This window comes from Catellatospora bangladeshensis (assembly GCF_016862575.1).
Classification (GTDB): Bacteria; Actinomycetota; Actinomycetes; order Mycobacteriales; family Micromonosporaceae; genus Catellatospora; species Catellatospora bangladeshensis.
This window is the reverse complement of record NZ_BONF01000011.1, coordinates 57672-115342: the sequence shown is the minus strand read 5'-3', so window position 1 is coordinate 115342 and position 57671 is coordinate 57672. Positions and strand designations below refer to the sequence as shown.

Sequence of the window (57671 nt, the reverse complement as noted above, 5' to 3'; positions counted from 1 at the left end):
TCGTTGGCGTCAACGCCGCGCAGGAGGAAGTGGAGTTGAGCACGATCTCAGTCGAAGCCATCTTCAGGTCAATTCTGGGGTCGGGCTCTGGATGGTCGTGCGCCCAGGGAGATAACGGCCGGTTCGCCGCCCAACTCGCTGAGCGCCTCGGCGGTGCCGGCGCATGGCTCGGGAACCAGCCCGCCATCGGTGCCGTATTGCTGAAGGCCGCGTCCAATCCAGATGGCTTGCCGATACCTGCACTTATCCAGGCAGCGAAGCGAAAACAGGGACTATGGCCAGCACCTCTGAGCCGGACTCGCGAGAAGTATCCCACCGACGTGGTCTACGAACTCCTGCGCCGCAAGCTGCTGCTACCAGTGCACAAGGTCAAGTGCCCAACCTGCACCGTGGAGTACGCCGTCAGGCCCGAGGACCTGGCAGTGGACCTCACCTGTGAGGTCTGCTCTGAACAGTTCCCACTGGGATTCGCACTTGGTTTAGCCGGGCCCAAGACGCCGTGGGGATTCAGACTCGCGGGGACAGTGCCCCCCGATCGCATCCGCGAAGTCATGCCGGTCATGGCAGCGTTCTCAACGCTTTCGGCCTCACACATCAGGTTCTCATCCTCGACTGTGCCGCACATTCTTGGGCTTGAAGTCAACGGCCCTGCCGTGTGTTGCGAGGTCGATATCGCGATGATAATCGACGATCGCGGGCTTCCCGTCCTAGTCATCGGCGAGGCAAAAAGTGGCCACCATGACACTGCTGGTTTGATCGACGACAACGACTTGAACAATCTGCGATCCGTCCAGGACTATGTTCGGGGGCAAGGCTGTGAGTGCGTCATCCTAGCGGCATCGGGCCGTGACCAGCTTCTGGATTCTGAGATCGACGCCCTGCGCAGGTTCTGTGCTGACCTTCCCGATCCCGTCTTCCGCCGCGACTTCATGTTGCCCGTCGCGCCAATCGTCCTGACTGCCGGACAGCTTCACGCACCACCGCTCACTGACGGGCATCCAGAAAAGTGGCTACGCGGCAAACCGATGTCCGGTCTTCTTGATATCGCAGCCGAGTCGTGTCGGTACAACCTTGGTGACTTCAAGGCCGCATATCAACCGCCAGCGAATGGCGCAACAGGTCGGTGGCAGCTGACTTGGCCTGAAAGATCAATTGTGAACCCACAGCCACTCACCAGCTAACCACCCTTCGGATCGAAGCGATCTGGTTAATCCACGATGAAAGCCGGGAGATCTTCACGACGTCGCCAGTTTTCGGGGCTTGGATGATCAAGCCTTGGCCGAGGTACATGCCGACGTGCCGCGGGTTGGACATGGTGCCTTCGCTGCCGGGGATGAGGATGAGGTCGCCGGGCAGCAGCATGGCCGGGTCGGTGATCTCCTTTCCGGCGTTGACCTGGTCGGTGGTGACGCGTGGGATGGCGACTCCGGCGGCCCGGTAGGCGGCCTGCATGAGTGATGAGCAGTCGCACTGCTTGTCGGGGTCGCCGGAGTGCGGGTCAGTGCAGGATCCGCCGAAGTGGTACGGGGTGCCCAGCTGGCCGACCGCCCAGAAGATCGCGGTCATGATCTGTGGCGGGGTGTTGACCGGCAAGGTGAAGCCGTCCGGCAGGGCGGCGAGGGCGTCGGTGGCGCAGTCGGCCAGGGTGCTGGTCAGCTGCTGGACGAGCTGGATGGCGTCGTCGGTCCACTTCGCGTATGCGTCCGGGAACGCCGAGATCTGCACCGCCTGGGCAGCCTTGGTCAGCGGCATGGTCTGCCAGCCGGGGATGGTCAACAGCTTGTCGAAGAACTTCCCGGCCTGGTACTCGGGCTTGGCCAGTTGCTCGACGGTGCCCCAGCCCTGGCTTGGCCGCTGCTGGAACACTCCGATCGAGTCGTGGTCGTTGCGGTCGCCGAGGAACGGCAGGTTGCGCAGGTTGGACTCCTGCATGGCGGTCGCGAGAGCGACGGTCCAGCCCCACTGCGGGACGCCTTTGGCAACCCCGACGTCGATGATGGTGGCGGCGATCTCCAGCTGTTCGGTGTCCCAACTGCCGACGCCGGAGGGCTGCCCGGACGCCAGCACGGCCGAGACCCCGCTGGTGCTGCCGCATGCGCCGGGGCCGCCCATGACGGCCGACAGCAGGAGCATCGGCAGCCCGAAGCAGCCGATGATGACGACGGTGACGATGCCGATGATGGCTTTGGTCATGACGATCTGCCTTTCGGTGAAAACAAAAAAGCCGGGCTTCGCGCGGGTGCGCGGCCGGCGGGAACGAGAAATAGCTCGGGCTACATGCGATGGATCAGTGGCAGCAGCGCCTCATGTGCCTCGAAGAGAAGGTCGGAGAGATAGTCAGCGGCCTTACCGAGGGGATGCGTGGAACCGACCGGGACGGCGCATTGCCAGTCCCAGTGCCCGGGTTCCAGGCCGGGAACGAACCACAACGTCAGTCCGTAGTCGAGGAACAGAATCCCGCCGACCTCGGGTACGACCAGCGTTGCGGGCTGGCTGGCGCAGGTGATCAAGCAATGGCAGTCGGGCTCGTCGTAAGCCGTTCGGCGGCTGCCCTGGTGGATCGGGCATCGGCAGTCGCAGGGCCGCTCGTAGGGGTTGCGGTAGGTGCGGTACACAGCCGTCTCCTCAAGTAGGTGGTGAAACGCAAAAAGGGCCGTGGGCCGCCCACGTGGGCGGCCCACCTTGAACTCGTCGGGGGTGTCAGCGGTGCAGCCGTCGCAGGATGCGGGCGGCTTCGCGCAGCAGGCGCTCGATGTGCAGGCTGTCGTCGTAGGTGTCGGCGCGGGTGTCGATCTCGCCGCCGTGCTCCCAGTCCCACTGGCCGTTGGCCATGGCGTTGACATGCCACAGGTCGCCGTTGGCGTCGAGGAACAGCGCGGCCCCCCACTGCTCCGCGAGGAGGGTCATGGGCTGGGTGTCGCAGGTGACGGCACAGGCGCAGCCGGGCTGGAAGTAGTCGGTGCGTCGTTCTCCGTGGTGCAGCGGGCAACGGCAGTTGCACAGCTTGAGCCACGGGGCGGTGTAGGACATGTGTTTCTCCCAGGGGGTGAGGTGGGTACGCCTCGGTGGCCGCCGGCTGGGGCGGCTCGCCGAGGCGTACGCGGGGTGAAGGGGTCAGCGCGGGCCGACGCGCCAGGTGCGGCCGGGGCCGAGCCGCCGGTCTTCCTGCACCTGGCGGCTCTCTTCGACGGTGAGCAGGTACGCGGGCAGTTGCGGGGCGCCTTCGCGCCAGGCTCGGTACAGGCGGTGGGTGCCGTCGATGAGCAGCGGTGAGGGCGGTAGGCCGTCGATGAGCAGGTGGGCGACGATGACCGGCTTGGTCAGGTCGGTGCTCATGGCGTAGTCGCGGTTGAAGCCGTCTGGCGCCGGGCCGAGCAGGCTGATCGTGTGCGGCTGGGGGTTGTCGATGCGGGTCAGGCCGTACGCTTCGGCCCATGTCGGCACGTCGAGGGGGCGGCTGGGTCGGGGTGCGGCGTCGATCATCGCCATCGCGGTGTGCACCGCGAAGACCCAGACGTGGTAGTGGAACCACTGCTGTCGGTGCGGCGTGGTCATCGGCGGTGCCCCTCGTCGGTGAGGCGGCTGTAGATGGCGACGCATCGCAGGATCAGCTGGTAGGCGGGCAGGGTGAGAAGCCGTTCCCGCTTGTCCTGCTTGAGCTGGTCCCAGATCGTGACGGTGACGCTGGCCGACCATAGGTCCACCAGAACACCGTTGATCTTGGCGTACTGGTGCTCGGCGACGATCGTGCGCAGCGAGTCGATGAGAGTCGCGTCGCCGATCGGGTGGGTGTAGTCGTCGGGCCGCGCCGCCTCCTCCAAGAGCGCCAGGCAGTCCTCGCAGGCGTGGCCCGGCCGCGGCGGGTCCTCGGTCTCCCACCGGGTCACGTCGGTGGCGGATACGCCGCAGACGGCTTGGCGCTCGTCGCGGGGATGGCGGATGTGCGGGACCGTGGGCCACTGCGGTGGCGTAGGGGTCTCGGTCATGGCTTGTGGTCCGTTCGTGACGGGCCGGGACGGCAGGTGACCGCCGCCCCGGCGCAGGGGCGGGAGTCGGTCAGACCTTCAGCAGGTCGAAGGCGACGAGCTTCAGCTCGCCGGTCTTGCCAGTGATCACGCGGTTGGCGCGGGTCGTGGGGTCCTTGGCCGCCTGGTAGTGATCGAGGTACTCGGTGATGGCCTGGTATCCGGCCCACCGGCTGCCCGTGATGGCCTTCTGCGTGTCGGCCTCGGTGATCAGGTACTTGAGCGTGCCCAGCCGCTCCTTGGCGTTGGCCTTGGCCTTGTCGGTGGCGTTGTCTGCGACCGGCCACACCTGCGCGACGATCTTCTCGAACTCGCGGGTGGTCATCGCGGTCTGCAGCATCCGCTCGGCGGCGGCCTCGAACGCGCCCATGTACTTCCACATCAGGCCCAGCGCCTCGCGGGCCTGGGTGATCTGCTGGCCGACGTTGCTGGTGTGGCGGAACGTGTAGTGCCCCACGGCATGGGCGAACGCCGCCCTTTGCGTGTTCGCGCACACGACACGGATGGGGCTGGCGTCCACGCGCAGCGCCGAGGTGCCGTCGTGGGAGGTCGTGCCGATCAGATAGAGGTCCATCCGGTCGACTCCGGCGATCTCCATCGCGGTCGGCAGCTTCATCGTGACGAACACCGACTTGCCCCGGCGCAGGCTGCCCGCGGTCTCGAAGTGGGCGCCCCCGGCCTGGTCGACGAGCTGGTCGAGCATGTCGGCGCACTGCTCGTTCTGGATGACCTCGTAGTCGGTGCCGACGATGCCCAGATACTCGGTCTGGCCGGTGACCGGGTTGCGGCGCACGGTCATGCGCCGGTCGTCGGCCAGGATTGGGACCTCGATCCCGTTCACGACGTCGATGCCCTGGACGGGGATGGTGCGGACGCCCCAGTTGCCGAGCAGGGCGGCGCCCATGATCTCGTCGGCGCTCATCGTGGCCTGGGTGACGGTGCCCAGCTGGTGCCAGGCCGACACGCGGGCGGAGGCGAAGGCGGTCTGCCCGTTGGCGAACGTCTCCAGTTCGTGTGCCACGGGATTCTCCTTTCGGGAATGGAAGAGGCCGAGCCATACGGCTCGGCCCAGGGGATGGGTGGCTTGCTGCGCGGCCGGGGTCGGGCACTGCCCGACCCCGGCGCTGTCATCAGGACTGCTCGTTGCCCGAGGTGTCCTCGGCCGTGGCGTCGGCCTGAGCGGGGGCGGTCGTGGTCTCGGCCTCGTCCGCCTCGCTGTCGCCGGCAGGGGCCGGGTAGACGAAGGTGAGCGGAGCCTCGCGGACCAGGAGGATGCGGCCAGCGGAACCGAGCTTGGTGCAGTTGTTGCGCACCGCCCCGGAGCTGACGGCCCGTCCGTTGAGCTGGGCGCTGATCTCGGTAGCGATCTCCTGTGGCGTCATCTCCCGGCCCGGCTGGCCCGACAGCACCGCCATGGTCAGGCGCTCCAACTCGCCTTTGGCGAACGGCTGGTTGCCGTCGCCGTTGACCGTCAGGTCGGTGCGGCGAACCGCCCCGGCCGTCGCGGTGCTCGCCGTGCGGGGCGGCAGCCGCTTGGGCAGCTTCACGACGTGCGCGGTGCCGTCCTCGGCGACGACGTGGATCGTGCCGTCGGGGCGGATCAGGGATTGCACTCCGGCGACTGCCTCGGGCGACTCGGTGACGCCCTTGACCACCTGGAAGCAGACCGGGCAGCGGGGCGGCTCCGGGTTCGGGTCGACCTCGCTGGCCTTGGTGGGTCCGGCGATCCACCGGCCCGGGGTACCGGGCAGGCGGCGGGCGGCGTCGGCCTGCTCCATGGCGGCCAGCAGCCGGGAGGCGGTCGGGTGCCCGATGCCGCTCTCGTTGACGATCTCGTCGAGGGTCGCGCCGTCGTCGCCGTACTCGGCGATGACGGCCTTGATCGTCATGATCTTGCGGTCGCCGGGACGGCTCGGCTGGACGACCGTGACGGCCGCCCGAGCGGGCTGACCCTCGGACTCCGTGTCCTCGTCGTCGTCCGAGTCGTCGTCCTCGTCCTCCTCGTCCTCGTCGGACTCCGTGTCGGAGTCGTCGTCCTCGTCCTCGTCGTCGGTGCCCGACTCGGTCTGGTCGTTGACGTCGGCATCGGAGGTGCCGACCGGCTGCTCGTCGTTGTCCTCGGCCTCCGCGGTGCCGTCCTGGTCGCCCAGGTCGGCGGGGTCGGTGTCGCCGGGGGTGCCGGGCTGCGGCTCGTCGGCCTGGAGCTGGCCCGTCTCGTCGTTGACGAGGTCGTGCTCGGTGGTGCCGGCGGTGTCGGTGTCGTCGAGGTTGTCCTGTGCGGTGACGCTGTCGGCGACGGCCTCGGCCATGGTCCAGCGGGTGGGCACGCCCTCGGCCGGGTCGGCGTCGGTGTCGACCGGGACGATCAGCCCCAGGTCGGCGAGGGTCTTGAGCGCCTTGTCGACGGTGGAGCGGGCCTTGCCCGACTGCTCCATCAGCTCGATGGCGTTGCCCTGGCCGAGGAAGTGCACGGCCTCGAAGACCTCCCGCTGGGCGGGGGTCAAGGTGGACAGGTCGAACTGCATTGCGGTGCCCCTTTCTGGGACTTGTGGGTTGGCCAGCCGGGCACCTGGTGTGCCGGGCTGGGTGGTGCGCCGCGCCGCGCGGGCAGCACGTATCGCGGCAGGCGCGTGGAGCTGAGCGCTGCCGTGATCTGGGGTGCTGCAAGAGCGGCCCGGTGGCCTGGAAGGGCGGCCGGTGGCCGCCTGGGGTGGTCAGTCGCCGGAGGCGGCGGGCTCCAGGACGTAGAAGCCATGGACCGGGTCGTGGTAGATCCCGGCGTCGGCGTGGGACAGGCGCAACTGGCCGGGACCGACCATCAGGTCCAGCTCGGCGTCAGCCCGCCCGATCCGCACGCGGGTGCGCCGCCCGGCCAGGTGCCGCTTGCGGCACGAATCGGTGTGTGGCAGGACGACGAGGATCGTGTCGCCCGGGTTGACGAAACGTCGCCGAAGGGCCGCGCCGGGGTTGGCGTCGGCGTACGCGGTGCGCTCGGCGTCGCCGATCAGGGTCTCGGCCCAGTTGCGGGCGTACCGGTACTCGCGGCCCAGCTGCGCGATGGCGTCCAGCGGTCCGGTCAGTGCCGCGATCGACGTGGACAGGTCGTCCTCGTTGATCAGCGCAGTGCGCAGACGGTCGACGGTGAGCAGCAGCTCCAGCCGGGCGTTGCGCATAGTGTCGGCGGCCTTGGGCAGGTCGGCGGCGGCGGGAACCGGGTCAGTGGCGTGCTGGTCGAGGGTGCGGCCGGTGAGCCGGGTGATCCAGCGGCCCACCGAGTCGATGTTGAGCATGGCGGCCTCCTTAGTGGGCGAGCTGGTCCAGCTCGGTGGGGGTGAGCTGGTCGGGGTTGCGGCTGCGCCAGGCGGCCGAGTGCCGCAGTGCCCACCAGCGCAGCAGCGACCGGCAGGCGGTAGCGAGGTCGTCGCGGACCGGCAGCGGGTAGGCCGTGCCGGAGGTGATCTGGGCCGGGTCGGTGCACGCGATCGGCAACCAGCCCTCCCAATGCGACTCGACGAGCACGCCGACCATCCGGTTGGGGTACGGCACCTCGAACGCCTGCGCGGCCTCGGCGTCGGCGATCACCCGCCACTGGTGGTGGGTGAACCGCTGCATGGTGGCCACACCGTGGCCCGGGTCGCCGGAGCACAGCAGCAGGTGGCGCTGGTCGCCGTCGTTGAGTGGGCGGTGCCGCCGCCAGGCCCGGTACAGGTCGAGCAGGCTGCCGGTAATGACGGTGTGCCGCTCGATGGCGGCGTGCCGGTCGATCGTGGCGAGCAGGTCCTGCATCGCCTCGTCGGTGCCGGCGGGCCGGAGGCCGAAGGACGGCCGCGGGGCCGGGTGGTCGAGGTCAGCGCTGCTGGTGTTGTAGGCGATGGCGGTCTTGTGCAGGATGCGGGCGAGGTCGCCGAAGGCGTCCTCGGCGGCGGTGTCGTAGCGCCACAGCTGCTCGGGGAGCACGTCGTTGGTGGAGGCGGCGATCAGCCGCAGGGCGGGGTCGGTGAGGAACATGGTCGTCTCCTTGTGGACTGTGAGTGGGCATGGCGAAGGCCGGTCGCAGCTGGGCTGCGACCGGTCCTCGTGTTGGTGGGTTGTTAGGCGATCGTGACCGCGCACAGGCGGGCGCTGGACTTCAGCGACCGCAGGTACTTGATGGCCTGGTTGAGGAACACCAGACGGTCGGCCATGTTGTCACTGGCGGCCTTGAGGACCTTCCCTTCGGCGGTGATCAGCAGATCGCCGACGATGGCGATGCGCCAGTGCAGACCGGCGTAAGCGTGCTCTCCGGCCTGGTAGGCGGCCAGCTCGTACGGGTCGAACTCGTGGACGCCGGCGCTGGCGAGCATTGCGATGACGCGAGGCTGCGCGTGGAACCGGCGCCGGGCCTCGTTGAGCGTGATTTTCGTCGGGTCGGCCTGGTGCTGGGCGAGGAAGTCCTCCCACAGGCGGGCGGGCCGGGCGGTGGCCGGGGTGCTGTTCATGTACTGGTTCCAGGCGTGCCAGCGAAGGCGCGCCTCGGTCGCGGCGGCAGCGGCGGCCCCGTTGAGGTCGAGGCGACCCTTGCGGCCTCCGGCGGCCTTGGTGATCGCACCGAACTTGCGCGCGGTGTCGAGCAGGTAGTAGGTGAAGAAGCAAGTGATCCAGCCGATGAACCGGCGGTGGCGGACGTGGTAGCGGCGCGACGGAGTGGTTCCGGTGACGTTGAGGAGGCGTTCGGCCTTCTCACTGGCGGAGAACCAGTCGGCGTCTTCGCCGGGGGCGAAGCAGACGGTGACGACCTGGTCGGTGAGCGGCTTGATGGGCATGGGGGTGCTCCCTTCGCGAAGGAGTGGTTGGGGTTGGGTGCTGGTGGTGCCACCGGATCGCGGCGTCTGGCCGGGGACTGCTGCCGTGAAAGGCGGGCGGGGATCGGAGCCGACCAGAAGGTGGGCTGTGTGATCCGCGCGGGCGCGGGCAGGTCCAGGAAGGACAGACGGGCGGCGGTGCGAGCAAAAGAAAAGAGAAGAAGCTGCACCGTAGCGGCCCGACCTGTCAGCACAACCCCTGTCAGGAAACTCGACCATGCCTCTGAACTGCGCTGACAGGTTTGCCTGTCGGCTGGTCAGGTTCTGTCAGGTCAGTTGTGACTCCCAGCGGTAGTTGGCATCGCGACGATTCGTCAGCCTCCGGGTTTCCAATGCGGCACCAGCGGTGGTTGGCAGCGACTCCCAGGGATTCTTGGCACTGAAGGCGTCCGCGTGTCGGCCGGGTGTCATGTAATTGATCTGTTCCGATATAGGGGTGCGAGTCCGAGCACTTGGAACGTCCAGCCCGGGCGGACAGTCGGTCCCGCCGACAGCGAGTAGCGATGTCGGTCTGTGCTCGGGCCGTTGTGGCTGGGACGAGATGTGCCTACCGTTCGACGCGGCGTCCGCGCGGGCGGCGCTGGACCTTGGTGCCGGTTGGCCGGGACGGTGGTCGGCAACGTGGCGGCTGTCAGGTGCGTCGGTGGCGTGTGCCGTGCGGGATCTGGCGTTGGTGCCGCGTGCTGGTTGCCAGCCGGTACGGCGCTTCTCGTGGCGGGCGGGGCAGCGGCATCGGCCCGGATTGCAGTTCCTGGTCAGTACGGGCCGGCATCACGGGTTCGAGAGTGTGGCCGAACAGCGGCTGCTGTTGGTGCTGGACTTCGCCGCTGAGCTGACCGATGTGCTGTCGCAGCCGTTCCGGCTGCGGTTCGCCTCCGGCGGAGGCTGGCGGGAACACGTTCCGGACTTCCTGGCGCTGACCCGCGCTGGCGGATGGTTGATCGACGTTCGCCCGGGCGAGCGGATCGAGGACGAGGACCGGGTGTGCTTCGCTGCCGCGAACGAGGCGGCGCTCGCGTGCGGCTGGCGCTACACGGTCGTGACAGGCTGGCGATCGCACGTGATAGCCACCGTGGACACCCTGTCGGCGCAGCGGCGCCCGCTGGTTGACCAGTTCGGGCTCCAAGCGCAGCTGCTGGCGGGTGCGGCGGAGCGTCCACGCCCGTTCGGAGAGCTGGTGCAGCAGACCAAGGCGCCGGCGGTGGCGCGGGCGCACCTGCTGCACCTGCTGTGGCGACGACAGTTAGGCATCGACCTAGGCCGGCCGTTGGCCGACGCCGCGCTGGTGTGGAGGGCTTGCTGGTGAGCGAGGTGATGCTGGACCTGTCGCCGGGCGCGGTGCTGGTCGTGGACGCCGTTGAATGGACAGTGGATTTGTTCGAGCCGTACCGCGGCCGGGTGTTGCTGGCCGGCGCTGACGGAGCAAGGCTGGCGACGACGGTACGGTTCCTGGTTAACCATCCTGGATGCCGGCCATCGAGCAGGTCGTCGCGGCTGCCGGCGGCGGATCGGGGCCGGCAGCCCAAGCTGCTTGCGGACCTTCCACCGCGCCGGCGCGAGCAGGTGGCGCTGCGGGTGGCGCATCTGCTGGAGGTGGAGACCGGCTACCGGGGCGGTGATCCGCTGCGGCCCGGGCCGGGTGAGCCGCGTCCGGAGTACGACCCGGCGACCACGACGGTGACGCAACGCCGGCTGGCGAAGGTCGCGGAGTTGTCGCGGCTGCGCGATTGCGAGCCGGAGCACGCACGGATGCTCGCGCTTGAGCATGTCAGCCTGCGGACGTTGATCCGGATGGAGGGGCGACGGCGCCGGTTCGGCGCGGTCGGCTGCGCGGACGACCGGTGGCTGCGTCAGGCCGGTTCCCGGCCGAGTATTACGGAGCCGATCCGGGAAGCTATCGTCGCCGTGCGGGCGGAGACGTTGCACCGGTCTCGGGTGAGCATGCGCGCCCGGGAACGGCTGGTGCACCAGTACGTGCGCGAGCGGTTCGGTCCGGATGTGGTGGTGCCCTGCTACGAGACGCTGCGGCAGGTGTGGATCGACTGGTTCGGCCCGGGTGGGGCCAGGCAGCGGTACGCCCGCTCGGCGGCGGCTGCCGCGGCGGTGGCCACCGGCACTCATGTGGTGGTGCACCGGCCCGGGCAGGTGGTGGCGTTGGACACCACGCTGCTGCCGGTCAAGGTCCGCGAAGGTGTGTTCGGCGAGCCGGTGTCGGCATATCTGAGCCTGGCGCTCGATGTCTATACGCATTCGCTAGTGGCGTTTCGGCTCACTCTGGTGTCGGACACCTCGATGGACGTGGCGATGCTGCTGCGGGACGTGATGATGCCGCTGCCGCTGCGCCCAGACTGGGGTGAGGACATGGAGTGGCCCTACCCGGGCGTTCCGGCGGCGGTGGTGGCCGAGTTCGCCGGGCATCGGGTGGCCGGATTGCCGTTCTTCGCCCCCGAGACGGTGACCACCGACCACGGCGCCGTCTACAAAAACCACCATTTGATCGACGTGCAGCGCGTCATCGGCGCGAACATACTGCCCAGTCGCGTGCTCCGCCCGACCGACAAGCAAGCCATCGAGCGCGCCTTTGGCGGCATCCGCAGCCTGCTACTGGAGCACCTGCTCGGCTACCAGGGCGTGGATGTCGCCGACCGCGGCGCCGATCCGGAGGCCGACGCGGCGCTGACCGTGGACGAGATGGAGCACCTGATCGCCACCTGGTCCGTGCAGATCTGGCAAAACCGTGTATTGGGCGAACACGCCCCGGCATGGGACCCGGCAGGTCGGCATAGCCCGAACACCCTGTTCGCAGCGGCGATGGCCCAAGGCGGGTTCGCGCTGCAGATCCCCACCCCGGAGCTGTACTACCAGCTGTTGCCCGCCCACCACGTCGCAATCCACGCACGGCGCGGCGTGAAGATCCGCGGGCTGTGGTACGACGGACCCGCACTGAAGCCGTACCGGGACGCACCGTCGACGCGGGGCGGCCAGCACAAGGGCAAGTGGGTGGTGCGCCGGGATCCCCGTGACGCCCGGTTCGTGTTCTTCCAGGACCCCGACAACCACCAGTGGCACACGCTGCGCTGGACCGGGCTGCCAGCCGACGGCGAGGTCCCGTCGTTCAACGACGCCCGGGTCCGTGAGCTACTGGCCGAGGCTCGCCAGGCCCGGCCTGTCGCCACGCTCCGATGTAGAGCTGCTGCCGGTGCTACTGGACTTGCTCGGCAGGCACAACCCGGTCGAACGGTGGCCCACACAGGTGAGCAAGCAGCAGCGGGTCGGGCACGCCCGCGAGACCGCGCAAGCAACCGCCGCCAACGCCGACCGTCCAAGCAGGACCGGGGACATAGCGGAGCCGGCCGCGACAAATGGCCTCGCGCCGGTGGTGCCGTTGCCGTCCGGGCGGCTCCGGGACTGCATCGATGCGGTGGACACGCACCGGCGTCGTCGCCGTGAGCAGGTCGTGCCGCGACCACCGGCGCCGCCGCCCCGGTTGGGTGCCGGGTTGCGCGAGCGCAGCCTTCTGCTGCTGCCCGCTGACGACGAGACGGAACCACCGTCCGCTCGCGGTGGGCCGTGAACGACGATGCGGTGGTGGCGCCGTTCGCCTTGCCAGGTCCGGCCAGCGACCGGGAAACCGCGACGGGTTGGGCGCGATGGCGCAGCACCCGGCACGCGTTCGTGCCGGCGCCCCGGCTGGCCGCCGGCGAGTACGGCAAACTCGGGCCCCGCCGACGCGGCCTGTATGACCTGCATCGGGCGGCCACGCATGCGAACCTGACTTTCCAGGAGACCCCGATGGGCGCCGCCGTGTCGCGGGTGATGTGGTCGCGGTTGCAGAGCAACGCGCTCAAGCATCACCCGACCACCCGCGCCGGGCTGATGATCACCGGTGGTGGATACCAGGGCAAGACCGAGACCGCCTGCGAGGTCGCCGCCGCGTTCGAGGACCAGTGGCTGGACCTGCACCAGCAGGTCAACCCGCACACGGTGCCGGGCACCCGAGACCTGTGGGCCACCGTCGCGTACGTGCAGACCCCGGTCACCGCCACCCCGAAGAGCGTGTGCGAGGCGATCCTGGACTTCTACGGCGCCCCACACGTCAAGCGGACCCTGGCCCAGCTCGTGGCCGCGGTGCGGACCTCGCTATACGAGCACTGCACGAAGGTGCTCATCCTGGATGACGTCAGTCGGCTCCGGATGCACCGGGAAGCCGACCGCGACGCCCTCGATCTGCTGCGCAGCCTGATGAGCATGCACGTCACCCTGGTCCTGATCGGCGTCGGTATCCCACAGTCGGGGCTGCTCGGCGACGGCGCGTCCGGCCGGTGGGCCCTGCCGCCACAGTCCGGCGACGAGCAGGCCACCCAGACCCAGCGCCGCTTCGACCTAGTCGAGCTGGGCCCGTTCCGCTACGACAGCCCGACCCAGATCGCCGCATGGGCGACCCATTTGGCGGGCGTCGAGACGCAGCTACGGCTGCTGCGCGCCGCACCGGGCATGCTCACCGACGGAACCATGCCCGAGTACCTGTTCCGCCGCACCGGCGGTGTGGTCGGCCTGCTGGAACGGCTCATCGAGGACGGCTGCGCCCACGCCATCGACACCAGCGCCGAACGGCTGGACATCGACCTGCTCGACGGTGTGGACATCAACCTAGGCGCCGTGCCCGGCCGCGACCGGACCGCCGCAGAGATCCCCAACGTCCCGCCCCGCACACCCGCCGACACCGGCCGCACGCGGCCCCGGACCCGCCGCAACACCGTCTTCGATGACAAGGGAACCCCGAACGCGTCGCCCGGTTCGGCGTGAACGGCATGCCGTTGCCGCGCAGCCTGGACCCGCTGCCGGCCGAGTCACTGCCCGGCTTCATGCTGCGCCTCGCGCACCGCCTGGACATGACCCCGACCCAGTTGGCGCAAGCCACCGGCCTGGACGGCGGCCGGCGACAGAGCACCATGGCTTCCAGCGTCATCTTCGCCCTCGACCCACCGCTCACCGCCACGTTCGCCCACGCCACCCGGCTGACCCTGGCCGAGGTCACTGATCTGACCCTGGCCAGTCTCGCCCCGAGGTATCCGCCGCTGGACCAACAATGGACGGGGCGCCGCCGGACAGCTCATGGCGTGTTCATCCGCGAGAACTGGATCTTCGCCAGGTTCAGCCGCTACTGCGCGGAATGTCTGGCCGGCGACGGCAGCCCTATTCAGAACCGCCACGGCGGGGCGTGGAGCAAGCTGTGGCGCGTGCCGGTCGTGTTCGCGTGCCCTGCCCACCGATGGCTGCTCCGGCACACCTGCCCGGGCTGCGGCAATCCGGCGCACCAGCGCCGCCCCGGCAGCCCGCAACTGCTGCCGTTGGCCGCCCACCCGGTGACGCACCCGGCGGCGTGCCGGAACCCGACGACGTCGACAGCGCCGTACCAGCCATGCGGATACCGGCTGGACAACGCCACCGACGCCCAGACCGCGCGAGCATCCATCAGCGAGGAGTCGCTGCACCTTCAGCGACGGCTACTCGCGCTGCTGCGCTCCGACCGGCCGCCTGCGGTGGTCAGCGTCGGGCAGCCAACGTCACCGGCGCGCTACTTCGCGGACCTACGCATCTTGACCACACTGCTGACCGCCTCCTGGCCAGCCGGCCGTTCGGTGCTCGCACCCGGCCAGGTGGACACGGTCGATGCGTACATCCGTCAGCTACGACACGAGATCACCGCCGCCCGAGACGCCGGCCGCAACGTCCTCGAGATCCGCGTCTACGACCGGCCACCTGCCGACGCGGCCGTCGCCGCGGCTCTCCTCGGCGCCGCTGACCAGATGCTAACCTGCGAACCCGCGATCCTCGGCGACCTTCTGCGCGACATGTTCGACGCGAGCCGACCCACCCGCAAGTGGGTCCGCAGAGCACTGGGCGACGACGAGCGCTGCTCGCCCGGCTTCCTCACCGTCGCCGGCACGGCGTCCGGTACCCAGCACATCATCCGGAAACTGGGCCTGCCAGAGACCAAGATCCCACCACGGCGGGTCGGGTTCGGGCTGCACCACATCCCGCAGTACCTGCCAACCGGTTGGTACAGCACTTACTTCAACAGCGTTGATGCCGACGAGCGGTGGGTTCGCCGCGCCGTTCCCGTGATCTTGGCTCGTATGGTTACCGGCGGCGGCCTCAGGCATGCCGGTACGCTGCTCGGCCTGCCCTGGAGCGCCGCCCGCCACGCCGTGGCCACCGTCACCAGACAACTGACGAGGCCGAAGTGCCGGGTCGCGTTCGATGACGCCGTCGAGGCACTGACCGACCGCCTGCACCATGCTGAAAGCCGCGTCGACTACGGCAGGCGCCGCGACGCGCTCGCCACCTGGTCGCTCAGCGGCGACGAGTGGCGTGACCTCACCAGCGGCCTTGTCGGCAAGCCTGTCAACGGCAAGGGGACCCTCCACGTCGACTGGTCGGACTCCAAGCGGCTCCTAGCCTCCGTCTGGATCTGGACCAAGATCACGCAATCCGAGCATCACTTCTCGCCGTTGCTGCGCCCCGATCCCCGCCAGGCGAAACCGGGCGGCGCCTTGTCCGTTTACGTGCACGTCCGCTGGCCGTTTCTAGCATCCGGCCACGGCCACTACGCCGAACTGCGGTCTCGGCTCGACACCTTCGCCGAGGACCTCAGCCATCGAATTGACGGCACGGCCCATAGGCAGGCTTCCAAGCGCGGCTGAACCGCCCCGGTTTTCGAGACTCTGAAACCTGCGAAGGTACCGAGTTGGAGAACCGGGGCGGTTCACGGGAACGTGAACGCCTTGGATACAGGTCGGCGTCCTTGGCGGGGCTGCCGATCAACTCCAGCCGGCTCAGCGACCGTCGTCGGGCCAGCCATCACCCTTTTGCTAGGGCCGCAGCGCAGCAACGCGCCGTGGCTACCGACGAGGCCCTTTTCTCGGTCGTCCAGCGCAAGGGCGTGACGCCAAGCGACTTCGACGAGTTCGCCGCGCGGCTACACCTCAGCCCACACCGTGACGTCCGTCGGCACCTTGCCGTCGCTGTCCAGCGGCTCACTGCTGATCAGGATGCGGGCGCCCGGCGGGAGTGCGGCCGGGGTGTCGGCGAAGTTGGTCAGCACGAACACGCTGCCGTTCTGGAAGGTGAGCACGCCGTCCAGCCCGTCGGCCCAGGTGAGCGTGCCGGCGCCGAGCTGGTGCTGGGCGCGCAGGCGCAGCGCCGACCGGTACATCTCGTACGTCGAGCCCTGCACCCCGCGCTGGCGGTCGAGCGCCAGCGCGGCGAAGACCGGCGGCTGGGGGAGCCAGGTCGCGCCGGACGGGCCGAACCCGTATCCCGGGGCGTCGGCCTCCCACGGGATCGGCACGCGGCAGCCGTCGCGCCCCTTCTGCTCGCCCTGGGTGCGCCGGAACATCGGGTCCTGCCGGGCCTCGTCGGGCATCGTGGTGTGCTCGGGCAGGCCGAGCTCCTCTCCCTGGTACAGGTATGCCGAGCCGGGAAGCGCGAGCATGAGCAGCGTCGCCGCGCGCGCCCGGCGCAGGCCGAGCACCGGGTCCGGCTGCGGGTCGTCGGCGCCGATGCCGCGCGGGCGAGGGCTGCCGATCGGCAGGCCGAGGCGGGACGCGTGCCGGAGCACGTCGTGGTTGGACAGCACCCAGGTCGTCGGCGCGCCGACCGCCGCGTTGGCGGCGAGCGAGCGGGTGATCACCTCGTGCTGCGCGGCGGCGGTCCAGGCCGCCTCCAGGTATTCGAAGTTGAACGCCTGGTGCATCTCGTCGGGCCGCACGTACGCCGCGAGCCGCTCGGACGGCGCCACCCACGCTTCGGCGACGAGGATGCGCTCGCCCGGGTACTCCTCCAGCACCCGGCGCCAGTCGCGGTACACGTCGTGCACGGCGTCCTGGTCCCACATCGGCGGCCGGATGCTCTCGGTGGCGGGGCCGGTGAGCGGCTCGACGGGGTAGTGCCAGTCGGCGAGGTCGGCCTGCTTGATCAGGCCGTGCGCGACGTCGACCCGGAAGCCGTCGACGCCGCGGTCGAGCCAGAAGCGCAGGATGTCGCGGAACTCGGCGCGCACCTCGGGGTGATCCCAGTTGAGGTCGGGCTGGCCGGCGTCGAACAGGTGCAGGTACCACTCGCCGTCCGGTACCTGGGTCCAGGCCGGGCCGCCGAAGGTGCTCTGCCAGTTGTTGGGCTTTTCCGGCCGGAAGATGTAGCGGGACCGCTCGGGGCTGCCTGGGCCAGCGGCGAGCGCGGCCTTGAACCAAGGGTGCTCGCTGGACGTGTGGTTGGGCACGAGGTCGACGATCACCCGCAGCCCGCGCTCGCGGGCGGCGGCGAGGAGCTTGTCGGCGTCGTCGAGGCTGCCGAAGATGGGATCCACGTCCCGGTAGTCGGACACGTCGTAGCCCGCGTCGGCCTGCGGCGAGGGGTAGAAGGGCGACAGCCACACGGCGTCGACGCCGAGCTCGACGAGGTGGTCCAGCCGCGCGGTGATGCCGGGCAGGTCGCCGATGCCGTCGCCGCCCGAGTCGGCGAAGGAACGCGGATAGGTCTGATAGATGATCGCGGTGCGCCACCATTGTTGACCCGGTTCAGCCCGAGGTGGCGCCGTCGAATCGCGATCGATGAAGCTGGTTGGCAGGATCACGGGTTCCTCTCCGGGTGGTCGCCGCCGGTCAGCGGGCTCAAAGGATGTTGGCCACGAGGCGGCCCTGTTCGGGGGCTGCGGGCTGGGCCACGGTGGTGAGGCCCAGCACACCGGCCAGGTCGTGGTCGTCGTTACCAATCACGCTGACCTCCGCGACTTGGATGACGAGCGCGCAGTGCCAAGCGCCGTACAGATGGTGCGCCCCGCCGTGTTGGCGTTTCTGACCGGACGGAGACGACTGTTGGGGCGGCTGTTCGGTTGGAGTGTCTGTGAACGGGGTGGCCGCCCGCGGGGAGCGCGGGCGGCCACCGGGTCTGGCGGTGGTGTGGGCTGCCTACCGCCAGGTGATGGTGAGTGTGGCGGTTCCGCTGGGGGTGTGGGTGCGGTTGGCGCCGGTTTCCCAGGTGATGGAGCCGTCGGGGTTCTTTTTGATCAGTTTGTATTCGATGGGTTGGTTGAGGGGCAGGTGGATGGTGCCGGTCCAGACGGGGTAGTTGGTAGGAGCCAGTGCGATGGCGTTGGCGGGGTTCCAGGAGCCCAGCGTGGGGGTGGAGCCGACGATGAAGACGTTCTGTCCCCATGAGGTGGTGGCTGTGGCGTTGATGGTGGTCGCGGCCGTGCCTGTGCTGGGTGAAGTAGTTGGGTTGATCTGGTTCCAGGTGACGGTGTGAGTCGTTCCGGCGGTGCCGTTGCGGTTCGGGGTGTTTTCCCAGGTGACCTGGCCGTTGGAGATGCGCACCAGTTTCCATTCGAACGCGGTGCCGGCGGGGATGGAGGCCGTGCCGGCGAATGTGCCGGCGGTAGTGCCTGGGGTCAGGCGAAGTCCGTTGGCCGGCGTCCAGGACCCGAGTTGGGGGATGGAGCCGACGACGTAGAGGTCCTGGCCGGTGGGTGCGGTGGCTTGGAAGGTGGTGTTGCCGACCGGTGGCGAGGTGGGCGGTGTGGTGGTGGGCGTGGTCGTCGGTTGGGTCGTGGGAGGGGTTGTGGTGGGCGTGGTCGGGGTCGTGCCGGTGCGGGCGTTGACGTGCAGGGCGACGCCGCGGTTGGCCGGGATGCTCGTGGTGAACGCGCCGCCGGCGACGCCGATGGTGCCGCCGGTGCAGGCGCCGGTCGACGTGTTGTACGTGCCGCGCGCGACGTTGCAGTAGGTCCCGTCGGGCAGGCTGGTGGTGAACGTGCGGTTCCACGCCTCGCCGGTGGCGTTGAAGGCGGCGTAGCCGCGGTTGCCGCGGGCGAACGCGAGCCGGCCGTTGCCGTCGGTGACGGTGTTGGTGATGCCGGTGCCTTCGGTGGCGTTGCGGAAGCTGGGCATGCCGGCGACCTGCTCGTTGCGGTGTTCGCAGATCCACTGGCCGTTGCCGCAGTTGGTGGCGTTGGTGGTGCCGTTTGATGAGCTGGGCGGGCCCTGGGCCTGGGCGGTGAAGGCGTAGCTGGACATCAGCTGCACGGTGCCGTACGGGTGGGCCATCATGAACGCGTCGGCGAGGTAGTACCGGTCGCCGTTCTTGTAGGTGAGCGTGGGGCTGGACCGCTGGGTGTCGTGGTTGTCGATGAACACGACGGCCTGGCTGGCGGACAGGCCGCCGTAGTTGGGCAGGTTGGCGAACTGGGCGATGTTGCCGCCCTGGAAGCCGCTGGAGACCGCCCGCTGGTAATCGAAGTTGGTCACCTTGCCCAGCGGCGCGTACGCCGTGTAGGGGACTGTCCCGTCGCCGTACACCTCGTGGAAGAGGTCGGGCCGCCCGCCGAAGCCGGGCACGTCGTGCAGGCGGGAGATGATGTCGGCCAGGTGCGCCTCCTGCACGTGCTTGGCCGCGTCGACCCGGAAGCCGGCCACGCCGAGGTCGATCACGGCGTTCATGTACTTGGCTATCTTGCGGCGCACCTCGGGGTCGGCGGTGTTGAGGTCGGCGAGCGCGAGCAGCTCGCAGTCCTGCACCTCGGCCTTGTTGCCCCAGTTGCTGATCGTCGTGTAGCAGGGGCCGAAGTCCGGGTAGGTGTAGGCGTCGCCGGAGCCGTCGTTGAACAGGTTCGGGTACTCGTACTTGCTGTAGACCGTGCCCGCGCTGCCCGGCCCGCTGCCTGCCGAGCCGGTGCCGCTCATGTGGTTGAGCACCACGTCGACGTAGATCTTGACGCCGGCGTTCCGGCAGCGGGTGACCATATCGACGAACTCGGCGCGCGTGCCCCGCCGGGTCTGGTCCAGGCGGTACGAGACCGGCTGGTAGTCCTGCCACCACGGGTAGGTGGCGCCCTCGGCGCTTGGCAGCACGACGTGCTCCTGCGGCGGGGAGACCTGCACGCCGCCCCAGCCGTTGGGCCCGAGCGTGGTCTCACACTCCTGAGCGACGGAGCTCCATCGCCACTGGAACAGGTGCACGATCGACGATCCGTTCGCCGCGATCGCTGCCTGGCTGCTGGCCGCCGTGGCGGTGGTAACCACCGCAGTCGACACCACCAGCAGCGATGCGGCAGCGGTCGCGGCCCACGCGGCTCTGACTCTTCTAGAGGCTGTCATACGCACTCCCGGGATAAAGAGGACATTATCGGCGCCCACCCCCGTGAAAGACCTTGCGATAGTCGCAACTGTTTCCGGTCGCTCGGCCACAAGCTAGCAACATCGACACCCGTTTGTGAACCCCTGGTGTCAAGCGATCCAGGCTGGTAACTTCTTGGCAACCTTGCAAGACGTTGCAAAGGTTGTCGCACATTGACCTGACTGCGTCCTGGTCAGGCGCAGCGGAGGCACTGACACGGCATGTGCCTGCGTTCTGCTTGTTCCTATCTGCAAGAACTTCCATGCAAGATCACGTCGGCTGGGCCGACGGACGTCTCAGGAGACCGCATGAGAAAGCAAACCAGGGCCCGACGACGGTGGCTCGGCCTCGCGCTGGTGGTGAGCGTGGTGCTGGGCCTGCTGCCAGTCGGCATCGCGGCCGCGGCCAACAGCGTGACGATCTTCTACCGGCCGCCAGCGGCGTGGACCTCGACCGTCAACATCCACTACGCGCCGAACGGGGCTGGGTGGACCGCCGTGCCGGGCGTCGCGATGGACGCGGCGTGCACCGGCTGGCGGAAGAAGACCATCGACCTGGGTGACGCGACCGGGCTGCAGGTGGTGTTCAACAACGGCGCGGGTGTGTGGGACAACAACAACGGCGCCAACTACCGCCTGGGCACCGGCGTGGTGACGGTATCCGGCGGAAGCACCGGCACCGGTGACCCGTGTTCGAGCGGAACCCCCTCTCCCCAGCCGAGCGGGGCCAGCGCCGAGATCTACTACCACACCGCCACGCGCGGATGGGCCGCGGCGAACATCCACTACCAGCCGGCAGGCGGCGCCTGGACGGCCGTTCCCGGGGTGGCGATGGACGCCGCGTGTGCTGGCTGGACGCGCAAGGTCGTCAACCTCGGTACCGCGGCCACCCTCAAGGCGGCGTTCAACAACAACGCTGGCCAGTGGGACAACAACAACGGCGCGGACTACACGATCGGCACGGGCATCAGCACGGTCAAGGGCGGCGTGGTGACGGCCAACGCCACCGATCCGTGCGGGCCGCCGCCCCCGGTGGACACCGAGCCGCCCTCGACGCCGGCGAATCTGACCGCGACGGCCAGCGGGTTGCGGATTACCCTGTCCTGGTCGGCGTCCACGGACCAGCGCGGTGTCACCGGCTACGAAATCACCCGCACCGGGGGGGCGACCGGCACGGTCACCCTCACGACCCCCGAGACCGGATACATCGAGAACCGGCTCGCGGCCAGCACGCGGTACACCTACACGGTCAAGGCGTTCGACGCGGCCGGCAACAAGTCGCCGGCCAGCCAGCCCGCCTCGGCCACCACCGGTGAGGCGCCACCTGAGCCGGCGGGCGGGACGCCGTTGGGTGGCGATCCGCGCGAAGACACCATCTACTTCGTCATGACCGCCCGCTTCTACGACGGTGACACCTCCAACAACCGGGGCGGCAGCCAGCACGAGCGTTCCGGCAACGCAGCCAACAACGACCCCATGTTCCGCGGTGACTTCCAGGGCTTGATCGACAAGCTCGACTACATCAAGGGGCTGGGGTTCTCCGCCATCTGGATCACGCCGGTGGTGCTGAACCGCTCCGACTACGACTTCCACGGCTACCACGGTTGGGACTTCTACCGAGTCGACACACGGCTGGAAACGCCTGGGGCCAGCTACCAGGACCTGATCAACAAGGCGCACGCCAAGGGCATCAAGATCTTCCAGGACGTGGTGTACAACCACAGCTCCCGGTGGGGCGCCAAGGACCTGTTCACCCCGACCGTTTACGGGGTGCGGGACGAGCAGTGGAAGTGGATGTACAGCGAGAAGCGATCCGGTGCCGAGTACGACCCGATGGTCGAGCACCAGGGCAACGACCCCAACATGACCGCCGCGCAGAACGCGATGGCCAAGGGGCGTGCCTACAACGGCGACATCTGGTCCACCGCCGCACCGTCGGGTAACAAATGCCTGCGGTGGGGCACGCCCAGCGGCTACTTCAGCCCCGAGGGCTACACCATCTACAACTGCCAGTGGCCGGCGCCCACCAACGGTCTGTTCCCCGCCGACCTGTACCACCAGTGCTGGATCGGCAACTGGGAAGGAGAGGACTCGCGCAGTTGCTGGCTGCATGAGGACCTGGCCGACTTCAACACCGAGAACGCGACCGTTCAGCAGTACCTCATCGACGCCTACAACCGGTACATCGACATGGGCGTGGACGGCTTCCGGATCGACACCGCCGTGCACATCCCGCGGGTCACCTGGAACCGGCGTTTCCTGCCCGCCATCCAGCAGCACGCGGTCGCCAAGCACGGCGAGAAAGGCAAGGACTTCTACGTCTTCGGCGAGGTCGCCGCGTTCATCAACGACAAGTGGAACCGTGGGTCGGTCAACCACTCCGCCCAGTTCTTCACCTGGAAGGAACGGCGCGAGTACAGCCCCGACGACGTCCGCGCGGCCATCGAGCAGTACGACTACGAGCAGCTGCTCGGCCCGGCCGGCCAGCCGACCAGCGACAACGCGTTCCTGAACGGCAACACCTACCACACTCCCGACCACTCGAAGTTCTCCGGCATGAACGTCATCGACATGCGCATGCACATGAACTTCGGCGACGCCAACAACGCCTTCTGGAACGGCAAAGACTCCGACGACAGCTACAACGACGCCACCTACAACGTCGTCTACGTCGACAGCCACGACTACGGGCCGAACAAGTCCCAGAACCGGTACGCCGGCGGCACCGAGGCATGGGCAGAGAACATGAGCCTGATGTGGACCTTCCGCGGCATCCCTACGCTCTACTACGGCTCGGAGATCGAGTTCCAGAAGGGCGCCCGCATCGACTGCGGCCCCACCTGCCCGCTGGCCACCACCGGCCGCGCCTACTACGGCGACCACGTGACCGGCACGGTCACCGCGTCCGACTTCGGTGTGGTCTCCAACGCCAGCGGCCCGGTCGCTGCCACGCTCGACAAACCCCTGGTTAAGCATGTGCAGCGGCTCAACCAGATCCGCCGGGCCATCCCCGCTCTGCAAAAGGGCCAATACTCCACGCAGGGCATCAGCGGCAACCAGATGGCCTACAAGCGGCGCTACACCGCTGGCGGCGTGGACAGCTTCGCGCTGATCACCGTTTCCGGCAGCGCCACCTTCACCAGCATCCCCAACGGTCGGTACGTCGACGCAGTTACCGGCGATGTCCAAACCGTCACCAACGGCACCCTCACCGCCGGCGTCACCGGCAAGGGCAACCTGCGCGTCTACGTGCTCGACCTGCCCGGCAACCCCGCACCCGGCAAGGTCGGCGCGACCGGCCCCTACCTGAAGTAGATCCCAATTCGCCACGTACCGGTGCGATGCTCACCGCGTCGCACCGGTACGTGCCGTGTCCTGGTCAACATGCTGGCCTCAGACGCCTATGTCCGCGATCGCCGACCATGTGGGAACACCGGACCAGGCCATAAGGCCGAGCCTGGAAGGCGAAGGCGCACGGGATCGGCGGCTACGCCACCAACAGCTGCTTAACCGCACCGGTGGAGGAGCGGACCACGAGCTCGGGGCGGAAGACGTACTCGGAGCGGTGGGTGCCGTGCCCGTTGATCTCGTCGATCAGGGCGCGCACCGCCGCGACGGCCATGGCGGTCACCGGCTGCCGCACGGTGGTCAGCGGCGGATCGGTGAACGCGATCAGCGGTGAGTCGTCGTACCCGACCACCGACACGTCGTCCGGGATGGACAGTCCACGCTGGCGGGCGGCCCGGATCGCGCCGAGGGCCATCAGGTCCGAGCCGCACACGATGCCGGTCACGCCGCGGGTGTGGTCGCCGCCGCCTTGGCTCTGTCGCTCGCCACCACCGGCTGCGGTGGTGGCGGTGACGAGCCGGCCGCGTCCGACTCGCCCGCCGCGAAGGCGGCCGGTGGCCGGTTGGTGATCTGGGCAGACACCAAGCGCACCGCCGCCCTCAAGCCGTTCGCCGACCGGTTCGGCCAGGAGAACGGCGTCACCGTCGAGGTGCAGGAGATCGCCGACGAGCAGCAGACCACGTTCGTGACCGCCTCCCAGCAGGGCAGCGGGCCGGACGTGATGGTCGGCGCGCACGACTGGATCGGCAACCTGGTGCAGAACGGCGCCATCGACCCGGTGCAGCTGTCCGCGGAGCAGAAGGCCGGCTTCGCGGAGATCGCCCTCAAGGCGGTCACGTTCAACGGCCAGGTGTACGGCGTGCCGTACGCGATGGAGAACGTCGCGCTGATCCGCAACACCGATCTCGCGCCGCAGGCTCCGGCCACTGTGGAGGACCTCGTCGCGACCGGCAAGCGGCTCAAGGCCGAGAAGAAGGCCAGCGAGATCCTCTGCCTGCAGGTCGGGCAGAGCGGCGACGCCTACCACCTGTACCCGCTCTACGCCTCGGCCGGCGGCTACCTGTTCGGCACCGGCGCGAACGGCGACTACGACCCCAAGGACCTGGGCGTGGGCACACCCGCCTCGGTAGCGGCTTTCGAGAAGATCCGCGCACTCGGGGAGAAGGGGGAGGGCGCCCTCAAGCGGTCGATCGGCGGCGAGAACTCGATCGCCACGTTCACCGCCAAGAAGTGCGCCTTCCTGGTCTCCGGTCCCTGGGCGATCACGGACGTGAAGAAGGCCGGCCTCGCGTACGACATCTCGCCGGTGCCCGGGTTCGCCGGCGGCAAGCCGGCCACCCCGTTCGTCGGCGTACAGGCCTTCTACGTGGCGGCCAAGGGCAAGAACAAGGCGCTCGCGCAGGAGTTCGTGGCGAACTACCTGACCGTGCCCGACCTGGCCGTCGCGCTCTACAAGGCCGAACCCCGGCCGCCCGCGCTGACCGCCGCGTTCGACCAGGTCAAGGCCGAGGACGCGGACCTGGACAAGTTCCAGGCCGCCGGCAGGGATGGCGCGGTGCTGCCGGCGATCCCGGAGATGGCCGCGATCTGGGATCCCTTCGGCAAGGCGGAGGCGGCGATCATCGGCGGCGCCGACGTCGCCACGACGGTGAACGCCGCCGCCAAGACGATCTCCGGGCAGATCAAGTAGATGGCGACACAGCTCACGAGTGCGGGGCCCGGTCGCCGGGCCCCGCACGGCGGCCGGCACCGCACCGAGCCGTACATCGTCCGCGACTCCGCACCGGTAACGCTCACCGGCCTGACCGCGAAGGTGGTGCTGCTGGGCCTCGCCGCGGGCATCGCGGTCTGGGCCGCGTTTCCGCTGGTGGAGGCGCGTGCCTGGGCCGGGCTGGCGATCCTCGCCGGCACCACCGCCGCGATCTTCTACCTCTACCTGACCCGCCGGCACGTCCCGGCCAAGTACCTCGTCCCGGGCACGCTGCTGCTCATCGCGTTCCAGATCTTCCCGATCCTCTACACCGCGAGCACCGCGTTCACCAACTTCGGCGACGGCCACCGAGGGAACAAGGCCGAGGCCATCGTGGCGATCCAGACCGCCTCGGTCACCCAGGTGCCCGGCTCCACCGAGTACGCCCTCGCGGTCGCCACCACCGGCGACCCGGCGACCGGGCCGCTGGTCTTCCTCGTCACCGACCCCGCCACCCGCGCGGTGTACGCCGGTAACGCCGCCGGGCTGCGCGCACTGCCGGAAGGTGAGGTGACCGTCAACTCCGCCGGGAAGGTGACCGCCGCGCGCGGGTACACCGTCCTTGACGCCGGGCAGGCCAGCGCACGCAGCGCCGAGATCACCGCGTTCGCGGTGCCGACGCCGGGTGGCGCGATCCGCTCGTCCGGGCTGTCCCGCGCCTACGAGGGCAAGGCCACCCGGGAGTACGCCGAGGCCTGCGACTGCGTGCGGGACACCGCGACCGGCCGCACCTGGACGGCCGACGAGGGCGCCGGCGCGTTCGTCGCCGCCGACGGCGAGCGGCTCGCGCAGGGCTGGAAGGTCGGCGTCGGACTGGCGAACTTCTCCCGCGTGCTGACCGACTCGACGATCTCCGGCCCCTTCCTGCGCACCCTGCTGTGGAACGTCGCGTTCGCGGTCGGCTCGGTCGCGGCCACCTTCGCGCTCGGCCTGCTCTGCGCGCTGGCGCTGCACACCCCGCGGATGCGCGGCCGCGCTCTGTACCGGGTACTGCTGATCTTGCCGTACGCGATGCCGTCGTTCGCGATGCTGCTGGTCTGGCGGGATCTGTTCAACACCGACTTCGGGCTGGTCAACCGGCTGTTCGGGCTCGATGTCGACTGGCTCGGCGGCGTGTGGTCGGCGCGGCTCGCGGTCGTGCTGGTGCAGATGTGGCTCGGTTTCCCGTACATGTTCCTGGTCGCCACCGGCGCGCTGCAGGCGATACCGAGGGAGCTGACCGAGGCGTCCACGGTGGACGGCGCCGGGCCGTGGCAGTCGTTTCGGCGGGTGACGTTGCCGCTGCTGATGGTGGCGCTGACCCCGCTGCTCATCTCGTCGTTCGCGTTCAACTTCAACAACTTCAACGCGGTCTACCTCACCACCGAGGGCGGCCCGTTTCCCGCCGACAACCCCACCGCCGGGGCGACCGACCTGCTGATCACGTACACGTTCCGGCTCGCCTTCGGTGCCGCCGGCGCGCAGTACGGGTTCGCGGCCGCCATCTCCGTGTTCATCTTCGCGATCGTCGCGCTGCTGTCGGCGGTCAGCTTCCGGCGCACCCGCCGCCAGGAGGAGCTCTACGCATGAGAACCGTTCCGCTGCGCCACGCGGTCGCGGCCGGCGCCGTCGCGTTCGCGCTCTTCCCGATCCTGTTCGTGCTGTCGGCGGCGCTCAACCCGCGCGGCACGCTGTCGTCGACCGAGCTGCTGCCGACCGGGCTCTCCCTGGAGAACTTCGACCGGCTGCTGTCCGAGACGAGGTTCGCGAGCTGGTTCGCCAACACGATGCTGATCGCCGGTCTCGCCTCGGCGGCCGCGGTCTTCCTCGGCGCGCTGGCCGCGTACGCGTTCAGCCGGATGCGCTTCCGCGGCCGCCGCACCGGGCTGCTGGCACTGCTGCTGATCCAGATGTTCCCGCAGTTCCTCGCGATCGTGACCATCTTCCTGATGTTCAGCACGGTCACCGAGCTGTGGCCGGCGGTCGGCTTCAACACCCCGTGGGGCCTCGTGCTGCTGTACCTCGGCGGCGCGCTCGGCGTGAACACCTGGCTGATGAAGGGCTTCCTCGACACGCTGCCCCGCGAGCTGGACGAGTCGGCCACCATCGACGGCGCCACGCACGCCCAGGTCTTCTTCCAGATCATCCTGCCGCTGGTGGCACCGATCCTCGCGGTCACCGGGCTGCTGGTGTTCATCGCGACCGTCAACGAGTTCCTCATCGCGAACGTGTTCCTCACCGACACCGGCTCCAAGACCCTCTCCGTCGGCATGTACGGGCTCATCTCCGGCGAGCGGAACAACAACTTCGGCGTCTTCTGCGCCGGCACGCTGCTGACCGCCGTACCGACGGTGCTCGTGTTCCAGTTCCTCCAGCGCTACATCGTCTCGGGCCTGACCGCCGGAGCAGTGAAGGGATAGCCACGTGCCACACCACGACGGGACCATGGTGTCCACGCTGACCCCGGCCCTCGGCGAGACCGTGACCGTCTTCGTACGGGTGCCCGCGGGCGCGCCCGCGCGGCGGGTCCACGTGCGGTACACACCGGACGGCGAGCCGCACTTCGCGCCCGCGGTCGTCGACCGCACCACGCCGGACGCGACCTGGTGGCGGGCCGAGGTGCTCGTGCGCAACCCGGTCACCAACTACCGCTTCCTCGTCGACGACCGCTGGCTGAACGGGCTCGGCGTCACCGGCCACGACGTCCCGGACGACCTGGACTTCCGGCTCGTCGCGTACGACCCGCCGCCGGCGTGGTCCCGTGACGCCGTGGTGTACCAGATCTTCCCGGACCGGTTCGCCCGCTCCGGGCGGGACCTGCCACCGGCGCCGGACTGGGCGGTGCCCTGCGACTGGGACACGCCGGTCGACACCGGGCAGGCGCTCGTGCAGCGGCAGTGGTACGGCGGCGACCTGGACGGGATCGCGGGGCGGCTGGACCACCTGGAACGGCTCGGCGTCAACACCGTCTACCTGACGCCGATTTTCCCGGCCCGCTCCAACCACCGCTACGACGCGGCCGCGTTCGACCGCGTCGACCCGCTGCTCGGCGGCGACGCGGCGCTGGCCCGGCTCGCCGGCGCGGTACACACCCGCGGGTGGCGGATCGTCGGCGACGTCACCACCAACCACACCGGCGACGCGCACCCGTGGTTCACCGCCGCCGTGTCCGATGTGGACGCGGCCGAGCGGGCGATGTACTACTTCCACGCATCCGGCGACTACGAGTCGTGGATGGGGGTGAAGACGCTGCCGAAGCTCAACTGGGCCTCGCCCGTGCTGCGGGAGCGGCTCGCCGAGGTGGTGCGGGCGTGGCGGCGGCCGCCGTACGGGCTGGACGGCTGGCGGGTCGACGTGGCCAACATGACCGGGCGGTGCGGCGCCGACGCGTACACCCACAAGGTCGCCGCGTTTCTGCGGGCGGCGGCCGGCGACGGGCTCTTCGTCGCCGAGCACGCGCACGACCACACCGGCGACCTGGACCGCGACGGCTGGCAGGGCACGATGAACTACGCTGGCTTTCTGCGCCCACTTTGGACCTGGCTGCGCGGCGACGACCTCGATCTGCCGCACTTCCTCGGCGTGCCGGGCGGTGTGCCTCGCCGGGACGGGGTGGCCGCGCTGGCCACGATGCGGGCCTTCGCCGCGCGGGTGTCGTGGCGCGCGCTGACCCACTCGTGGACGCTGCTCGGCTCGCACGACACCGCCCGCATCCGCACCGTGGTCGGCGACCCGTATCGGCAGGAGGTCGCGGCCGGGCTGCTGATGACGATGCCGGGCACGCCGATGGTCTTCGCCGGCGACGAGATCGGGCTGCGCGGCGTCGACGGCGAGGACTCCCGTACGCCGATGCCGTGGCACCGGGCGGACGGCTGGGACCACGCCACGTTCGCGCGGTACCGGGCGCTCGTCGCGCTGCGCCGCGACACGCCCGCGCTGCGGCACGGCGGCCTGCGGTGGGTGCACGCGGACGCCGACGCGCTCGCCTTCGTCCGCGAGACCGAGCGCGAGAGCGTGCTGGTGCTCGCCCGGCGCGCCACCGGCACGCCGGTCCAGCTCACCGGCGTGCCGGGCGGGTCGAACGTGTACGGCGGCGCCGCCGACCTGCGCCCGGACACCACCGGCACGGTCACACTGCCGGCGGACGGCCCGAGCTTCCAAGTCTGGCATCACAGCCATGAGCGGTGAGGCTCAACCGATGCAGAAGCCAGATGCCACCGGCATGCGAATCCGGGTCCTAGGTCCGCTTTCGCTCACCAACCACGACACATCGATAACCCCGACAGCACCCAAGCCACGCTCGGTACTGGCCCTGCTCCTGATACACGCTGGCCACGCCGTATCCGCGGCCGCGCTCTTCTACGAGCTGTGGGGCGACGAGCCGCCCCACAGCGCCGCTACCACCCTGCAAACGTATGTCCTGCATCTACGCAGACTGCTCAGCACCGGACTCGGCACCGATCCGGCTACCATCGCTACCACCGTCCTGATGACCACACCCGGCGGCTACCTGCTCAACCCAGCAACCGACGATTTCGACCTCCACCGTTACCAGCGTCTGACCACAGCAGGCAGACAGGCCCTGGCGTACGGCGACAACACACGCGCCGCTGACCTACTGCAAGACGCGCAAAGCCAATGGAGTGGTCCAGCATTCACGGGCGTCCACGCCGGAGCGTTGCTAAGGCCACAGATCAAACGCCTGGAAGAGTCCCGACTCACCACCATCGAGCAAAGCATCGAGGCACGCCTGCGGCTCGGACGCCACCAAGAGGTCCTGCCCGAACTCGCCGGCATGCTCGCCGAGCATCCCCACCACGAGAACCTCCACGCGCAGCTCATGATCGCCCTGCACCGCAGCGGCCGCAGACACGACGCCCTGCAAGCATTCCAACGGCTGCGTGCCGCCTTGACCACCGAGTTGGGCCTCGAGCCTTGCCTGCGACTGCGCATGCTCCATCAGGCCATCCTCGCCGACGATCCGGCGCTGCAGGTACCACCCCGCGACGACGGCCTGGCCCAGACCATCGACAACCTCGCCGTCCGATAGCGAATCCAGCCGCAGATCCGGCAAACGGTGACCGTCACCGACGGGCGTAAACCTCAGCCGCGACGTCAAGCCTCAGCAGACACCCCGGGCAGCGCGGCGGCGGTCGGCTCGAACGCCGCCGCGACCGCGACCGCTTCCATCCCCCGTACGCAGGCCTCCATCCGCGCTGGCGACACATACTCGGTGTCGCCGAAGACACTGATATCCACCACACCGTCGGCCGGATTGATGAACACGAACAGCCGCTCGCTGGGCTCATCCCCCTTGGACTCCCAACGGAAAGTGGTCTGCGGCAACGCGGCCAACACCTCCCGCTCGACCGGGACCCGCACACCGACCGACGGATCCCGATCGAGCAGACGCCGATCGCTGTAGAAGCAACCAAGGTCAAGTTCCTCGCCGCGCTCGCGGCCAACCCGCTCCACCAACTCTTCCATCTGCTCAGGGTCGTAGTAGGCATGCTTGTACGCGGCCATCGCACGCCGCCGCACGCGCGACAACGCGTCATCGAGGCTCAGACCGGCAAGGTCGACCGCACACAGGCCAGTCTGGGCAACCTGGCTCACCGACTCACCCAACCCGGGCCGAAAGCGGTTGTTCACCACCACCCGTGTCACCACCGCATCCTTACCCGTCGCCCGCGCCCACGCCGTCACGAACACCCCTAGCAACAGCGGTGACGTATCCGACCTCATCCGCGCCGCTAACACGATCAACGCTTCGTACATCGCTCGCGAGGTCAACCGCGCCGACCAGTGACGCGGTCGCTGAGCCGCACCACCATCGGCGAGCAGCCCGACCGGCATGCTGCGAAGGACCCGCTCCCAATACCGCAACGCTGCGGCACACTGCCGCCGCCCAGCCGGCGACCGCTGCCACCGGGCCTGCTGCATCGGCTGCATCGCGGTCAACGACACCCCCGCCGAACCGGGGTCCGAACCACGCTCGGACAGCTCCCGCCACATCACCAAAGCGCCGAAGCCATCCGTCACCAAATGGCACATCACCATCACCCGGTGAACTACCAGGCCGCGATGACGCACGACCGCAGCCCGTACCGGCCACTCATTGACGAAGTCATATGCGCTGTCCCAAAACCGCCGCCGCACCAACTCGGCGACCTGCGCCGGATCCCCGTCATCGCGAACATCAACGACCTCCAACGCGACCTCACCCCGCCGGGACACCACCTGCCGGGTACGACCATCCGATTCGAACCGCAACCGCGTCCTCATCGGCTGATACCGGCCCAACGCGAACCGCAACTCGGCAACCACCTCGGCCACGGTCGTACCAGGTGCCACCGGCAACGCGTAACCCACGGGCATCCACGTGCCCCGCCGCCGCATGCCACCCCACAGCTCCATCTGGCCCCAGGAGAGCTCCTCCACACCCTCGCCTTCGCCCTCGAACGGCACCATAATGCGCGAACTTGCCTGAACGTCACCAGAGAAATGCGGCAGCACGACACGATCGTCCACCAACCGCCTCGACACGCGGCCACAAGACGGCACAACTGCCGCTTGAGCCTGCCTAGACGCCAGCGGCGGGTCGTCGTTACCGTTGTCCCCGTCCGGCGCGCAGCGGGTACCCGGCTCGGCAGCCAAGAACCCGTGATCGAAGCGCCGTCGTAGCCGCGGCTGACCTTGAGGACGGTCTGGTTACCGCGCACCCTTTGGAAGTCGACCACCAGCGCACCGGCCGGGCCTGTCAACACTCCGAAACCTTCTCCGGCAGCGGCGAAATGGCCTGGCTGCGGCCTTCGACTTGGCGGACCTGTTCGCGCAGCGTGTTGTGCAACTGGTTGAGGGTGCCGTCGCGGGTCCAGACAGTGAAGTAGTGCTTGACCAGTGCCGCGGGAAATTCGGCCGGTAGCGAACCCCACTGGCATCCGGTACGAACCAGGTACCGGATCGCATCAACGATGCACCGGCGCGGGTAGGACACCGGCCGACCGCCGCGACCCGGTACGGTCCCACCGAAGTGCACCAACGGCCGAAGGAGCTGCCACTCGAGTGTCCGTTGCGGCCGACGGGTACATGCGTAGCCCGCAGGTGGGCAGATACTCGCCGGGGCTGGGCACCGCGGGTGTGCCCTGCCCGATCAGGACCTGAATACTCAACGACGGATCTTCGAGTCCGGAGCAGCGGCTTGGTCGCTACCGTTCCTACTCGAAGACCCTCTTTCGGCTCCAGCCCGACACGCCGACCCACTAGTCGACGTATCGATGATCACACCCGCCTCCGTCACCCGAAATCGGCAACCTCCTACCAGGCTCTGAGGCCGCCGCCGCGACCCCGGCCCGTGCTGCCTCGAGTGCCACCCATGGCTAGGAAGTGCCAACTAGGGCTGGTAGTCACATCAGTCATTGGCCCAGATGGAGCACACCCTCGACGTAGTTGGGGTTGGAGGGGGTGTTGTGGCCGTGGAAGCTGGGCAGCTGCTCCAGCGTCACCCGCCCGCTGCCGTCTGCGGGCAGCCACACCGCCTCGGCGGGGTTGGTGTCCTGGGTCGCGGTGACCGTGGTGACGCCGCCCGGCTCGGCCCGTAGCAGCCGGTGCAGGTGCTCCTCGCGGGTGGAGCTGGCCAGCCAGAACAGCACCGGATAGCGAGGCCCGCTGTCGGTGTTGAACCGGCGGTAGCCGTCGAGCTTGCCGACGACGCGGGTCAGCGGTTCGGTACCGGTATCGGCCTCCAGCCAGAACCCGGCCATCTGCCCGCCTCGGCTCCACAGCCCGTGCCCGTCGGGGTTGATGGCCGCCTTGCTGCTCTTGAACTGCGTGGCCTGCTGCTCCGACCACCACCGGACGAGGTCCGCTCCGTCGTGTCGGCGGGCGTGCTCGCCGAGGCGGACGAAGAACTCGTTGACGATGAGCAGGTGGTGCAGACGCGGATTGGCTGACAAACGCGAGATGCGCTGACTGGCCGCTCGTGCGCTGGGTTCGGGCTCGCCGCGTGATGCGGCCTGGAACCGTTGCCCCGCATGGCCGAGCACCCAGTGATACGGGTCGGTGCCTCCGCCGGTACGGGCGAACCGGAACCGGTCCACCAGCTCAAGCGCCAGCAGTTCGGCGAGCCGGTGCCGGGCGGTACGCGGGGCGTGGAAGAACAGGCGGGTGATGTGGTCGGTGGTCAGCACCTGGTGGTGGTCGAGCAGGGTCATGAGCTGACGGTCACGGCTGGTGATGTGTGGGTAGATGGCCAGCAGGCCGTGAGAGGACCGCGTATGCGGCATAGATGTCACCCCTGTGTGGAGAAGAGGAATCCCTATAGGGAGTCTGGATTAGTTGATCTTTCTTGCGGCCCTGACAGATCCGGCGTTTGCCCTGGCCAGGCACCTGACAGACCGCCTGCGGCGGGGTCCGTTGGGGGCTCCGATCGAAGACATCCCCAACGGAGCCCCCCACGCAGCCGCCCTGGGCAGCCCCAACGGCCCGAGACAGATCCGGTCAGTCGGTGCCGCTCATGCGCCTTCGCATCGCCTCGCGGGCCACCCGCTGCATCGGCGGCTCCTGCCCATCGACGGCGTGCGCGGCGGCGATCTCCTGCCGCAGCGCCGTTGCCTCACCGACGATCGGCGCGGGCGGGTTGGTGACGAACGTGAACGCGGCCATCTCCCGGTTGCCGACCAGCAGCCTTGCTGCGGCGGTGAACACGTCCAGGTGCCCGAGGTCGTGATCGTCGAGTTCCGGCTTGGTGTGCCGGGCCATCTCCCGGGCGTCGCCCGGGTCGATGTTGAACACGATCTTGGAGCGGGCGTTGGCCGACATCGCCGCCGCCGTCTCCTTGGGCAGCTGAGCCAGATCCTGATGCGCCAGCACCATCCCCAGCCGGTAGCCCCGGGCTTCGGCGAGCATGTCGTCTACCGAGCCGGGCAGCGTAAGGAAGTTGTGGGCCTCGTCAACGTAAAGACAGGCGTCTTTGCGCTGGTCTTCGGGGATCGCGGCCCGTGCGATGGCGGCCTGCCACACCCGGGCGACGATCAGCGAGCCCAGGATGCGGCTGGTCTCCTCGCCGAGCTGGCCTTTGGGCAGCCGGCACAACAAGACACCGCCGTTGAGGATGTCGCCCATCTTGAACGAGCTGGTCGCGTTGCCGATCACGGACTTGACGAAGTCGCGCAACAGGAACTGCCGCAACCGCGCGAGGACGGGTGCGATGACCTGGCCCCGGAAGTTCTCGTTGATCGAGTCGTACCAGGTCCAGAACCCGGCCAGGCCGTCCGGGTCGTCCAGGCCCACCGTGTAGCGGCCCCGGAAGGTCCGGTCCGACAGCAGCGGTGGCACCAGGCTCAGCGTCGAGCCCGCGTGGCGCATCAGGGTCAGGCAGGCCACTCGCAGGGTGTCGTCCATACGCGGACCCCACTGCTTGGCGAAGATCTTGGCGAAGATCCCGACGAGGTTGTCGACGGCCAGATGCGGATCGTTGGTGTCTTCGAGGGGGTTGAAGTGGCCCGGGTTGGGCTGGTCCGGATCGATGAGCACGATCTTCTTAGCGAGGGACGCCGGTAGCCGGTCGAGGATGTCGGTGATCAGGTCACCGCGCGGGTCGATGACCACCGTCCCGCGCCCGGCTTTGATGTCGGCGACGATCATGTTCAGCAACAGGGTGCTCTTGCCGACGCCGGTCTTGCCGATGACGTGCATGTGCTGGCGGGCGTCGACCACGTTCAGCCCGACCGAGTGCCCGCCGATCTGCGAGCGGCCCAGCATCTTCACGCCTCGGCCGCCGGAGGGGATCTGCACCGGGGCCGGCATCGCCTTGGCGCGAGCCCGGTCTAGGCCCGGCACCGCCAAGTCCTGCGGCAAAGCGGCCAACGCGGCGAGCTCCGGCACGGTGGCCAGGAACCCGCGCCGCAGCCTCCGACCTGCGATCGTCGCGACCGGTTGTGGCATCTTCATCCTGCGCAGCCGGTTCGGGCCGGTGTACGCCGCGGCGGCCGAGGCGATCGTGTGCCCGAGCCCGACGAGACGCTCGCGGATCTGCCGTGCCTTCTGCTTGTCCGGCACGGTTTTGGCCGCCTCGGCGGCGACGGCGAACCGGATCGCGATCTCGAAGTGCGGCACGGTGATCGCCTTGTCCACGATCTGGCGGGCGTCGGCGGTGGCCACCGGATCGCGGTCACCGGCCCGTACCGGCGTACGCGCCGGTGTCCGGCGTGACGTGCCTGGCGTGAACGCGTCCAGGACCCAGATCAGCGGCTCGGTGAGCAGCCGGGCGACCCCGGAAACGGCACGGGCGGCCACATCGGGCCGCCCGTGAGGGTGCGTACTCGTTGCCGCCGCCGTGCGTCTGGCGGCGCGGACCCGGCGGGGTGGTGCCGGTCGGGCCAGGATCTGCACGCACGCGTACTCGCGGTCGCGGACCTCGGCCCCGGCCGACAGCAGCGCCCGCAACGGGTCGGCGTCGTACTCGGTGCGCAGCGGCAGCGCGTCGGCCGACTGCGGCCAGTGCGCCCCGCCGACCTGCTCTACCACCGTCGCCGGGATCGGTGGTGCGGCGTCGGCGATGGTGAGGGTCGCGGCGGGCCAGGCCGCCCGGATCGCGGCCTCGATTGCGCCGGGCGGCACCGTGCCGGGCACCCAGACCCGGATCGTCAGCGTGCGGCCGGTCCAGGTGTACTCCCAGCCGATGTGCGGCATGCCGTAGATCCGCCGCCGCCACACCGAAGGGGTCAGGACGCCCATGACGGTGGTCCAGAACGCCTGCGCCGACTCCGGCGTGACTTCCGGCGGCGCGGCGACCGTCAGCCACCGCGCCCCGGTCGCGTAGCGAGTGTGCCGCCAGGCGAGCACCTTGTCCCGCGCGGCGACACCGCCGATGATGAGGACCGGGATGGAGAACGCCAGCCACGGCCGGGCCGCGAGCCACGACCACATACCGCTGAGCCGGGTCACGAGGTCGGTGTTCATTGGGCCTCACCGATCCCAGTGACGGCGATCTTGTGCTCTGCCGCCGACCCGACGCTCCTAAATGGAATTCGGCTTCTTCCGGCGATGAGCAGTCCCTCGCCGCGGGGCGCCGCAAGTAGGAGCCGTGCCTCGCCTGCGGTCAGCGAGAACGCCTCGCGGACCTTGTCGATGGCCTGGGTGGACTGGTGCATCAGCACCTGGGTCGCGGCGTTGGAGACCACGGCCATGCCGAGGTCGGTGGACAGCACGTCGGCCGCGTCCTGGGTGACGACGCACAGCCCGGCTGACCGCTTGCGCGCCGCCTTGGCCATGCGGAACAGGAACCTCGCGCCTTCGCCGTCGCGCATCAGCAGCCACGCCTCGTCCACCACGACGAGGTGCCGTCGCCGGCGTACGCCGGTGGACGGAGTGTCGATGCCCGACCAGATCGAGTCGAGGGCGAGAAGCGTGCCGACCGTACGTAGCTCGTCGGGCAGGTGCCGCAGCGACCAGACGACCAGGTGCCCTTCGGGGCTGGTGGTCGTCGGCCCGTCGAACAGGCTGGAGAAGTTGCCCGTGGTCCACGGGGCCAGCCGGGCGGCCAGCTGCTCGGCGGCCGGGTCCTCGTCGGCGGTCAGCGTGTCGGCGAGGTCCCGCAGCAGCGGGGCTGGACGCGACCAGGTGGCCGGGTCGCCGTTGATCCCGGCCGCCGCGTACGTGGCCGTGATCGCCCGGTCCAGCGCCGCGCGCTCGGATGGCGGTGGCGGTGCGCCGAGCATGACCGAGATCAGCGTGTGCAGGTACAGCCCGCGCCGGGTCAGCGTGTCGGCCCGGTTGTCGTGTGGAAGGTCCAGCGGGTTGATGCGTACGCCGGGCAGGCCGAGCTGCACGACGGTCCCGCCGACGTGCTCGGCGAGGGGCGCGTACTCGTCCTCCGGGTCGATGATCGACACGGCGGTGCCCTGGTACAGGTTCCGCAAGGTCTCCAGCTTGACGAAGTACGACTTGCCCGCACCCGACTGAGCCAGGACCACCGAATTGTGGTTGTCCTGCCGCCACCGGTCCCACAGCAGCACGCCGTTGCTAGTGGTGTTCAGCCCGTACAGCACCCCGTCCGGCGGCGCGACGACACCGGGTGCCGGTGCGGCAAGGTCCGCCGAGGCAAGCGGGAACGCGGCGGCGAGGGCGTTGGTATCGAGGATGCGGCGCATCCGCAGCGGGTCCACGCCGATCGGCAGCGTCGCCACCCAGCCCTGCTGGTGGCGGAACGTGGTCGGCTGCAGGTCCAGCAAGACGCTGGCGGCGGCCGACTTGACGCCCGCGGTGACCGCGCGCAGCTCGTCGAGGTCTCGGGCGTGGATGGTGACGTAGATCCCGACGTCGAACAGCCGAGCCGCGCCCCTCGCGACACGTTCGGCGAGGTCGGCGGCGTCGGCCGCCGCCGCCTCGGTCATCGGGTCGCCGAGCTTCCCCTGGTCGGAGTCCAGCCGCCGCGACGACTCCAACCGCGCCCGCTGCCGTTTGAGCATTGGTGCGGCCAGTTGCGCGGCGACGGGGTCGATGTGCACGGCCACGTCCACCCGCCCGGGGTAGGACAGCAGCGGGTCCAGCCACGCCGGGCCGACCTCAGCCGGGTACCCGGTGACGGCGAAGGTCGCGGCGTAGCCGTCGCCGACCTGCACGTGCCATGGGGTGACCGACAAAGCGGCCGGGGAGGGCATGCCCTCCCCGGCCGCAACCGTCTTCTTCTTGGTATTCAACAGCTTCACGTTGTGCTCCGTAGGGTGATCGGGGCGCCCGGGACCGCTCGCGGTCCTGGCACCGGGGGATTGAAAGGATCGGCGGCATTGGCCAGCGCCGCCGAGACGGCCGGGCCGTCCAAGGCGCTCGCTTCGACACCGAGGCCCGTCAGGGCGCGTACGGCGGTGTCGGCGACCTGCTCGCCGGTGATGACCGCCAACACCTGACGCCGCAGCGGATCGCGCTCCTCGTCCAGATCCAGGAGGAACTCGGCATAGTCCTCGGCCGCCGCCGTGAGGGCCGGATGCGGCAGGCGCGGCGCGTGGTCGACCATCGCCTGCGCGTGCGCGGTCAGGTCGTGACGCTGAGCGGCCACGACAATCTGCGCCGGGCCGGTCAGCGAGTTGAGGAACCGGCCGAACCCGTCCAGCAGCGCGCCCTGCTCGCCGCCGGTACGCAGGTGGATATTCGTTGTCCCGCAGGCGATTAGCACCCGGTGCTTGCCTTCGGAGGTGACCACCCCGCTCGGGCTGACCGCCGTGACCGGCGAGCGCAGCGGCGCCGGGACGCTCGTCTTGCCGGCCACCGCGGCGACCGAAGTCGCCCGAGCGCTGCCCGGGGTGAGCTGGCGCGGGCTTCGCGACAGCGTGAACCCATGCTTGAGCCACACATCCAGGGGCAGGCCGTCGCGCCGCCCGAGGGCGACGACGATCGCGATGGAGAACACGATGATCCCGGCGACGATCCAGGCCGCCGCGGGCAGCAGCGGCCCGAAGGTCCGGTACGCGCCGAACCCGAGCAGTCCGACGCCACCGACGATGGCCAGTTGCCGGAACGTCAACCCGAACGCGATGCGGTCCGGGGCGTTGACGTCGGCCGGTACGACGGCGCGCGGGGTGGTGTCTTCGTCGTGGGTCATCGCCCACCTCGCACCGTGCGCCCGAACGGGATCTTGCGGGTGATCGACTGGATCAGCACCGCCCGCACGAGGACGCCGCCCATGCTCGGGCCGCCCTTGCGGGTCACGTACCGGCGCATCATCCCGGGGATCTTGATCGTGACCCAGAGCAGGACCGCGACCAGCATCAGATTGACAATGTCGGAGCCGGGCAGGCCGATCAGGATCGGCAAGCTGCTCGTGGGATCGATCATCAGCTGCACGCCGGTGGAGAAGGCGATGGCCTGCAGCGTCGGAGTGGCCAGGCAGCCCAGCAGGGTCCGCCACCACAGCTGCGCCGCCTCCTGGGTCCATGGGGTGGCATAGCAGGCCATCGCGACCGGGGCGATCCCGGCCAGGATCACCAGCACGCCGACCCGGACGATCCAGCTGCCGAACAGCGTGAACATCAGCCCAACGATGAGCAGGCCGATGATCAGTGCCACGAGGGCGGTGCCGGGGTCGGTCAGCGCGGCGGTCACGTGCGCGCGGGTCATGTTGACCGCCTCGGTCGTCGGGGCGGCCGTGCCGACCATCGACACCGTCAGAGCGTTGGCGATCTCGATCAGCGCCGCCGTCAGCGCGACGGCGAAGTTGCTCGCGACCAGCCCGACGATGAGGCGGGGCACCAGTTCCTTGATGCCGTAGCGCATCTCGACCGAGCCGCCGACCATCGTGGCGATGCCCACGGCGATGATGGCGAGGATGAAGCAGGCGTTGACGACGTGCGCGCTCTTGGTCGCGATCGTCTGGACCTGCGGCAGGACGGTGATGTCCGGCGACAGAAACATCGATGAGGTCAGGTAGGCGAGGAGCCCGCCGAGCAGGTCTTGCAACCGCTCGGCGAGCCAGTCCACCAACCCATTCATCAGCCAGTTGACCATGATGGGTGTCCTGTCCTCAGCCGCCGATGATGCCCTGCAGGACGGTCAGCAGGACCGGTGCGAGAACAGCGAGGGCGTAGCCGATCAGGGCGGACTTGAAGTTGCCCTTGGCCTGCTCGACCTGGCTGGGGTCGCCCCCGGCGGCCATGTAGCGCAGGCCGCCGACCACGAGGAACATCGTGGCCACAGCGGCGATGATGCCCATGATCCACAGACGGACGCCCTCGATGACCTCCGGCAGGGTCTTCGGGCCGCCGCCACCACCGCCAGGGGCGGGCGCGGCGGCAATGATGTCGTTGAGGTAGTGCAGAGGTGTGTGCATTGCGGCGCTCCACAGGAATGTGGGGGCCGCCGCGGCGGGGACCGGGCGAAGTCCGTGAAGGTCTGGTGGGGACGCTCCTCCCTTGCAAGGGAAGGGTTTGCGGTGTCAGTACGCCGCGCCAGCCATGCCGGACCTGTGGGCCTCGCCCTTTGGGTTGTCCCCACCGGGCGGGCATGCCGTGGATGACATGCACCGCCCAGATCCGGGCTGTCAGACCGATCGAACCGGCGTCGGACCTGTCACGACCTGTCCGGACCTGACCGCCGCACCGCTGCGGCGAAGCTGACCGGGTTGCCGCGCTGTCCCGTCTCGGCGAAGTTGCCCGGGTCGCGGTAAAGGTGCTCCGACGGGGCTGTCGTCTCACTCTTGTTGCCCCGATCGGGCGACGTGCTGTCCGGTCTCGGTGAGGTTGGCGAATTCTCATGCAGTCGACAGGCTTCTCGATGGATTTTGTGTAGCGTGGCGACCGTAGTCCGATATGTACGCTTATGCAGGGAAAAGCGTCTCAGGTAACCTGGCGATTCTCACTGGATCAGTGGTGTCCGGATAGGCTTAATGTGCTGGCGGGCACTGAAGGTGGGCGGGCTGCACCCCTGGACCATGGGGACGCTGCGTAGCGCCGATGGTGAGAGAATCCCCGGGCGCCGCACCTTGCGGATCTGCCGATGAGCGGTCGTCACTCCCACCTGTTCTTGTCGGTCCACCGGACCTCGGGATACGACGGCTTGGGGATGGTGCTGAACCCCACCGCCTTCATGAAGCGGCGCAGCGCGAGGATGCTCCCGGAGGCTGACCATTCCGCAGCGCCTTTAGACGGCGACTGGGTGCCGCCGTACAGGCAGATGCCTACGTTGTGCTGCTCAGCCAGGGAGTAGACCTCTGCGATCTCCGCGTTGGAGAGCGCGTTCGGGCTCTGCAGGTACGTCTTCATTAGCCAAGACTAGCGTCGTAACGTTGGATCTGAGCGTGCATACGTCGCCGGTCAGGGCGGATGCGCGCGAGGTAAACCGCTCCGTGCGAGCCCGTTGACGAACGCACCAATCTGCCGCGATCCGGTGCGGCCCGGTTCAGGCTATTAGCCGACGCGCGGCCCAGATGGTGACTCACGGTTACAGCTGCGCAGGCGGGCGACCTGTGGGTAGGACCGGTTATGGTCATCCGTCGGCACCGGTTGATGCATCGAATCCGCCAACATCACCGAGAATCCTGACCGCCCAAGTCTCGCTGTTCCTGTCGAAGTCCAGCTCACGGGCACCGACCGATGACATGATCCTTGGGACATCGAGCCACGTCGCATCTCGTTGACGCAACGGCCCGAGCCGAGACCGCCTCGTTCGTCTCCATCTACTTGTCGCAAGCTAGCTCACCGCATGATCATTTGACAGGATTTCTGAGACCGGACACGTGCGAAGCTGCCGAGCCACATGTTGAGGACGCCCACCTGCGATGACACGGAATCCATGACCGCTCAGAGAACGGCGATTCGGGGCAGATTCATTGAGACGGCGAGAACCAAACGCGATTCTCGGGCAGGTTGATTGAGACAGCCGAGCGCCGTCCGTCTCAATCAACCTGCTCCGGTCCAGGTCAACGGCATCCGTCCGGGGCAACTTCACTGAGACGGGACACGCGCACGGCAACCGGTGCCAGAGCACGAAAAGGCCGCCCCGGGTTGTGCCCGGGGCGGCCTGGTGGTGCTCGGGTGCGGCGCTGGTCAGGCGAGCGCGGGCTCGCGCAGCCGAGTACGCACGGGGCCGGACAGGTCGCCTCGCGCAACCGCTGCGGCCACGGCCCTTTCGGCACGGCGCCTGCGCATGCGCAGCACGGAGGCGGTCACACCCTGTTCGGCGGCCAGGGCTTCGATGAGCGCGTCACCGAACCGGGTCGCGCTGATGAGCTCCGCGCTCTCCGGCGAGATGAGGCCGGCGGCGGCGGCCCGTCCGAGCAGCAGGTCCGGGTGGCCGTAGGGCATCTTCGGCGTACGCGATCCGCTGGACAGGTCGAGGGGAAGTTCCTCGGTGTCGCGGATCTTCTTGATGACCGCCTCGCCTCCGCGCCAGGCCGCCCACGTCAGCCGGTACCACAGCCGGGGCCGGTCCAGGTCGGCGGTGCGCAGCGCGTGCAGGAACGCGGCCAGGATCTCCGAGTCGATGTCCTCGGCGTGGCGGGGGTAGCTGCGGCTAAACCCGGCGGCGAAGTGCGTCAGCGCGGGCAGGGCGACGCCGATCGCGCCGACGACCCACGCTGGTCCCCACTCGCGGGCGTGCAGGGCCAGCTGCCGCCACGTCGCGTCGATCGTGTCGCTGTCGGGCTTCTCGAACAGCATCATCGTGCGCAGCGCGTCCAACGGCATGGTCTTGTCCGGCAGGCCCGGCACCGGGCGGGCGTCGAAGCTCAGCGGCGCAGGCTCGCAGGTCAACAGCTCGAATGCCTTCTCCGCCTGGGCCAGGGCGCCGGTGGGGAAGGAAGAGGTGGTGGTTGGCATTGTCGTGTCCCCTCGTGGTCGAGCCGACCGCCGGCTGCGGCGGCTCACCACTCGATTGGAGACAGGCGACCTGACAGCAGAAGCCTCTGTTAGATCGGGACAGGTTTCGACAGGTCGTGTCAGGTTTTCGCCTGTCAGACAGGCCCGCCCGCCCGGCCGCTGACTGGTCCTGTCAGGTCGGGGGCGGGTTCGATCGGCCCAACAGCCCCGTTCTAGGCACTGTCAGTACGCCCGCCGGTCCGGGGGCCACCGTGCCCATGACCGATAACACCAACCACCAAAGCGCACCTGTCCCGGTCGGGGACGTCGTGTCGGGCCAGGTGCCCGTGCCGATCACCGTCTGGCCGGTGCCCGCCCCGCGCAAGGGCGACACCATGTCCAACCAGCTCGGCGTGCGGCTCGTGCACAACCTCACCCACCCCGGCGAGCTGATCATCGATCTGGCTGACGGGCCGCAGCTGGCCCGCGCGGTCATCGCGGCCAGCCGCCGCAGCCACCTGAACGCCGTCCGGCAGACCGGCTGGGGGCGGGAGCCCGCGCGGCTCATCGTCACCGGCTGGCCGGTCGACGGCATGACGCCGGTGGAGTTCTTCGGCCGCTGCCGTGACGCGCTGCTTCCGGGCGGCTGCGTGGCCGTCCTGCTCAACCACGACGTGACCGCATCGGTTGACGTCATCATCGCCGCCAAGACGGCGGGCCTGGCGTACCTGCAGCACATCGTGGCGGCCGACCAGCCGCCCCGGCGGCGGCAGGAGACGCTGCTCGACATCCACACCGACGTGCTGATCCTGCGCAACAGCGGGGCCGGGAACGGCGGTCGCAGATGACCGAGCCGATGCCGGTCACATCGGTGTGGCTGACATGCCAGCAGCCGTCGCGGGACCAGCGGCGAGGACGCTACGTGCCGGAGAGCAGCAGCCACCCGGGCAAGATGCTGCCCAACCTCGCGGCGAACGCGATCCGCACGTACACCGCGCCGGGAGACCTGGTGTTCGACCCGATGTGCGGGTCGGGCACCACCCTCGTGGAGGCCATGCACCTCGGGCGGGAGGGCATCGGGATCGACATCGAGCCCCGCTTCACCGCCCTGGCCGAGGCGAACGTGGCCCTGGCTTCGTCGCAGGGCGCGGCCGGCAGCGGGCGAGTCATCACCGGCGACGCCACCAAGTTGCTCGATCTGGTCCCGGCGTCCGCGGTCGGCAAAGCGGGACTCGTGCTCACCTCCCCGCCGTACGGCAGGGGGACTCACGGTCTCGTGCGGGCGACGAGTACCGGCGTACGCAAGCGGGACCACCTCTATGGGGACCGCTCGGACGGCAACCTCGCCTACGGCAGCTGGTCCCGCTTGCTCGACGGGTTCGAGCAGATCCTCGCGGCGTCCTATCAGCTGCTGCGTCCCGGCGGGACCGTGGTCATCACATGCCGACCGGTACGCCGCCGCCCAGACGACTTCGTGGACCTGCCCGGCGAGCTGCTCGCCGTCGCCACGTCAGTCGGCCTGGTCCCGGTGGAGCGGTGCGCGGCGATGCTCGCCGCCGTCCGCGACGGCCAGATCGTGCACCGGGCCAGCATGTTTGGCCTGATGGCAGTACGTCGCGCCCGCGCCGAAGGCGTCCCCGTGCACCTCGTGGCACACGAGGACGTCTGGGTGCTCCGGCGCCCGTGACAGCCGAATAAGTGCAGGTCAAGCGGGGTGAAGCTGCTGGTGCATGCGGCCTACATCCGAGCTGGCCGATGAGGGGCGGCGGGATCGGGGCAGGTCAGCCCGGTCCCGCCGCCTCCGGCGTCAGCTGTCCCGCTCGCGGGCAGCCCGCCTGCCTCGTCGTCCCGCGACCCTGCGCCGAGTCCCGCTCGGGCAGCCAACCCGGCATCCGACGGTCCCGGTCGGCAAGCACGCAACGGGACCACGGCCCGACGGCGAGCGGGACCGGCCTCCCGCTCAGCGGGACTGGTCCCGCTTGAGGTCCCGCTTCACGCGGCCGGCACCGGGACTCGTCCCGCAGCCCGGCCGCGCCGAGTCCCGCTCGGCGGTACCCGCCGACCCCGCGTCGCGGCGGAGTCCCGCCGCGGTGTCGGCGTGCGCCTTCTACCCCCTCTCTCGCGAAGTCCCCGGGCGCCGCGCACCGCGGCCTGCCCGGTTCACCTCAACCTCTTGGAGGCAAACATGCTGAACTTCCTGACCCGCGCAGAGCGCCACACCTATGCCGGCGCGAACGCGCTGTCGCTGCTGGCCGCCGTCATCGTCGTCAACGGGCTCGCGGTGACCGGCGGGAACCTCGCCATCATCGTGGCCCTGGCCGTCGTCGCCGGGTTCTGCCTGGCCGGATGGTCGCGCCTGCTCTACAGCCTCATCGACACCGGCAACCGGTGGATCGGCCCGCTCGTCGGGCTGGCCACCGTGGGCGTACTCCTGGCGGCCTGGGCCGCCGGATGGCCACGGCTGCTCGGCGTCGCGCTGCTGCTGTTCGTCGGCTGGCTGCCGTTCATGGTCGCCGAGTCAGCCGGGCAGGCACTGCGCTCACACGCCTCCTGGTCCAACTCGCCGCGCCTGTGGCACGCGGCGAAGGCGGCTCAGGTCGTCATCGACACCGTCGTGCTCGGCGCGACCACCGTGCTCCTGGCCGTGCCCTGGGACGGCCCAAGGCCGCTGACGCGGCTCGCGACGGTGCTGCTGATGCTCGTGCCGCTACTGATATCGCGGGCCGCCGACCGGTCCGGGCCGCTGCCCCGCGTCCTGTTCTGGCCCACCCCTCACGACCGCGACAAGCAAGTCACGCAGCCTGCCGACGAGCCGCGCCAGCTGTGACCTGACAGGCGGTGAGCTGTCAGGTTCGCGGGCTGCCAGGTCGTGACAGGTCTTGACAGGTCAGCGAGCCTGACAGGTCGCCCCGACTACCGTCCGGGCGGCTTAGCCTGAAGGTTCTCCTTATTCCTATGTGCCCTTTGATCTGACGTCGCCCGCGACGGCACCGTGCCCACCGCATCCCGGTCGGCCGCCGCCGCCTGACCCAGATCAGGCACACATAAGCCCAAGCCCTTCGCCTACGCGACCAGGGCGCGGTACCCCCATCCCGCACATAGGCGGCCACCCACCCGGTGGCCGCCGTTTTCGTGTCCCGAGGAGGACAAATGCTCAAACCCGCCTGGTACCTGACAGACACCGACTGGTTCGCCCAGCTGGCCGACGCGCCCCGCCTGCACCCTGACGGCCAGGCCGTCATCGGCCAGGTCGCCGAGCTGTTCGGCGACGAGTCCTACTTCAACCCGGCCAAGACCGTGGCCACCGTCCACGTGATGCTGCTGGCCGCCGAGCACCTCGGCGACGTCATCACCCACACCGCCGCCCAGCACGACCTGGCGCAGCTGGCCCGGCTCGTCGGCGGGCTCAACCTCGTGCAGGCGCACCTGACCCAGATCGTGCAGGGCTTGGCCGAGCACATCAACCGTCACGCCTTCGCGGGCTCGGCCACCATCCCCGCCGCGGCGGCCAAGGCCCTGACCGACTGCCTCAGCCAGGCCGGCGCCAGCGGAGAGGTTGCCGCCGGGTACCTCAAAGAGACCCACCTCTCCATGCCCCGATAACCCCTGCCCGAATGCGCGCGTACCCGTAGCGGACGCGCGCCGTCGCCATACCTGGAGGTCCCGATGACCGACCCGGGCGGGTTGACCCGCCACACCTTCAACGCCACCGGCCGCACCAACCGCAGCCTCGACGCGCTCATAGCCGCCAGCGGCGACAACAAGACCGACGCCATCAACGGCGCGATACGCCTGGCCGCGACCCTGCTCACCTACGCCCGCGACGACGGCACCGTGCACGTCCTGGCCCCGGACGGCACGACCCACGTCGTGCACCTTCCCTAACCCCAAGCCCGAAAGGCATCACCATGTCCAAAACCTGGTGGCGGCTGGCCGAGGTCAGCCCCCTGGCCGAGCACGCCATGCACACCCCGACCACCAACACCCCGATGCCGCTGATCGGCAGCACCACCGCCGCCCCCGGCCTGATCTGGGAACAGACCAACACCGGCGACGAGACGCTGCGCTCCAACGGATCGCCGGCCTGGTACGACGAGACCGGCCAGCCGCACCGCGCGTACGCGTACACCTGGACGCATCCCGCGACCGGCCGCCACGGCAACCACCGGCACGCCCACCCGGACGGTGACCTGGTCCTGCTCGAAGGGCACCGCGAAGGGGCCGTCCGCCCGGTGATCGACACGATCCGCCTCGGCGTCGACAGCGGCCATCACTGGCTGTGGATCGACCCGATCGGCTGGCCGTTCCCCGTGGGCACCGCCGAGCACCGAGGCGAGATCGTCCCGGCCGACGCGACCTGGATCACCGCCGAGGTCGACGCCGAAGCCCTAGAAGGACTGAGCTACCCGGCGGTGATCGCCGACGGCTACCAGATCGCCGATGGCGTGCTGCCCCGGTTCACCCGAGCCACCGTCGCCTAGATCATCGCCGACCTCGACGACCTCAACGGCAACCCAGCCAGCATGCCCGGCGAGTTCCCAACCGTCGCGTTCGACGGCGACACCGCCGTCATCTCCTGGCAGCAGCACTCCCTGTCCGACGAACGGGTCCTGGAGATCGACCGCTGCCACCCCGACGCCGAAGGGCTCTACGCCCTGGGTGCCTTCCAGTGGACCTGGACCAGGACCCGGCGTCGCTGACACCCGGCCCGCCCGCTGGCCCCGCCAATAGGCACGCGGGCTGAACCGCTGCACCGCAACAACAACACGGCCGTCGCCCGGCCGACCGCGCGAACCCGCGCACCCCCGGGCGCGGCCGCACGGCCGTGCCCGGATTCCACCCACCCCAACAGGGAGAATCCGTTGCACCCCAACGACCACAGCCCCGGCATCCCGCCCCGACTCCTGACCCGCCCCACCATGGGCGGACTCGTCGTCCCCTACACCACCCTGCGCCTGCCCGATGGGCGGTACCGCTTCGGCGCGGTCGACAGCGACCGCCAGGCCGACGCGCTCATCAACCGGCTGTGCCAGACCTGCGGCGACCCGCTGGAGCGCCGGATCGTGTTCGCGATGCGCGACATGGACCTGGACGCGATGTCGGCCGACGAGCCCGGCATGCACCCCGAGTGCGCCGCATACACCGCGCTGGCGTGCCCGATGCTGGCCGGGCGGATGAGCCACCACCAGACCACCTCAATCGAGGCGCAGCTGTCCGCGCTCGGCATCGCGTTCAACGGCGACCCCACCACCGAGGCACGGCTCGGTCGGCCGGCATCGTCGTGGAGTCTCGCCTGGACGAGCGGGTACAGCGTCTACACGCATCCGAGGACCCGGCGCCTGGCCGCTCGTATCACGCCCGCCCAGCTGCTGCGCGTCCGGCCGATCGTCTCCGCGACGCCGGAGGGCCGGTCATGACCATGCACGTCGTGGCGATCTACCACAACACCGAGTCGCGGTTCTTCGAGTACGAGAACGGCCACCAGCTCCGGCAGGTGATCTCACACTGGCGGGACTGGCCGACCGGCACCGACCCGCTCGACATCGCCGAGTGGGCCTGGCGAGTGTTCAACGCCGACCTGGACATGCTGGAGTCCGGCCGCGGCACGCCGGAGGGCGAGGCCGACTTCCTCATCGCCAGCGCGTACCGGCTGATGCGCCGCCGCTCGCTGTCGACTGGCGACGTCGTCTCGATCACGACCGAAGGTGCCGTCACATGGCTGGCGTGCGAGTTCATCGGCTGGCGGCAGATCAGCGCCCCGGCCAACCTCACCGGTCTGCCGCTGACCGCCGAGGCCGTCTACCGCCACGCCCCGGACGGCGACGATGACCAGTAGGCACCGTTGCCTGGCCCACCGGCCCGGCCACCACGACGACGCGTGCATGCACGGACCGTGCGGCTACTGCGGCACCGACCTGCAGACCACCGCCTCCGGCGAATGCCGCTCGTGCCTGAAGATCGTCTGCGAGCAGTGCGACGCCGGATACGACCCCGACCACGGGCCGATCTGCGCTCCGTGCGCGAACCCCGGCAACGGCGACGAGTCTGGCCCGGCTGACCCGCCGCCGGACGGCTGGCAGCTGCACCGCCTCGTGGTGTTCCTGCTGGCGCTGTCGTGCGGGCATCAGGTCAGCCTGTTCGTCAACGGCTGGTACCCGGTCCGGGTCGCGTGCTGCGACCGGCTCGGCGGCACCATCCAGAACGGCCTCTACGTCGCCTACGCATCCGACGTGGACTACGTGCAGGTGATCAGCGAACGGTACGAGCACCGGCCGCCCGGCGCGGTGCGCGAGCCCGACGAGGTACGCGGCCGGTGGCCTCGCACCGACGAACCCTACCGCTCGCCGCACCCCGGCAGCGGGTCCAGCACGGGACGCCACCCCGCCCGCGTCGGCGCTACCTGGAGCTTCGACGGCTCCATCGCGCCGGCCACGCCGAGCTGACCTTCCCGCACAGCACCACCCGAAACGCTGCCCGACCGAGGGCGGCAGAAGCACAAAGACGGCCCGCCAGAAGGCGGGCCGTCTTCACATCCAGGACCCGGGACGCCATCGCCTAGGAAACGCAGCGTCCCGGGTCTCCAACCGGAATTGGAGAGTCTAGTGTTCACCACAGTCCTGGTGATCGCCAGCATCTACACGGCGCTCACCTTTCTCGCCGGGGCCGTCATCGGCTCCGCGCTCGCGTCACTCGGTGCCTGGCACATCGTCGACCGGATGCGCGCCCAGCTGACCGACGCCGCCTGGCAACTGGCCCACGACCCGCTGACCGGCCTCTACAACCGGCACGGCCTGCGTACCGCGCACGCCGCCTTCGCCGCCGCCAACCCAGCCCAGCCGATCGTGGCCGTCCTGATAGACCTGGACGGGTTCAAGGAGATCAACGACGACCACGGCCACGGCGTCGGCGACGAGGTGCTGACCGAGATCGCCGAACGGCTCACCCATATCGCCGCCTTCTACGGCGGCGACATCGCCCGCCATGCGGGCGACGAGTACGCCGCCCTGTTCCCCGTCCGCCAGCACGGCATCTCCCCGCTCGCCGACGCCCTGCTGTCGGCCATCGCCGCACCGATCGAAGTCCAAGCCGAAACCGGCCCGGTCGCCGTCACCCTCACCGCCAGCATCGGCATCGCCGTGGTTGACAGCACCGATCCGTTCGAGGACGTCGCCCTCCACAACGCCGACATCGCCATGTACCACGCCAAGCGCGGCGGCCGGAACCGGCACACCCTCTACACCCCCGGCATGACCATGCCGCCCAGCGAGGCCCGCCGCGGACCGCGCCTGCGTGACCTGCACCAGCAGCGGGGCGTGACCGCATGACCAGCCCTCGTGAGGAGATGGCCTGCGCCACCTGCCTCGTTCCGCTAAACGTCCTCGATGACCACTACATCCACCCCATGTACCGCGACAACGACGGGCATCCGCCGGTGCCCGTCCCGACCAGCCAGCTCGACACCGTAAACCGGACCTGCGATTTCTGCGGAGATCCGCACCCGATGTGGACCCTGCTCGGAGGCAATGTCCGGGTGCTGGCGACCAGCAGCCAAACGGGCCTGCTACAGGACATGGGAGAAACCTGGGCCGCCTGCGTCCCCTGCATGGCCGACCTCGACGCCGGACGCGCGCTGAAGGTGGTCGACCGCGCGGTACGGCGCATGCGCGTGCACGACATCCCCTTCGCCCACGCCGAGACCAACAAGCTCCACCAGGCATTCCTGCGCCAGCGGCTGCCCGGCCGCGTCCTGCTTACCACCACCGCCTGGCCAGACCTCAATCTCAACCCCCGCGAGCTGCCGAAAGTCCGCGACAGGCTGGCATCGTTCTACCGCAGCCCGGACGAGCTGCCGACAACCCTTCACATCAGCCACATGCGAGGCCAACTCGCCGACAGCCTCGACCGTGCCCGCCTCTACTGGATCGACAACACGTTTACCGAGCTGGCCGAACACGCCGCCTCGCAGATGCCGGCAGTCACCGTCAGCAAAGACCTCGCACCATGCGACGACGGGCTACTCGTCTGGAGCCGCCCCGCGACAACGCACAGGATCGCCGCCGTGTCCTGGTCACTGCGAGATGAGGCGATCGAGGCTGTCGTCTACCGTGCCATCGGCAGCGGCCTTGAGGACAACCCACTACAACACCTGCGCGAACACGTGGGCTGGCTGGCACCAGTACGCGCGTACCAGCTGCGCCATGACCAGCTCATCGACGGGTCACCCGACAACCACTCCGCCATCCTGCTGGCAACCTGGCTGCTCATCGCGCAGAAGGCCGCCGAGGATGTACCCGTAGAGATCGACAAGGCGGTACGCAAGAAGTATGCCCGCGCCCAGCGGCCATTGCCCGACGTACGCATCGTCCGTGTCCGCGCCCACACTCAAGGAGACGACACGGGTAGGGTCTCGGGGACGGGCAGTAGCCGAAGTTACACCAGCCGCGTGTGGGTCACCGGACACTGGCGAAACCAGGCGTACGGACCTGGCCGAGTCCTACGCCGACCGGTCTACATCCATCCATTCCTACGCGGCCCGGAGGACGCACCGATCAAGCTGAGCACTACGGTGCGCATCCTGGATCAGCGAACCAGCGACAAGCCCACCGGTGACTAACTAGATCGAATGCGTGGTGGCGGCGACAAGCTGCCACCACGCATATCGCCGCCCTTTTTTGCTTGACCCCGACGGCTATGGCTGGAGGCCAGGGCGATCTTGAGTGCCATCCTCAGCCATGACGTAGGGCTCTGGCCGAAGCTAGGCTTTCAGGGTTCGCACCCGCGCTACGGAGGATCACAGTGACCGACTACCAGTACGCCCAGGTAGTGACAACGACCGACTCGCGCGAGGCCGCAGACGCCCTGGCCCGCAGCGCCGTCGAAGCACGCGTCGCCGCCTGCGGTCAGGTCTCAGGACCGATCACCAGCACCTACTGGTGGCAGGGCAACGTCGAGACCGCCCAGGAGTGGTACGTCACGTTCAAGGTGACCAGCGACCGCTACCCCGACCTTGAGCAGCACATCCGCGACAACCACAGCTACGACGTCCCCGAGATCGTCCTACTTCCTATCCTCGCTGGGAATCCTGCCTATCTCTCCTGGGTCGGTGAAGAGACAGCGCCGAGGGGTTAGGCAACGGTGGCCAACAGCCGGTCATCCAGTTCAGCCAGTGCTGGATCGCTTCGCTTACCCACGATCATGAGGTGAAGCTCGCGAAGGCGCTGGCGGCCCAAGCTCGCCTCTTGGCTGATCGTCTGATCCAGCGCCTGATGGCCGAGTAAAGCTGCACGATCATTTCGGCCTCGCTGGACCGCGGCGGCAGCCACATCGGCGAGGATCACCGCTTTGATCTTCGCATCGGTCGGCGGAAGCGCGGCGACCACCGCATCGGCCGTCGAGTCCAGGTCGGCGTGATCGAGACGCGCGTACGCGGTGACAGTCATGCTCCCCAGACGCGTCGGCGTGAAGAAGCCCGTCCACGAGCGCTCCCGATGCGGATGTGCGTAGTCATACGCCGTCATCGCGCGTTCGAGTGCCCGCAGCGCGGCCGTCGATTCTCCTAGGGCCGCGTCCACCTCCGCCTCCCGCGCCGCGAGCCAGGCACGCGTTCCTGCGCTTCCTTCACCACGCACCAACCCTTGGGCCGCCCTCAGAAGCTCCCGCGCATACGGCAAGTCGCCAGCCGCCTCAGCGCCATAGCTCTGGTAAGCGAGCACGCAGGCGTACAGAGGCCCGTCGCCGGCGTCGGTGGCGACACGAAGCGCCCGGCCGTACAGCTCCTCCGCGTACGCGTACTGTTTGCTGTCCCAAGCGACCCAGCCCGCCAAGGCCAATGCCTCACCGGTAGTCGCGAGAACCCGACGCGCGAACGGCTCGGGCACCTGGCCCGCCAGCTGCTGCAACCGCTGGACGTGTGCCCCTAGCTGGGCGGCCAGCTGGCGGGCTGGCAGCTGCTCCTCCTGGCGAAACAGCTCCGTAGTGCGCCCTTCCAGGTGGCCCAGGGTTGCCTCGTCGAGCTGACCTGGGTGTTCAAGGATGTAGGACAGCCGTTTCCAGGGCTCGGTTGGAAGGGCAGCAGCCATCAGGGAGATTGCCGGGAGGGTGAGCGCAGTACGGCGTTTCACAGCATCCACGGTATCTGCGTCGTCAGCCGCAGACCACGTCCCCTGAACGCCCGTGTGGACGGCTGTTCTGCTGACGGAACTGCGCTCACCCGAGGCGTCAGGTCGGTCGATATAGAAGCCGAGGGTTCGCTCGTCTGCCTGCAACACACGGCATAGCGCCCACCGGTAGTCGTCGTTCGGCCACCGGATGTCGCCACGTTCAAGCGCGCCGATCGCCTTCTCAGTGAGTCCTGCCCACCGTTGCTTGCCCGCGCGGTCGGTGTACCTCACGGCCAGTTCGGCATTGCACGCGTCTGCCAACTCCTGGCGCGACATCGGGCGGCCAGAACCGGATGGCGACAGAAGGGCCTTCCGGGCCGCATTTAGCCGGTCGTTCGGCACGATGCGCCTGCCCACGTACTGCCCCCAAAGGTCGATCGGTGACGACGTATCCGTACGGTTGGTTTGCCCATTACACGCGCTTACATGGTCCCAGGGTGTCCCCATTTGGTTCAAGCATGCATCGATGGGGGTTGCGCGCTGCGGTGATCAGGGCATTGCGCCGATGGTCATCCCGGTTCAGTACAGCGGGGCCGCCAACCCCCGCAGCGGCGTTGGCGGCCATATGCCTATTCAGAGATCGAACTCGCCGTTGCGTACCCCCTCTACGAAGGCCGCCCACTCACCTGGAGTGAAGACCAGGATGCCGCCGTCGGCGTTCTTCGAGTCGCGGACACCGATCTGCCGATCAGGACCAGTAGCGACTTCGACGCAGTTGTCGGCGCCACCGCTGCGGGTGGACTTTCTCCAGGGACCGAACTGCCGTTCATCCATTGTGAATCGTTCTCCTGATCTCCTCGGCCGTTGTGGCGAGGTAGTCGAGGCTGTCGCCAGGCGACATGGCTGCCTCCTGCAACCGGGCGTACAGGTCGAGGTAGCGGTTGACGCCCGTCTCGTCGGTCAGGACGAGGTCATCGGTGACCGTGTCCACGGCGGCTACCACAGGGTCTTGCGGGTCCGGGTACCGGTAGGTGAAGAACGCCGAACGGGGTACGGCGTGTTGACGGATCTCGGCAGCGAGCGGCAGGACCCTGATGGTGATGGTCGGGCGTTCGTGTCCGACCATCACGAGGTGGTCGAGCTGTTCGGCGATCACCGGTGGGGGTGCTGCGTACCGGCGTATCGCCAGCTCGTCGATGATGACCTCGTAGGTGGGGCCGTCGGGTCGCTCCAGCACGAGCTGGCGGCCGGCGCGGGCTTCGAGTGCTCGGGCGAGGCTGTAGGTCGCCCCGTCTGGGCGGTCCGTCAGGATGCGCGCCTCGGTGTAGGGCTGTATTTGGAGCAGGCCCGGTAGGTACACCATCTGGTATTCGTGAATCTCGCTCGCGCCAGCTTCGAGGTCGGCGTAGAGCGCTTGGCGGGTGCCCATCTCTTCGGCGAAGGTGGCCCACCATCCGCGTTCCTGCGTGTCGCGGGCGATGGTCATGAGCTGCTGCCTCTGCGCCTCGGGTACTGCGAAGAACTTCAGAACCTTGGCGACCAGATCGAGGTTGGGAACGACGCGACCGTTCTCCAGCTCCGAGATGCGCTGACGTGAGACACCTACGGCTGAGGCGACGTGGGCGGATGAGTACCCATGCGCGTCACGGAGCCGGATCAGTTCCTGGGCAAGCCTTCGGCGGCGCACGAGCGGGCTGATCACTACGCACCTCCGGGTACAAGCCATCGCCGGTGGGCAATGGCTCAGCGGCTGTGCGGTCAGCGTAACCCCGGATTTTGGTGATCAAGCCCTGAGCGTGGTGACGGTCCGTATCGAGGTCCTGCTCAGAGGCCATCCGGGTATCAGAACGAGTATCAGGCCGGGTGTTAGATCGGGATTCCGGTCTATGTGGACTGTCCGTGAAGGTGGACCTACCGCAAGCGATGTATCGATCCCTGGGTCACGGCCGAGCTTCCAGCCCGGTCGGGTTACGGCCCTGCGGAGGCGCAGAAGGACCGGCAGTGAGACCCGCACGTAAGCGCGTGCGGTCTGACCATACCGGTCCCTGCCCGCCGCACATAGCGCCCGCCCGCCGTCGTAGCTACTCAGAGCGCGGCGGCGGGCTGGGTCAGACGTCCATGATCGCCACCGAGGGAGGCCGGTCCGATGATGCTCGGCGATGACTTCTTCCGGCTTGCCCACGATGACGTGACCGGCAAGCCCCGCCTGCACACCAAAGCCCTCAACGTCGGCTGCGGCGCTGCTCTGCTCGCCGAGCTGATCAGCAGCCGCCACGTCGAGGTCGACGACACCGGTGTGCTGATCAAGAATCGGCAGCCGCCCGAGGACTCGCTGATGCATCTAGTCCTCGATCACCTCGTCAAGGAGGAAGGCCGCCGGCACAGCGTCAGCACTTGGCTGACCTTCTTCAGCAAGGACGCCGCCACCCAGATCGCTGAGAGGCTGCTGCGGGGCGGCCACGTTCGGATGACTCCGGTCCGCAAGCTCGGCCGCCAGACCGGGCTGCTCTACGTACCGGTCGACATCAACGAGGCCGCCCGTCCATGGGCTGTGCTGTCGCAGCTGATCCGACGCCACGAGCCTCTGGCCTACAACGAACTCGCCCTTGCCGGGCTCGCCGTCGCCACGGGACTGGAGCGTCGGCTGCTCCTGGACGCCGCCGCCGAGACGTTCGACTTCCTGCACAGCCAGGTCGCGAACCTGTGGCCACCGATGACCTGCCTGCTGCGGTACACGCACGAGGTCATCGGGGAGGCGGTGCTCGCGCACCGCCACAAGTAACCCACCCCCACGATTCAGGAGTTCCCTATGCCCTTCGCTAGAATCCCGGCCACCTCGAGCAACGTGGCCAACACCCTGGCCCGCAGCAAACTCGGCACCCCCGCTGTCGTGGTCTTCGTGATGGCCGCCGCCGCGCCGCTCACGGTGACCGCCGGAGGTGCCACCAGCGGATTCGCGATCACGGGCAGCAAGGGCATCCCAGTGGCGTACCTGGCCGTCGCGGTCATCCTGGCCCTGTTCGCGGTCGGCTACGTCGCGATGTCCCGCCACGTCGTCAACGCCGGGAGCTTCTACAGCTACGTCAGCCAGGGCCTGGGCAAACCGACCGGTGTCGCAGCGGCATTCGTCGCCGTGCTGGCCTACAACGCCATGCAGATCGGCTTGTACGGCGGTTTCGGCGCGGTGCTGTCCGGCTGGCTGCACGACCGGTTCGGCATCTCGATCGCCTGGTGGCTGTGCGCGCTCATCGGCTGGGCGATCGTGGCCGTCCTGGGCGTCCTGCGCATCGACCTCAACGGACACGTCCTGGCCGTCATGCTCGCCGCTGAGGTCGCCGTCGCGGGCCTGTTCGCGATCGTCATGGTCACGCATCCGGCTGAGGGCTCGGTCAGCTTCTCCACCTTGTCGCCCAGCTACCTGATCGCCCCGGGCATCGGCGCGGCTCTGGTGACCGCGGTGACGGGCTTCGTGGGCTTCGAGGCCACCACGGTGTTCTCCGAAGAGACCAAGGACCCCCGGCGCACGGTGGCCCGTGCGACCTACATCGCCGTGGCCATCACGGGCCTGCTGTACGGCGGATCGGCGTGGGCGCTGACGGTCGCCTCCGGACCGGACAAGATCGTGCCCGACGCCCAGCAGTACAGCACCGAGCTGATCTTCAAACTGGTGCAGCCGCAGCTGGGGCAGTTCTTCGTGGACCTGGGCCACATGCTGTTCGTGACCTCGCTGTTCGCAGCGCTGCTGAGCTTCCATCACACGGTCGGCCGGTACCTGTTCAGCCTGGGCCGTGAGAAGGTCCTGCCGAGCTTCCTGGGCCGCACCAGCCGGGTCACCGGAGCGCCGAAGTGGGGCTCAGTGACGCAGAGCGTCCTGGCCCTGGTGGTGCTGATCGGCTACGCCATCGCGCACGCCGACCCGATCGTGCACCTGTTCTTCTGGGTTACGGTGTCGGGCGGGCTCGGCGTCCTGATCCTGATGACTCTGACGTCGGCCGCCGTGATCGGGTTCTTCGGCCGCGACCGGCTCGGCGAGAACATCTGGCGCAGGGTGATCGCCCCCGTGCTGGCGACCATCGCCCTCGGCTGGGTCCTCTACCTCACCATCGACCAGTTCGACGTGCTCCTCGGCGTCACACCGGATTCGCCGCTGCGCTGGCTGTTTCCCGCCTCGTTCGGCGTCGCGGCTATCGCGGGCCTGGTCTGGGCCGGGCTGCTCAAGGCGTGGAGCCCCGCGGTGTACGAGGCGATCGGCATGGGAGTCAACGCCGCCTCGGCCAACCCGTTCGCGCCGGCCGCGCCTCTGGCCGAGGCGAGGCAGCCATGACCGGCGCCCGCGACCTCACCATCCGCCGCGCCGAGCCCACCGACGCGGGGCGTCTGACGGCGCTGCTCACCGACGCGTTCCTGATCTCCCCGGTCGGCAACTGGCTCATCCCGGGCATCGGTGTGCGCCGCCACGTCTACCTGCGCTACTTCGACATCTTCGTCCGGCACGGTCTGGCCCACGGCCTCGTGGACGTCACCGACGACCTGACCGGCGTGGCGATCTGGCTTCCACGCGACCACGACACCCCCGGCCCCGACAACTACGACCGGCAGCTCGCCGAGGCCACCGGAACGTGGGCCGACCGGTTCCGCGCGCTGGACAAGACGTTCGACGAGCAGCACCCGCACGGAGTGTTCCACCACCACCTGCTGTTCCTGGGCGTCCTGCCCAGCCAGCAGTCGCGCGGTATCGGGTCGGCGCTGCTGGCCCACCACCACGCCCAGCTCGACGCCGAAGGCATCCCGGCGTACCTGGAAGCCAGCATGCCCCGCAACCGCGACCTGTACTTGCGCCACGACTACACGGCGCGGGACGCGTTCCACCTGCCCGACGACGGCCCGCCCCTGTGGCCGATGTGGCGCGAACCGCAGGCCGCCCAACCCACCGCACGAGAGGACGACGCCCGGTCATGACCGACGCACCTGCACGCCCCACCCGCCGCCGATGGCTCGGCCCTGCCGCTGTAGCCGTCGCCGTCCTGGTGGTGGCATCGGCCGGGGCCGTGGCGCTCACGCCGAGCGGACTCGCCTCGCTGACGCCAACGCCGGTCAACGTCGCGCTCACCGTGATGCCGGGAGCCGCCTCACCGACGCCGCCGACCGACGCCTCCGGGCCGCTGA

Annotated in this window: 53 protein-coding genes and 1 pseudogene (2 of these 54 cut by a window edge); 28 read left to right on the top strand and 26 right to left on the bottom strand. The window is 69.0% G+C overall.

The genetic code is table 11. From position 1 onward, the window contains the following. Positions 1-1181, top strand: the end of a protein-coding gene (locus Cba03nite_RS11300) for a hypothetical protein (RefSeq protein WP_203744982.1). Its footprint begins 1201 nt before the window's first position; the window shows 1181 of its 2382 coding nt (coding positions 1202-2382); its start codon lies beyond the left edge, outside the window; it ends in the stop codon at positions 1179-1181. Here Cba03nite_RS11300 and Cba03nite_RS11295 read toward each other — a convergent pair. From Cba03nite_RS11295 to Cba03nite_RS11250, 10 genes are all read right to left on the bottom strand, one after another. Next, positions 1171-2193 carry a C40 family peptidase gene (locus Cba03nite_RS11295; RefSeq protein WP_203744980.1) on the bottom strand — a complete coding sequence of 341 codons (1023 nt, stop codon included), beginning with the start codon at positions 2191-2193 and terminating at the stop codon, positions 1171-1173. The genes Cba03nite_RS11300 and Cba03nite_RS11295 overlap by 11 nt on opposite strands. Before the next feature lie 80 nt (positions 2194-2273). After that, positions 2274-2615: a hypothetical protein gene (locus Cba03nite_RS11290; protein ID WP_203744978.1), complete on the bottom strand. Its 342-nt coding sequence runs from the start codon at positions 2613-2615 to the stop codon at positions 2274-2276. An 85-nt stretch (positions 2616-2700) separates the two neighbouring features. After that, entirely contained in the window at positions 2701-3030 is a 330-nt protein-coding gene (locus tag Cba03nite_RS11285; RefSeq protein ID WP_203744976.1) for a hypothetical protein, read from the bottom strand. A gap of 84 nt (positions 3031-3114) precedes the next feature. Beyond that, complete coding sequence (locus tag Cba03nite_RS11280; RefSeq protein WP_203744974.1) at positions 3115-3555, bottom strand: hypothetical protein; 441 nt, start codon at positions 3553-3555, stop codon at positions 3115-3117. Then, a complete protein-coding gene (locus Cba03nite_RS11275) occupies positions 3552-3986 on the bottom strand; it encodes a hypothetical protein (RefSeq protein ID WP_203744972.1) in 435 nt (144 codons plus the stop codon). The genes Cba03nite_RS11280 and Cba03nite_RS11275 overlap by 4 nt, the downstream gene beginning before the upstream one ends. A gap of 70 nt (positions 3987-4056) precedes the next feature. Further along, positions 4057-5046 carry a DUF932 domain-containing protein gene (locus Cba03nite_RS11270; RefSeq protein WP_203744970.1) on the bottom strand — a complete coding sequence of 330 codons (990 nt, stop codon included), beginning with the start codon at positions 5044-5046 and terminating at the stop codon, positions 4057-4059. 109 nt (positions 5047-5155) lie between these two features. Further along, the gene (locus Cba03nite_RS11265) at positions 5156-6550 is read right to left on the bottom strand and encodes a MarR family transcriptional regulator (RefSeq protein WP_203744968.1); all 1395 of its coding nucleotides are present in this window, start codon (positions 6548-6550) and stop codon (positions 5156-5158) included. A gap of 189 nt (positions 6551-6739) precedes the next feature. Then, entirely contained in the window at positions 6740-7315 is a 576-nt protein-coding gene (locus tag Cba03nite_RS11260; RefSeq protein WP_203744966.1) for a hypothetical protein, read from the bottom strand. Positions 7316-7325: 10 nt separating this feature from the next. Next, positions 7326-8033: a hypothetical protein gene (locus Cba03nite_RS11255; RefSeq protein WP_203744964.1), complete on the bottom strand. Its 708-nt coding sequence runs from the start codon at positions 8031-8033 to the stop codon at positions 7326-7328. An 83-nt stretch (positions 8034-8116) separates the two neighbouring features. After that, entirely contained in the window at positions 8117-8827 is a 711-nt protein-coding gene (locus Cba03nite_RS11250; RefSeq protein WP_203744962.1) for a hypothetical protein, read from the bottom strand. A gap of 694 nt (positions 8828-9521) precedes the next feature. On the opposite strand from Cba03nite_RS11250, the gene Cba03nite_RS11245 reads away from it, so the two are divergent. The 4 genes from Cba03nite_RS11245 to Cba03nite_RS11230 all read left to right on the top strand — a co-directional run bounded on the left by Cba03nite_RS11245 (position 9522) and on the right by Cba03nite_RS11230 (position 15573). Beyond that, the gene (locus tag Cba03nite_RS11245; RefSeq protein WP_203744960.1) at positions 9522-10172 is read left to right on the top strand and encodes a TnsA-like heteromeric transposase endonuclease subunit; all 651 of its coding nucleotides are present in this window, start codon (positions 9522-9524) and stop codon (positions 10170-10172) included. Then, a complete protein-coding gene (locus Cba03nite_RS11240) occupies positions 10169-12316 on the top strand; it encodes a hypothetical protein (protein ID WP_203744958.1) in 2148 nt (715 codons plus the stop codon). The genes Cba03nite_RS11245 and Cba03nite_RS11240 overlap by 4 nt, the downstream gene beginning before the upstream one ends. A 120-nt stretch (positions 12317-12436) precedes the next feature. Continuing rightward, entirely contained in the window at positions 12437-13672 is a 1236-nt protein-coding gene (locus Cba03nite_RS11235; RefSeq protein ID WP_203744956.1) for an AAA family ATPase, read from the top strand. 5 nt (positions 13673-13677) lie between these two features. Further along, positions 13678-15573 (top strand): TniQ family protein, encoded by a 1896-nt coding sequence (locus Cba03nite_RS11230; RefSeq protein WP_239125677.1) that lies wholly within the window; start codon positions 13678-13680, stop codon positions 15571-15573. Positions 15574-15848: 275 nt separating this feature from the next. Here Cba03nite_RS11230 and Cba03nite_RS11225 read toward each other — a convergent pair whose 3' ends face one another. After that, positions 15849-17501: a glycoside hydrolase family 13 protein gene (locus Cba03nite_RS11225; protein WP_373315743.1), complete on the bottom strand. Its 1653-nt coding sequence runs from the start codon at positions 17499-17501 to the stop codon at positions 15849-15851. Between the two features lie 337 nt (positions 17502-17838). Beyond that, the gene (locus Cba03nite_RS11220) at positions 17839-19947 is read right to left on the bottom strand and encodes a carbohydrate-binding module family 20 domain-containing protein (protein WP_239125647.1); all 2109 of its coding nucleotides are present in this window, start codon (positions 19945-19947) and stop codon (positions 17839-17841) included. 402 nt (positions 19948-20349) lie between these two features. On the opposite strand from Cba03nite_RS11220, the gene Cba03nite_RS11215 reads away from it, so the two are divergent. Next, positions 20350-23355 (top strand): carbohydrate binding domain-containing protein, encoded by a 3006-nt coding sequence (locus Cba03nite_RS11215; protein WP_203744951.1) that lies wholly within the window; start codon positions 20350-20352, stop codon positions 23353-23355. Positions 23356-23527: 172 nt separating this feature from the next. Here the strand turns inward: Cba03nite_RS11215 and Cba03nite_RS11210 are convergent. Then, positions 23528-23839, bottom strand: a pseudogene (locus Cba03nite_RS11210) (substrate-binding domain-containing protein); the annotation flags it as partial. A gap of 18 nt (positions 23840-23857) precedes the next feature. On the opposite strand from Cba03nite_RS11210, the gene Cba03nite_RS11205 reads away from it, so the two are divergent. Genes Cba03nite_RS11205 through Cba03nite_RS11185 form a run of 5 tightly spaced genes read left to right on the top strand, consistent with a single transcriptional unit; the run spans position 23858 to position 30167 of the window. After that, positions 23858-25078, top strand: coding sequence for a sugar ABC transporter substrate-binding protein (locus tag Cba03nite_RS11205; RefSeq protein WP_239125646.1), 1221 nt, complete (start codon positions 23858-23860; stop codon positions 25076-25078). Beyond that, positions 25079-26707: an ABC transporter permease subunit gene (locus Cba03nite_RS11200; protein ID WP_203744947.1), complete on the top strand. Its 1629-nt coding sequence runs from the start codon at positions 25079-25081 to the stop codon at positions 26705-26707. Continuing rightward, a complete protein-coding gene (locus Cba03nite_RS11195; protein WP_203744945.1) occupies positions 26704-27537 on the top strand; it encodes a sugar ABC transporter permease in 834 nt (277 codons plus the stop codon). The genes Cba03nite_RS11200 and Cba03nite_RS11195 overlap by 4 nt, the downstream gene beginning before the upstream one ends. Before the next feature lie 4 nt (positions 27538-27541). Next, positions 27542-29305, top strand: a complete 1764-nt coding sequence (locus Cba03nite_RS11190) for a glycoside hydrolase family 13 protein (protein WP_308442751.1) — start codon at positions 27542-27544, stop codon at positions 29303-29305. Beyond that, complete coding sequence (locus Cba03nite_RS11185; RefSeq protein WP_203744942.1) at positions 29295-30167, top strand: AfsR/SARP family transcriptional regulator; 873 nt, start codon at positions 29295-29297, stop codon at positions 30165-30167. The genes Cba03nite_RS11190 and Cba03nite_RS11185 overlap by 11 nt, the downstream gene beginning before the upstream one ends. 65 nt (positions 30168-30232) lie before the next feature. Here Cba03nite_RS11185 and Cba03nite_RS11180 read toward each other — a convergent pair whose 3' ends face one another. The 10 genes from Cba03nite_RS11180 to Cba03nite_RS11135 all read right to left on the bottom strand — a co-directional run bounded on the left by Cba03nite_RS11180 (position 30233) and on the right by Cba03nite_RS11135 (position 42426). Further along, positions 30233-31633, bottom strand: a complete 1401-nt coding sequence (locus Cba03nite_RS11180; RefSeq protein WP_203744941.1) for a condensation domain-containing protein — start codon at positions 31631-31633, stop codon at positions 30233-30235. 244 nt (positions 31634-31877) lie between these two features. Continuing rightward, positions 31878-32231: a transposase gene (locus Cba03nite_RS11175; protein WP_275411577.1), complete on the bottom strand. Its 354-nt coding sequence runs from the start codon at positions 32229-32231 to the stop codon at positions 31878-31880. A 301-nt stretch (positions 32232-32532) separates the two neighbouring features. Next, complete coding sequence (locus Cba03nite_RS11170) at positions 32533-33330, bottom strand: replication-relaxation family protein (RefSeq protein ID WP_239125645.1); 798 nt, start codon at positions 33328-33330, stop codon at positions 32533-32535. A 286-nt stretch (positions 33331-33616) separates the two neighbouring features. Beyond that, positions 33617-36079, bottom strand: a complete 2463-nt coding sequence (locus Cba03nite_RS11165; protein ID WP_239125644.1) for a type IV secretory system conjugative DNA transfer family protein — start codon at positions 36077-36079, stop codon at positions 33617-33619. After that, complete coding sequence (locus Cba03nite_RS11160; RefSeq protein ID WP_203745407.1) at positions 36076-37779, bottom strand: VirB4 family type IV secretion system protein; 1704 nt, start codon at positions 37777-37779, stop codon at positions 36076-36078. The genes Cba03nite_RS11165 and Cba03nite_RS11160 overlap by 4 nt, the downstream gene beginning before the upstream one ends. 44 nt (positions 37780-37823) lie before the next feature. Continuing rightward, complete coding sequence (locus Cba03nite_RS11155) at positions 37824-38717, bottom strand: PrgI family protein (RefSeq protein ID WP_203744935.1); 894 nt, start codon at positions 38715-38717, stop codon at positions 37824-37826. After that, positions 38714-39604: a hypothetical protein gene (locus Cba03nite_RS11150; protein ID WP_239125643.1), complete on the bottom strand. Its 891-nt coding sequence runs from the start codon at positions 39602-39604 to the stop codon at positions 38714-38716. Before Cba03nite_RS11150 ends, Cba03nite_RS11155 begins: the two co-directional genes overlap by 4 nt. A gap of 31 nt (positions 39605-39635) precedes the next feature. Next, positions 39636-39941 (bottom strand): pilin, encoded by a 306-nt coding sequence (locus Cba03nite_RS11145; RefSeq protein ID WP_203744931.1) that lies wholly within the window; start codon positions 39939-39941, stop codon positions 39636-39638. A gap of 676 nt (positions 39942-40617) precedes the next feature. Continuing rightward, entirely contained in the window at positions 40618-40872 is a 255-nt protein-coding gene (locus Cba03nite_RS11140; protein WP_203744929.1) for a hypothetical protein, read from the bottom strand. Positions 40873-41655: 783 nt separating this feature from the next. Then, complete coding sequence (locus tag Cba03nite_RS11135) at positions 41656-42426, bottom strand: hypothetical protein (protein WP_203744927.1); 771 nt, start codon at positions 42424-42426, stop codon at positions 41656-41658. 257 nt (positions 42427-42683) lie between these two features. Here Cba03nite_RS11135 and Cba03nite_RS11130 point away from each other — a divergent pair, with 257 nt between their 5' ends. From Cba03nite_RS11130 to cutA, 13 genes are all read left to right on the top strand, one after another. After that, positions 42684-43253 (top strand): hypothetical protein, encoded by a 570-nt coding sequence (locus Cba03nite_RS11130; protein WP_239125642.1) that lies wholly within the window; start codon positions 42684-42686, stop codon positions 43251-43253. Continuing rightward, entirely contained in the window at positions 43250-44092 is an 843-nt protein-coding gene (locus Cba03nite_RS11125; protein ID WP_203744925.1) for a TRM11 family SAM-dependent methyltransferase, read from the top strand. Before Cba03nite_RS11130 ends, Cba03nite_RS11125 begins: the two co-directional genes overlap by 4 nt. Positions 44093-44590: 498 nt before the next feature. After that, a complete protein-coding gene (locus Cba03nite_RS11120; RefSeq protein WP_203744923.1) occupies positions 44591-45232 on the top strand; it encodes a hypothetical protein in 642 nt (213 codons plus the stop codon). Between the two features lie 323 nt (positions 45233-45555). Next, positions 45556-46008 (top strand): hypothetical protein, encoded by a 453-nt coding sequence (locus Cba03nite_RS11115; protein ID WP_203744921.1) that lies wholly within the window; start codon positions 45556-45558, stop codon positions 46006-46008. Positions 46009-46071: 63 nt separating this feature from the next. Further along, the gene (locus tag Cba03nite_RS11110) at positions 46072-46290 is read left to right on the top strand and encodes a hypothetical protein (protein ID WP_203744919.1); all 219 of its coding nucleotides are present in this window, start codon (positions 46072-46074) and stop codon (positions 46288-46290) included. Between the two features lie 23 nt (positions 46291-46313). Further along, positions 46314-46886, top strand: coding sequence for a hypothetical protein (locus tag Cba03nite_RS11105; protein WP_203744917.1), 573 nt, complete (start codon positions 46314-46316; stop codon positions 46884-46886). A gap of 42 nt (positions 46887-46928) precedes the next feature. Next, a complete protein-coding gene (locus Cba03nite_RS11100; protein ID WP_203744915.1) occupies positions 46929-47105 on the top strand; it encodes a hypothetical protein in 177 nt (58 codons plus the stop codon). A gap of 162 nt (positions 47106-47267) precedes the next feature. Further along, entirely contained in the window at positions 47268-47822 is a 555-nt protein-coding gene (locus Cba03nite_RS11095; RefSeq protein ID WP_203744913.1) for a hypothetical protein, read from the top strand. Beyond that, complete coding sequence (locus Cba03nite_RS11090) at positions 47819-48241, top strand: hypothetical protein (protein WP_203744911.1); 423 nt, start codon at positions 47819-47821, stop codon at positions 48239-48241. Before Cba03nite_RS11095 ends, Cba03nite_RS11090 begins: the two co-directional genes overlap by 4 nt. After that, positions 48231-48848, top strand: coding sequence for a hypothetical protein (locus tag Cba03nite_RS11085; protein ID WP_203744909.1), 618 nt, complete (start codon positions 48231-48233; stop codon positions 48846-48848). Before Cba03nite_RS11090 ends, Cba03nite_RS11085 begins: the two co-directional genes overlap by 11 nt. 159 nt (positions 48849-49007) lie before the next feature. Then, positions 49008-49730 (top strand): GGDEF domain-containing protein, encoded by a 723-nt coding sequence (locus Cba03nite_RS11080; protein ID WP_203744907.1) that lies wholly within the window; start codon positions 49008-49010, stop codon positions 49728-49730. Beyond that, on the top strand, positions 49727-51019 hold the full coding sequence (locus tag Cba03nite_RS11075) for a hypothetical protein (RefSeq protein ID WP_203744905.1): 1293 nt from the start codon (positions 49727-49729) through the stop codon (positions 51017-51019). The genes Cba03nite_RS11080 and Cba03nite_RS11075 overlap by 4 nt, the downstream gene beginning before the upstream one ends. A gap of 182 nt (positions 51020-51201) precedes the next feature. Further along, complete coding sequence (gene cutA, locus Cba03nite_RS11070; RefSeq protein ID WP_346112305.1) at positions 51202-51534, top strand: divalent-cation tolerance protein CutA; 333 nt, start codon at positions 51202-51204, stop codon at positions 51532-51534. Here the strand turns inward: cutA and Cba03nite_RS39685 are convergent. From Cba03nite_RS39685 to Cba03nite_RS11055, 3 genes are all read right to left on the bottom strand, one after another. Continuing rightward, positions 51531-52841, bottom strand: coding sequence for an NsdA family TPR-like regulatory protein (locus Cba03nite_RS39685; protein ID WP_373315742.1), 1311 nt, complete (start codon positions 52839-52841; stop codon positions 51531-51533). The two genes, cutA and Cba03nite_RS39685, sit on opposite strands and share 4 nt — an antisense overlap. A 297-nt stretch (positions 52842-53138) precedes the next feature. Next, positions 53139-53339 (bottom strand): DUF397 domain-containing protein, encoded by a 201-nt coding sequence (locus Cba03nite_RS11060; RefSeq protein WP_203744904.1) that lies wholly within the window; start codon positions 53337-53339, stop codon positions 53139-53141. After that, positions 53332-54207, bottom strand: a complete 876-nt coding sequence (locus tag Cba03nite_RS11055) for a helix-turn-helix domain-containing protein (RefSeq protein ID WP_203744902.1) — start codon at positions 54205-54207, stop codon at positions 53332-53334. Before Cba03nite_RS11055 ends, Cba03nite_RS11060 begins: the two co-directional genes overlap by 8 nt. Before the next feature lie 444 nt (positions 54208-54651). Here Cba03nite_RS11055 and Cba03nite_RS11050 point away from each other — a divergent pair, with 444 nt between their 5' ends. The 4 genes in view from Cba03nite_RS11050 to Cba03nite_RS11035 are tightly spaced (at most 27 nt apart) and all read left to right on the top strand, a layout consistent with a single transcriptional unit that may run on beyond the window. Beyond that, complete coding sequence (locus Cba03nite_RS11050) at positions 54652-55287, top strand: GOLPH3/VPS74 family protein (RefSeq protein WP_203744900.1); 636 nt, start codon at positions 54652-54654, stop codon at positions 55285-55287. 27 nt (positions 55288-55314) lie between these two features. After that, positions 55315-56829: an APC family permease gene (locus tag Cba03nite_RS11045; RefSeq protein WP_203744898.1), complete on the top strand. Its 1515-nt coding sequence runs from the start codon at positions 55315-55317 to the stop codon at positions 56827-56829. Continuing rightward, positions 56826-57464: a GNAT family N-acetyltransferase gene (locus Cba03nite_RS11040; RefSeq protein WP_203744896.1), complete on the top strand. Its 639-nt coding sequence runs from the start codon at positions 56826-56828 to the stop codon at positions 57462-57464. The genes Cba03nite_RS11045 and Cba03nite_RS11040 overlap by 4 nt, the downstream gene beginning before the upstream one ends. Further along, positions 57461-57671: the beginning of a hypothetical protein gene (locus tag Cba03nite_RS11035; protein WP_203744894.1), read on the top strand. It continues 722 nt past the right edge of the window; the window shows 211 of its 933 coding nt (coding positions 1-211); it begins with the start codon at positions 57461-57463; its stop codon lies off the right edge, out of view. The genes Cba03nite_RS11040 and Cba03nite_RS11035 overlap by 4 nt, the downstream gene beginning before the upstream one ends.

Coding starts and splice junctions, on each gene's coding strand:
- Cba03nite_RS11255 (WP_203744964.1), bottom strand. CDS start 8,033: ATGTTCCTCACCGACCCCGCCCTGCGGCTGATCGCCGCCTCCACCAAC.
- Cba03nite_RS11075 (WP_203744905.1), top strand. CDS start 49,727: ATGACCAGCCCTCGTGAGGAGATGGCCTGCGCCACCTGCCTCGTTCCG.
- Cba03nite_RS11160 (WP_203745407.1), bottom strand. CDS start 37,779: ATGCCCTCCCCGGCCGCTTTGTCGGTCACCCCATGGCACGTGCAGGTC.
- Cba03nite_RS11085 (WP_203744909.1), top strand. CDS start 48,231: ATGACCAGTAGGCACCGTTGCCTGGCCCACCGGCCCGGCCACCACGAC.
- Cba03nite_RS11130 (WP_239125642.1), top strand. CDS start 42,684: ATGACCGATAACACCAACCACCAAAGCGCACCTGTCCCGGTCGGGGAC.
- Cba03nite_RS11165 (WP_239125644.1), bottom strand. CDS start 36,079: ATGAACACCGACCTCGTGACCCGGCTCAGCGGTATGTGGTCGTGGCTC.
- Cba03nite_RS11045 (WP_203744898.1), top strand. CDS start 55,315: ATGCCCTTCGCTAGAATCCCGGCCACCTCGAGCAACGTGGCCAACACC.
- Cba03nite_RS11115 (WP_203744921.1), top strand. CDS start 45,556: ATGCTCAAACCCGCCTGGTACCTGACAGACACCGACTGGTTCGCCCAG.
- Cba03nite_RS11265 (WP_203744968.1), bottom strand. CDS start 6,550: ATGCAGTTCGACCTGTCCACCTTGACCCCCGCCCAGCGGGAGGTCTTC.
- Cba03nite_RS11135 (WP_203744927.1), bottom strand. CDS start 42,426: ATGCCAACCACCACCTCTTCCTTCCCCACCGGCGCCCTGGCCCAGGCG.
- Cba03nite_RS11195 (WP_203744945.1), top strand. CDS start 26,704: ATGAGAACCGTTCCGCTGCGCCACGCGGTCGCGGCCGGCGCCGTCGCG.
- Cba03nite_RS11040 (WP_203744896.1), top strand. CDS start 56,826: ATGACCGGCGCCCGCGACCTCACCATCCGCCGCGCCGAGCCCACCGAC.
- Cba03nite_RS11215 (WP_203744951.1), top strand. CDS start 20,350: ATGAGAAAGCAAACCAGGGCCCGACGACGGTGGCTCGGCCTCGCGCTG.
- Cba03nite_RS39685 (WP_373315742.1), bottom strand. CDS start 52,841: ATGTCGCGCCAGGAGTTGGCAGACGCGTGCAATGCCGAACTGGCCGTG.
- Cba03nite_RS11100 (WP_203744915.1), top strand. CDS start 46,929: ATGCCCGGCGAGTTCCCAACCGTCGCGTTCGACGGCGACACCGCCGTC.
- Cba03nite_RS11260 (WP_203744966.1), bottom strand. CDS start 7,315: ATGCTCAACATCGACTCGGTGGGCCGCTGGATCACCCGGCTCACCGGC.
- Cba03nite_RS11185 (WP_203744942.1), top strand. CDS start 29,295: ATGAGCGGTGAGGCTCAACCGATGCAGAAGCCAGATGCCACCGGCATG.
- Cba03nite_RS11090 (WP_203744911.1), top strand. CDS start 47,819: ATGACCATGCACGTCGTGGCGATCTACCACAACACCGAGTCGCGGTTC.
- Cba03nite_RS11295 (WP_203744980.1), bottom strand. CDS start 2,193: ATGACCAAAGCCATCATCGGCATCGTCACCGTCGTCATCATCGGCTGC.
- Cba03nite_RS11150 (WP_239125643.1), bottom strand. CDS start 39,604: ATGAATGGGTTGGTGGACTGGCTCGCCGAGCGGTTGCAAGACCTGCTC.
- Cba03nite_RS11280 (WP_203744974.1), bottom strand. CDS start 3,555: ATGACCACGCCGCACCGACAGCAGTGGTTCCACTACCACGTCTGGGTC.
- Cba03nite_RS11060 (WP_203744904.1), bottom strand. CDS start 53,339: ATGGATGAACGGCAGTTCGGTCCCTGGAGAAAGTCCACCCGCAGCGGT.
- Cba03nite_RS11145 (WP_203744931.1), bottom strand. CDS start 39,941: ATGCACACACCTCTGCACTACCTCAACGACATCATTGCCGCCGCGCCC.
- Cba03nite_RS11120 (WP_203744923.1), top strand. CDS start 44,591: ATGCTGAACTTCCTGACCCGCGCAGAGCGCCACACCTATGCCGGCGCG.
- Cba03nite_RS11250 (WP_203744962.1), bottom strand. CDS start 8,827: ATGCCCATCAAGCCGCTCACCGACCAGGTCGTCACCGTCTGCTTCGCC.
- Cba03nite_RS11125 (WP_203744925.1), top strand. CDS start 43,250: ATGACCGAGCCGATGCCGGTCACATCGGTGTGGCTGACATGCCAGCAG.
- Cba03nite_RS11155 (WP_203744935.1), bottom strand. CDS start 38,717: ATGACCCACGACGAAGACACCACCCCGCGCGCCGTCGTACCGGCCGAC.
- Cba03nite_RS11050 (WP_203744900.1), top strand. CDS start 54,652: ATGATGCTCGGCGATGACTTCTTCCGGCTTGCCCACGATGACGTGACC.
- Cba03nite_RS11105 (WP_203744917.1), top strand. CDS start 46,314: ATGTCCAAAACCTGGTGGCGGCTGGCCGAGGTCAGCCCCCTGGCCGAG.
- Cba03nite_RS11230 (WP_239125677.1), top strand. CDS start 13,678: ATGCCGTTGCCGCGCAGCCTGGACCCGCTGCCGGCCGAGTCACTGCCC.
- Cba03nite_RS11285 (WP_203744976.1), bottom strand. CDS start 3,030: ATGTCCTACACCGCCCCGTGGCTCAAGCTGTGCAACTGCCGTTGCCCG.
- Cba03nite_RS11110 (WP_203744919.1), top strand. CDS start 46,072: ATGACCGACCCGGGCGGGTTGACCCGCCACACCTTCAACGCCACCGGC.
- Cba03nite_RS11140 (WP_203744929.1), bottom strand. CDS start 40,872: ATGAAGACGTACCTGCAGAGCCCGAACGCGCTCTCCAACGCGGAGATC.
- Cba03nite_RS11200 (WP_203744947.1), top strand. CDS start 25,079: ATGGCGACACAGCTCACGAGTGCGGGGCCCGGTCGCCGGGCCCCGCAC.
- Cba03nite_RS11170 (WP_239125645.1), bottom strand. CDS start 33,330: ATGACCCTGCTCGACCACCACCAGGTGCTGACCACCGACCACATCACC.
- Cba03nite_RS11275 (WP_203744972.1), bottom strand. CDS start 3,986: ATGACCGAGACCCCTACGCCACCGCAGTGGCCCACGGTCCCGCACATC.